Origin of the sequence: Gordonia effusa NBRC 100432 (genome assembly GCF_000241305.1) — a bacterium.
Classification (GTDB): Bacteria; Actinomycetota; Actinomycetes; order Mycobacteriales; family Mycobacteriaceae; genus Gordonia; species Gordonia effusa.
This window is the reverse complement of record NZ_BAEH01000015.1, coordinates 1-54,976: the sequence shown is the minus strand read 5'-3', so window position 1 is coordinate 54,976 and position 54,976 is coordinate 1. Positions and strand designations below refer to the sequence as shown.

Below are 54,976 nucleotides of genomic sequence, written 5' to 3'. Positions count from 1 at the left end.
ACGCGGGGTTTCATATCCAGACCGCAGCGGGGTCCATTCTCTGCGACCCCTGGGTCAATCCCACCTACTTCGCCTCGTGGGTGCCGTTCCCGGATAACACCGAGCTCGATTGGGACGCTCTTGGCGACTGCGACTACCTCTACGTCTCGCATCTGCATCGCGATCACTTCGACGCCAAGAATCTGACCGAACACGTCAACAAGAACGCGACGGTTCTGCTCCCCGACTATCCCGTTCCCGACCTCAAACGCGAACTGGAAAAGCTCGGATTCCACAAGTTCGTGGAGACCGAGGATTCGGTGAAGACCACGGTCAGCAATGACAAAGGTTCGCTCGATGTGATGATCATCGCGCTGCGCGCACCGGCCGACGGCCCGATCGGCGACAGCGGCCTGATCGTCTCCGACGGCGAGACCGTCTGTTTCAACATGAACGATGCCCGGCCGGTCGACCTCGACGTCATCGAAGAATCCTTCGGCCACATCGACATTCATCTGCTTCAGTACTCCGGTGCCATCTGGTACCCGATGGTCTACGACATTCCGCGCCGCTCGAAGGCCAATTTCGCCGCGCAGAAGCGACAGCGCGGGATGGACCGTGCTCGTTCGTATATCGAGCAGGTCGGCGCGACGTGGGTTGTCCCGTCGGCTGGTCCGCCGATGTTCCTCGACCCGGAGCTGTTCTCGCTCAACGACATTCCCGACGCCGACGGCAAGCCCGACGAAACGTCGATCTTCCCGGACCAGGAAACCTTCCTGGAGCAGATGAAGATTCACGGCACGGACGACGGCGAGAAGCATCGCGGGCTCATGATGATCTCCGGTTCAACCGTCGATCTCACCGGCTCGACGCTCAACGAGTTGTCCCACCCGTTCCCGCCGGACGAGATCTGGAAGGACAAGGGCGCCTATCTCGCCCGGATGGCCGAGAAGTTCGCGCCGATTATCGCTGCGGACAAGGCCACCTGGGCTCCCGCGCAGGGCGAACCACTGCTAGAACCGCTGCGTGCCAAATTCGAGCCAATAATGAAGCAGTCCGACCTGATCTGCGACGGTATCGGCTATCCGGTCGGCATAGTGCTGGGCGGCAAGGATGACCCCGACGCCGAGGTCGTAGTCCTCGATTTCCCGAATCGCGTTGTGCGCGAACCGAAAGACGGCGACGGCAAATACCGCTACGGCTTCCGGATCGCTCCCGAGCTGGTTCGCACGGTACTCCGCGACGACGAACCCGACTGGGTCAACACCATCTTCCTATCGACCCGGTTCACCACGTGGCGCATCGGCGGCTACAACGAATACCTCTACACCTTCTTCAAATGCCTCACCGACGAGCGCATCGCCTATGCCGACGGCTGGTTCTCCGAAGCGCACGACGACTCGGCGTCGATCGAGAAGGACGGCTGGACACTTCAGCGTCGTTGCCCGCACCTCAAAGCTGACCTGTCGAAATTCGGCGTCATCGAGGGCGAGAAGCTGACCTGTAATCTGCACGGCTGGCAGTGGGATCTGAACAGTGGCCGTTGCCTAACGTCGAAAGGCCACGAACTGCGCGCGGAACGCACCAGCTCGTAGCCCTTCAAGATCTGACGAATTGGGTTAGGCCATGTGGGCGTCGAAGAACGCGAAGATGCGACTCCACGCGTCGTCGGTAGCCTCGGCGTTGTAGCCAAGTCCGGTCACTCGGATCAGCGGCTCGACCGGAGTCACGTTGGCGAACGAATGCGTCGCACCGGCATAGGTTTTGATGTCGTGATCGATGCCATGCTTGTCGAGCGCGTTCTCCAGCCGCTTGTGTGAACCGATATTCGCCGGGTCGAGCTGGCCGAAACTTGCGACGACGGGGCAGGCACCCTTGAGGATCTTGTCGTAGCTAGCCAGTGTCGATGGGTAGAACGGCGCAGATGCGTCGAACCCCTGCGGCGAAGCCAACAATGCGAAACCACCGCCCATGCAGAAGCCCACGACGGCAACTTTGCCGTTGCAATTCTCTTGCGCGAGAAGGTAATCCCGAGCGGCGAGGATATCCCGCACCGCACGACCGCCCTTGCCGAGAAGCAGCGATCGCATGATGTCGGGTATGCAGCGGACTCGACCGCGCGAGAACAGATTGGGGGCAAGCGCCAGGTAGCCCTTTTCGGCGAGCATTCGGGCATTGTTTTCGGCATCTACGCCGACGCCCAGGATGTCGTGAATGAGGACGATGCCTCCCCACGGTCCCGGTGTTTGAGGAGTTTCCAGAACCGCCTTGATGGGGCCGTCGGCGGTGGAAAGTTCGATATCAGCCATGTGACCACTGTCTCAGACGGGGTGGGGGTGTGCAATAGCCGACTAGACGAGTGCCAATACAAATTGGACCAGAACGTCGCAGAAGTCCTCGGGTCGACCGAACCGCTTCGATTGAGTCCACTGTTCCATCATCGCGCTCAATGCCCCGACGACGCCGGTGGTTGCCACCGCCCAGCCACCACGCGGTTGGTAGTCCGGCCCCAGGCTGCGCGTCATCTGGGCCTGAATGAGATCGCGCCACACCTTGCGATCGGCCAGCCGCCGTTTCTCCATCGCCTCGCTGACGCCAACCACGGCGACGAATGAGATCGCGGCTCGACGTCTGTCCTCACCCACATAGCCGATATAGGCCGTGAAGGCAGCCCTCGCCACTGTCTCCATATCCGCGCCATCAAGGCCAGCCAACGCCTCGACAACCGCGGCCCGACCCTGCGTCTGCACACGCTCATAGACCGCGACCAACAACTCTTCCCGGTCGGCGAACTCTTGATAGAAATGCGCTCTGGCCAGCTTGGCATGCGAACAGATCGACGACACCGAGGTCTTGCCGAATCCCTCGGCGGAAAACACTGCCAGACCCGCATCGATGAGCAGCGTACGACGATGATCCCGACGATCTTCGACAGCGATTCCGCCGTATGTCCGTTGCTTTTTTTCAGACGCCACGCTGTGTCAACGTAGTCGCTCCGATGACTAATCGCATAGATAGGCAGTGCAGCAGATCCCGCGACACCGGCGGTGACGCTGGGGAGTGACGCCGCCGGTGTCGCGAAACCGGTGAGATGTCCGCCCCCCGATGGTGCATCGGACTTCCACAATATTAGACATGCGTGTCTAACTATTCAAGATTCCGGACATTATTGTTCAAAAAGCTCCGCGAGGTTCATCGAGGTTGTACCTTCACCCTTTAGTTAGACACAGATGTTCAACAATTGGATGGAGTCGCGAGATGCGATATCGACCTGCCAGCGGCCGTTCGGCCCGACTGGCTATCGCAGTAATGACCTGCTTGGCCGTGCTCGTCCTAGTTACCACGACCGCGCATGCGGCTCCCTCGTCGCGATACAGCCCCGATCCGAACACTCCGCCGAATAGCACCGGGCCAGGCGGCGTCTGGCCGAAGACAGTTCAGGGAAATATCCACCGCATGTTCACCGCGGCTGGCCCCCATGCGGTCAAGCGGTCCCAGAATCTGCATCCATGCGGCGAAGATGTCTACGGCGTCGTCCAGAAGTTCGGATTCTGGCTGGCCGGCGGCAACGACGGCGAGAAGATGCGCTGCACCAGCGCGTTTCCGCACGGTCTGGAATCCCCGTTTGGGATGATGTACTACTACCCGGCGGATCTGAAGACGATGGCACCCGCGCCAGTCATCGTGTGGCTGCCCGGACTCGACGGAGACGCTGGCCAATATGACCAACTCGCCGAACTCTGGGCGAGCCGAGGGTTCGTCGTCGCAATCCCATATAACTTCGTAAATTCGTTCCCCACCGATGACCTGTGGGGAGCCCAAGCGTTGCTTACCGAGACCGCACGAGTGGGCTCACCGCTCTATCGCAAGGTCGACCTCGGCAAGACCATTCTCGGTGGTCACTCCGGTGGTGCCGGCGCCACCTTCTGGGGTGCCAGCTATCTTCCACCGAACACTCGACTCCTCAGCCCCGCATTGAAGATTATCGGTGCGCTGAGTGTGGCAACGGGAATTAACGCACCGACCGGGCTGGCGATAACCGTGCCGACACTGACGATCACCGGCAACCTCGACATCATCACGCCCGATTTTCTCTGGCCGCGCTGGATCGATCACAAGACGATCTTTCAGGCGCCCGCCTACATCGCGACGTCGATCAACGGAACTCATTTCGCGGTTAACTCCGCTTTGCCCAACAATCCCGTCGCTGGACTTTCGATGGCGTGGTTGGAACATCTAGTCGGTGGCCACCGCGATGCTGACCGCGTATTCGTCGGTCGACGCTGGGAGCTACCGAAAGACGCGAGCTTCATCGCGGTGGAACGTAATGCGTTGGCCGACCGCCTGAGGTGATCGGAACTACACTCGCCGCCATGCGCAGTCGCCATCTCAGCGTCGTCATCGCGGCATCACCCGAATCCGTATACGACTATGCGGCCGACCCCGACAATCTGCGGCACTGGGCTGCTGGTCTGGCGTCGAGCGAGGTAACGCGTCGCGGTGACGCGCTACTCGTCGAGTCGCCGATGGGCACTGTCATCGTGCGGTTCGTTCCGCATAACGACCTCGGCGTGTTCGACCACGACGTCACGCTCCCAACGGGTGAGACCGTGCACAATCCGGTGCGGGTGTTGCCGCATCCCGACGGTGCGGAGGTGGTATTCACCGTCCGACAGCGTGATATGTCCGACGAGGAATTCGAGCGTGATTGCGCGACGGTGACAGCCGACCTCAACCGACTTCGCCAAATCCTCGTTGACTCAGCCGAATAGCAGACTTACTCGCCAGACAGATCGGCCGATAGATCTCGAACCTGGACGCCGTCGGCCAGTTTGACCTCTTCGATCGGCTCTGGCCGGTCATCGTATTCCAGTCGCAACGCCCTGCTCATGGTGGCGTGCATGTCGTATAGCGTTGTCACATAAGTTAATTCGAGGATTTCTTCGTCCGATAGGTGACGCTTCAGGACGTCGAAGATGGCGTCTGGCACGCGGCCGCCGTCATAGACGAGTCCATCGGTGTAGGCCAGCACGGCCCGCTCAAGTTCGTTGAACGCGTCGCTGATCTGCCAATGCGGGAGCGCTTCGATCTTCTCCTCCGCCATGCCAAGCGATCGCATCTGCTTGCAGTGTTGGGAGTAGACGAATTGACTGCCCCTGGCATAACCGGCGCGCCCCTGCCCGAGCTCGCGAAGCAGGGGGTCGAGTTTCACCCCGCGGTACACCTTGAACCCGGCCACGGCGTGTCGAAAGACGTTGGGAGAACCCGCGAATACGGTCCACCAATCGCCCGGAGTGCCGTGTACGGTGCCATGATCGACCGCCGGATCACGGTCGGGACCGAAGAGTCGATCGTAGAAGAAGAGAATTCGCTCGTCGGTGACTTCAGCGCGCGGGATTTCGCGTAAGCGTGGCATTACCGGGCCACGGATACTTTACGATCAGCGGCCGTGCGCGGCTCGTGAACTACGTCGGCTTCGGTGAATGTCTTTGTCCAGCAGGCAAATTCGAGAAGCGCGCCGTCGGGATCCTGGAAGTAGAACGACCGCACGAAGGTACCCTCATGCGGATCACGGGAGATGCCCATCGGCGAGTCGTCGTGGTTGAGGACGTGGCTGACCTTGATGCCTTCCTCCTTGAACTTGGCGTAGTACTCGTCGAACTTCTCCGGCGGCACCGCGAAGGCGACGTGATTCATCGAGCCGGTCGCGCTGTTAAGTTCGCCTTCGTCGGGTAGCCCGGCCGGCGCCGAGACGCCTGGTACGCCGTCGGGAGCGTCGGCGAGCCAGAAGAAGGCGATGGTGTTGCCGTTACCGCAATCGAAGAAGAAATGTTGGCCCATATCGTTGGGCAGCTCGATCGTCTTGATCAGCGGCATGCCAAGGACCCCGGAGTAAAAGTCGATGGTGCGCTTCATATCCGCGCACACCAGCGCCAGGTGATTAACCCCGCGCAGGTCGTATTTCTCATTCGTGCTCATCATCAGCCCTTCCGATAGAAATTAGATGACTTGACAGTCATGTCATGTTCTTGGGAAAGTGTGCTGGTGACTGCGAGTTCTGTCAACACCCCCCTGACTCCTCGGGGCCGCAAGACGCGAGAGTCGGTGCTGAGCGCCGCGCGGATTGTCTTCGAGGACGTCGGCTTTCTCGACGCACGGGTGGAACTCATCGCCGCCCGCGCCGGGGTCTCCTACGGCACCTTCTACCGCTACTTCGAGTCGAAAGAGGATGTCTTCTTCCAACTCAGCAACCAGCTCTTCGACGACATCCACAGCCGCGAGCCAACGGGCACCTCAACCCCGCGCGAAAAACTGGTCGCGTCGAACCGCGCCTATTACGAAGCCTACCAACGTAATTCGGGTTTCATGGCGATAGTCGAGCAGGTGGCGACATTCAACGCCGAGTTCCGCGCGCTCCGGCACCAGCATCGCGAACTACTGACCGGCCGAACCGCCGCGGCGATCGCGCGCTGGCAACGTGACGGACTCGCGAATCCCGATATCGACCCCACGCTCGCCGCGCGAACCATGTCGGCAATGGTCGATCACACCCTCTACCTCTGGTTGGTTCAAGGCGAGGAAGCCGATAAGGAAGCACTACTGGCCACCATCGACCAAATGTGTGTGGGAGCCCTAGGACTATGAGCCCGAATATGTCTCGGTCGGCCGACCACATCACTTCCCGTGAACCCGCGGCAACCGCGCCGCTTCGTCAGTATTTCAGCCGGAAGGATCCCACCGCGTGACCGCTCTGACTCCCAGCACCGATCTCGATGACTTGACCACTCGAATGCGGGCATTCATCAACGACGAGGTGATCCCGGCCGAACCCAGGCTGATCCACGAAGAGCACAGCGACGCAATCACTCTCGACGGTCTGCGCCGCCGCGCCAAAGACCTGGGACTGTGGGCACTGGGCCATCCCGCCGACGTTGGCGGCGGTGGGCTTCCGTTCCTTGACTTCGTCTACCTCAACGAGATCATCGGGCGCTCGGAATTTGGCCAGCTCGCCGTCGGGTCGGTGTCGATGCAAGACACCCTGATGTTTTACAAACACGGCACCCCAGAGCAGAAGCAACGATGGATCCCCCCGATGGTGGCCGGCGACATCTTTCCCTCGGTCGGTCTGACCGAACCCGAAGTGGCTGGGTCGGACCCGACGCTGATCGCGACTCGCGCCGATCTCGACGGTGATACCTGGATCATCAACGGACACAAGTGGTTCACCACCGGTGCCGCACAGGCAGCGTATTGTTCGGTCTTCGCCCGTACCGAATCCGACGATGTGCCACGGCATTCGCGTGTGACAGCATTCATCGTCCCAACGGACACACCGGGTTTCGAGATCGTACGGTCCATCCCGACGATGGGCCACGATCCAAGCGACCACTACGAGATTAGACTGACCGACGTCCGTGTCCCGGCATCGAATATCCTCGGCGAGCGCGGCAAGGGCTTCATCGTCGCACAGGACCGGTTGGGCGCCGGACGCATCTTCCACGGCATGCGTTGGCTAGGTCAAGCTCAGCGCGCCTTCGAGTTGATGTGCGATCGGGCCAACACCCGATTCGCGCACGGCTCGCTCTTAGCGGAGAAAGGCGAAATCCATCGGTACATAGCCGAATCCGCCGCCGAGATCCACGCCGCCCGGCTGATGACCCTCGACGCCGCGCGTCAGATCGACTCCGGCGAAGACTTCCGAGTTCAGGTGGGACTCGTAAAATTCTGGTGCGCGCGAATGCTCCACAACGTGGTCGACCGCGCGATTCAGGTGCACGGCGCGCTCGGCCTAACCGCCGACACCCCACTGGAGCGGATGTACCGCCAAGCCCGCTACGCCCGCGTGTATGACGGACCAGACGAGGTGCACCGAATGTCGACAGCGCGCAGAATGCTCAAAGATCCTGAGGCAGTTCCGTGGCGGTAAGTTCCGAGCGCGTCGAACAAGCGTTGGCGACCGTCGGGATATCGGTAACGGTAACCGGCATCCATCGTCTGACCGCGGGAGCGAGCCGGGAGACCTTCCTGATCGACTATCGGTTACCCGACGACACCTCCGATCGGGCAGTACTGAGGCGCGACCCGCCCGGGCACGGCCAGGCAGATCGGATGCGCGCCGAAGCCGTTTGCCTTCGCGCTGCGCTCAAATCGAATGTCCCTGTGCCGCAGGTGCTGTGCTCGGGTGACGATGCGCCAGGTATCGACGCGCCTTTCCTCATCATGGACTACGTCGCCGGAGAAACGTTGCCACGCAAGCTACAACGCGACCCGGAACTGGCCGCGATCCGTCCGCGACTGGCGGCAGAGTTCGGTCGGATCCTCGGACGACTACATCGAACTCCCTTGTCGGGCTTAGAAATTCTCGACGACAGCGATCCGCTGGAAGCACTGGAGGCCACGTTCCGCGCACAAGGTCAGGACAACCCGACGGTGGAGATCGGCTTCCGTTGGTTGCGGCACAACCAGCCAAATTCTCGACCAATAACCTTGGTACACGGCGACTTTCGGGTCGGCAACCTAATCATCGACGCCAACGGTGTGCAGGCGGTGCTCGACTGGGAGCTATGCCATCTGGGCAATCCGATCGAAGATCTGGGCTGGCTGTGCGTACCCGCGTGGCGGTTCGGCGGGCAAGCCCCGGTTGGCGGCCTCGGCGAACGGGACGCGTTGCTGGACGGCTACGAACAGGAGGCGGGCTGGCGGCCATCGGATGAGGAACTGGGTTGGTGGGAGATCTTCGGGACGTTGAAGTGGTTGGTACTGAGCATCTTTCAGTCCCAGCGACATCTATCGGGCGCGGAACACTCGCTCGAACTGGCGGCAATCGGCCGCCGAGTCTGCGAGTTTGAGTACGACCTGCTCGATTCATTGGGGATGATCGACGACGTGGCTGCTGCTGGACCTGCGGTCCGAGCCGGCGCTGGCGCCTATCGCCGCCCGTCGTTGAGCGAAATCCTTGAATTGGTCGCCGAAACGATTACCGACACCGGCCCTGCTCTGGCCGACGACGCACATCAGCGGCATCAACTACGGATCGCGGCAAACCTGCTCCGGATCGCAGGACGCGAAGTCGACGCGGGCACTGCTGGTGCAGGCGAGCTGGCGACGGCATTGGCATCGGCCGATTGTGAAACCGAAGCCCAACTGGCCGAATCGATTCGGACCGAGACGTTGGATTGGGCCGACCCGACCGTGCAACGCGCGGTGGCGGCGACCGTGGTGTTGCGGCTGCGGGTGAGTAATCCACGGCGCCTGGGGGCTTAGTCAAACGAACGACAGCGCACTCGCCTGGGTATCGAAGTCTGGGTGACAATGCACGGACGTTCGCTACCGGCTCGCCGCTCAATACGGCTGCCACCCGCGTTCTCGCGGCGTTGACCCCGATCTGCTTCATTCTGATCATCGTGTTCGGCGCTCTGACGTTCGCCACTGTCACACCGCACTCGAGCGGCGATGAGTCGACTCTGAATGGCTGGGGTAGCTGGACCCATCAGGGCGTGGGGTTGGAACTGTACAACCAGGCATATGCCTTGGCGCTGCCCGCGGTCTTGCCGTCGCTGCTGATTCTCGGCTTACCGCTATTGCTGTCGATTCTCATCATGTGCAACGTTGGCCGACGACCGCTGTTCATCACCAACGCGGTGTTCGCGTCGCTCGCGTGTTTAGTGGCGCTCTGGTTAGTGCTGGATCCGAGCGACATGGTCGTGACATTCAGTACCGAGCCCGCCGGGTATATCGACTCGCACTACAACTTCGCCGCCGGGCCGTCGGCGATCCTCAACCTGCTGGCCTGCCTGGTTGTGTTGGTCTCTTCGGTGGTCGGCGCGGTCCTGGCGCGACGGCATTACCCCCAGCGGTAACGTCTATCCCTGTGAGTCTGGATGAGTTGCGCGCATTGATCGCCACTGGCGAACCGTCGAGCGGGGCCGCCCAGACCTTGCAGTACCGCACCGTCGATGCCGGGCCGGGCTGGGCGATCGTCGAAATGGAACCCCGCGCCGATCTACACGGCAACATCGGCGGCAACGTGCAAGGTGGCGTAATCGCCGCGGCTATCGATTCCGCACTCGGCTCAGCAGTCCGGACGGTCACCGACGACGGGCAGAATTTTGTCACCCTCGATCTGTCCTGCCGCTACATCCGGGCCATCAAGCCAGGGACGGGTACAGTGTCGATTCGCGCCGAAGTGGAACACGCCGGTCGCACCACCGCGACCGTCCGAGCGCAGGTCCACGACGGCGGTGGACGTCTGGTAGCCAGCGCGACCTCCACCCTGCTACTACTTTCCCGCTAGCGGCTCCCGCCTCCGCAAACCCCACCTCGTCCGCAAACCCCACCTTCTTCGCAAACCCCACTCCCCCGGACATCCCCGACCCACTTTTCGGGTCGGGAACGTCCGCGCGGGTCGGGTTTGCGGATAGGTGAAACCATTTGACCGGCCGTGTACGTCTAACGACCATGTATCCGTTTCCCATCGACGCCGACGGCTATATTCGACTTTCCAGCGCTCGCGCACTGGGCTTCGACGACCGGCAGTTCACCCGCGCAGAAGAACGCGGCGAGGTACTCCGAGTGGCGCCCGGGGTGTATGTGCTTCCTGCCGACCGACGCCCAGAAGCATTGCACCGCTTGAAAGTTCAGGCCGCGACGACGACTCCCGACGTCGCGATCTCACACACCTCGGCCGGCGTCGTACACGGCCTGGATATGCTTCATGCCGACCTCTCTCGGATCAACGTCACCTCCGCGACGACCGATCGCGGCTACAAGCGCAAGCACCGCTACATACACCCCGGCCCGCTAAAGTCGGCCGACGTCACACTTGTCGACGGAATCTGGACGACCTGCCTCGAGCGCACCGCCTTCGACGTCGCGCGGACATCGTCGAAAGGCTTTCCAGCCGCGCTGGCGGCACTCGATTCGGCGCTACGGATGGGCGCAGACGCACGCCGGATGTCGGAGTACGGCGGCGAGCCTCGTACCGGCGTCGGTGTCGCGAGAAGCGCTCTGCGTCATGCGAATCCGTTGTCGGAGAACGCGGGGGAGTCATGGGGCCGCGCGCAGATGATCGAGGGCGGCCTCGCCACCCCGCGACTTCAACGTCGGATCTTCGACAAGTCCGGAGACTTCATCGCGCGCACTGACTACGACTGGGCCGATGAGAACGGCGTCGTCCGATTGATCGGTGAGTTCGACGGTCTGGGCAAGTACTTGAAGTACCTCAAGCCGGGTGAGAAGCCGCAAGACGCGATCCGCCGCGAAAAGGTCCGTGAGGGACGGCTCCAAGATATGGGACTCGTTGTCGTGCGGTGGATCTACGATGATCTGTCCTCGGGCAGCGTCGTCCCACGACTGATCGCACAGATGCGCGCGCTGGGCTTGCGGACTCCGCAACCACCGGTCAACCCAGCAACGTTCCGGCGCACAGCGTAGCCCCACCTTGCCCGCAAACCCCACTCCCCCGGACATCCCCGACCCACTTTTCGGGTCGGGAACGTCCGCGCGGGTCGGGTTTGCGATCAGTCCGTAGCCACCGACGCCCGGGTTTACAATCGATGAGTGACTGGACCCGCCAGCGCGGATACCTATTACGACCTGGGGTCACATCATCGGTCCGTCGACACGACGTCACCGGATGCCCAGGTCTGGTTCAATCGTGGGCTTATCTGGTCGTACGCCTTCAATCACGACGAGGCGATCCGCTGTTTTGAGCGGGCGTTGGAATGCGATGCCGATCTGGGTTTGGCCCACTGGGGTATCGCATACGCCGTCGGGCCCAATTACAACAAAGCATGGGACGCTTTCGACCCCGACGACCTTGCCTACTCGCTACACCGAGCGCACACAGAACTCGACCTGGCCGAAGGCGCTCGCACCAACGCCGTTGAGCGCGAGCTGATTTCTGCTCTGCGACAACGATTTCCGACCGACGATCCAGCCGATGTCGAAGCACTGACAGCTGGACACAGCGCCTACGCCGACGCGATGGTCGTCCTAGCGGCAACGCACCCCGACGACCTCGACGTAGCGACACTGGCCGCCGACGCGCTTCTCAACGTGACGGCATGGCAGCTATGGGACGGCGCGACCGGTGAACCCGCTGCCGGCTCCCGCGTCGTCGAGGCCACCCGTATCCTCGATACCGTGCTGGGGTCGCCGGCCGGGCACACCCATCCCGGAGCGCTGCATCTCTATCTGCACGCGATGGAAATGTCTGCCACGCCGGAATCCGCGCTACGCGCCGCAGATCGACTTCGCGGATTGGTCCCCGACGCCGGTCATCTGCAGCATATGCCGAGCCATATCGACGTGCTATGCGGCAATTACCATGACTCGATCTCCGCCAATCTCCTTGCGGTACACGCAGATCGAAAGTTCGTGGCCCAGGAAGGCGCGGCCAACTTCTACACCCTCTACCGCGCGCATGATCTGCACTTCGTTGTCTATTCGGCGATGTTCGAGGCCAATTCCGCTGTCGCACTGGCCGCTGCGGAAGAATTGGCGCAGCAATTGACGCCGGAACTGCTTGCCATTACGTCCCCACCGATGGCCGATTGGCTGGAAGCCTTTGTGCCACTGGGTATTCACGTTCTGATCCGATTTGGTCGATGGCAGGAGCTGATCACTCAACCGACACCGACGGACCCCGATCTCTTCGCCACGACCGCGGCCACAGTGCATTACGGCCGCGGAATCGCCTATGCGGCAACCGGAGACCTACCCCGGGCGCGGGCAGAGCGTGAGGCGTTTGTCGATAGATACCAGCGCATTCCGCCGACTCGCTATCTGTTCAACAATTCCTGCCACGACATCCTCGCTATCGCGCGTTCGATGCTTGACGGCGAAATCGCCTATCGCGAGGGCAATTTCGATAAAGCGTTTGAAAACTTGCGTGCGGCAGTCGAATTGGACGATCAGCTACCTTACGACGAACCGTGGGGCTGGATGCAGCCGACGAGACACGCCTACGGAGCGCTGTTGTTAGAACAGGGACAGGTGGAACAAGCAGCGGCGGTCTATGCCGCGGACCTCGGCCTCGATCCGTCGGTGAACAGGTCCAACCACCATCCCAACAATGTGTGGAGCTTGCACGGATACCACGAATGCCTAGTGCGCCTGGGCCGGACGTCCGAAGCGGATCTCATTGGCAGACAACTACAATTAGCAAAGGCGCGCGCCGACGTCCCCATCGACGCGTCGTGTGCGTGCCGGCTCTCGACGACCGGCGGATGCTGCTCTTAGGTGGCAGCCGCCCCCGACACCGCGACCACCACTGCCCCAACGACCGCCGCGATGAACGCGATCACCGCCACCGCTCCCCAGCCGGCCCGCGTCGTATCGCCCAGCAACGCGATCCCTACGATTCCGGGAATCACCGTCTCCCCCACCACAAGTGCAGCGGCGGCACCGTTGACCGAACCGGTCTGCAAGGCAACAGTGAACAAGTAGAACCCACCGATGCCACCGACCAGAATCCCGTAGGCTGCCGGGTCACCAAGTATCTGCCCGACGTCGAGCGGATCGACACCGTCGAGGATGCGTACGGCGATCGCCATAAGACCGAATAGTGCGCCGGCACCTAGCCCAGCGATCACCGCTACGCGCGCACCCAGCCATCTCACCAGCGCGACACCGACCGCCAACACGACGATCCCTATGATCAGAACGCTCCAATGCATAACCGCGCCAACGGGTTTGTGCCCTTCGTCGCCCGCGGCCACACCGAGCAGGAGTAACGCGGCAACGACTACCCCAATGGCAGCCCAATCCCTCGGCCGTAATCGGGTGCCGAGGACGATAATGCCCAGCAACGCGGTCACGATGAGGTTGGCACTCATAATCGTCTGCGAGAGAAACAACGGGATGAGCCGCGCGGACACCAATGTCCCGACGAAGCCGAGACCGTCGAGCGCCATCCCCGCCAGATACGAGACGGTGAGGATCGCGGCCAGCGTGGACCGCAACGTCGGCGGCGACGCCAAATCGGAGACCTGCTGCGCGCCGCGCGCCTGCAACACCGACGCGGTGCCGTAGGCGAGCGCCGCCAGAACAGCGAAGAGTACTCCGACGATCATCGGGTCAACGTACTACGCCTCACCACGGCGCGAGCCCCGAAGAGCTAACCAGCCGGCGGTTGCCCCCATCACGATCAGCGCCGCGATCTCCGCGTATAGAACGGGTGTCACCAGAAATGGGCGCAACGTTCCGGCGTTGGAGCCGTACGACTCCGCTCCTACCATTGTGAGGAAGTCATCCAGAAGTATCTCGGGTCGGACGATAATCGCCGCGACTACCCCGGCCGCGACCACCGACGCCAGTGCTGCGACCGCCCCGACCGCTGTGCGCCAGATCGAAGACACATCCACCAGAGCCAGGACGGACGCGGCGCAGACCAATACCGCCGCGAGAACTGCGACCCACCCGACCGGGGTAATGGCGCCCGCAAGCATCGGACCGTAGTGATCGGCATGCTGTCCGACATATGTTGCCAAGCCGGTCCACGCGAACGGCATACCCAACTCGGTGAAGTCGATCCACTTCACCAGCGTGAGTCCGACCGCGACCGCCGAGGCGACCAGTCCGATGACCGCGACGATCCGGGTGCTCACGCCGGTGCCAGCACCTCGGTACCGACAAACCGGGCCAGCTCCTCCGGCAGTACCACGGTGCCGTCGGACTGCTGGTGATTCTCCAAAATCGCGACGATCCAGCGCGTCGTAGCCAGCGTGCCGTTAAGCGTCGCGGCGATCTGCGGCTTGCCGTCGTCGTCGCGGTAGCGGATGGCCAGGCGGCGGGCCTGGTAGGTCGTGCAGTTCGACGTCGAGGTGAGTTCCCGATACGTGTTCTGCGTCGGAAACCATGCCTCGCAATCGAATTTGCGCGCGGCCGAACTGCCCAGATCTCCGCCGGCGACGTCGATGACTCGATAGGGAACGTCGATCGCGGCCAGCATCTCCTTCTCCCAGTTGAGGAGTTTGAGATGTTCCGCGTCGGCGTCCTCCGGCTTGCAGTAGATGAAGCCCTCGACCTTGTCGAACTGATGCACGCGGATGATGCCGCGGGTGTCCTTGCCATAACTGCCCGCTTCGCGACGGAAGCAGCTCGACCAGCCCGCGTATCGCTTGGGGCCGGTCGACAGATCCAGGATCTCGTTCGAGTGATACCCGGCCAGCGGCACCTCCGAGGTTCCGACGAGATAGAGATCGTCGTCGGCCAGGTGGTAGATCTCGTCGGAGTGCGCGCCGAGGAATCCAGTTCCGGCCATGATCTCCGGCCGGACCAGCACCGGCGGAATCATCAACGTGAACCCGTTCGCGGTGGCCTTCGCCGCCGCCATATTCAGAAGGCCGAGCTGGAGCATCGCACCAAGCCCGGTGAGGAAATAGAACCGCGAGCCCGACACCTTGGCGCCGCGTTCCATGTCGAGCAGACCGAGGGCTTCGCCGATTTCCAGGTGATCGCGGGCATTGGGAATGTCGCGCGGTTCGCCGACATGCTCGAGCACCACAAAGTCGTCTTCACCGCCGGCCGGGGCGCCGTCCTGGACGATGTTGGAGATCGAACGCTGCGCCTGTTCGGCGGCGTCCTCCGCTTGGTTCTGTCGGGCAACCGCGGCTTTGACCTGCTCGGCGAGCTCTTTGCCCTTGGCCAACAGTGCGGCCTTCTCATCACCGCTACTCTTACCGACCTGCTTGCCCAGCGTTTTCTGCTCGGATCGCAATGCGTCCGCCTCGACGATGGACGATCGGCGCGTGGCATCGGCGTCGAGTAGGACGTCGACCAGTCCTGGGTCCTCGCCGCGAGTGCGTTGCGACTGCCGAACCAGATCGGGATTTTCGCGCAGAATCTTCAGGTCGATCACGGGATAAAGCCTACTGGTGAGCGCTTCGGCGGTGATATTCGACGTCGAGGTTGCGCGGCCTCTCCCGCTCGCGTACGCGCACCAGGCATGATGGAACGCGATGACTGACCAGAACACAGAGCAAAGTCCCGCGCCCTCGAGTGCGGCGCGCGTGCACGCGCACGTCCTCGAACACCCCGTGCGGGTGGTCCTGACCGGCGTCGTGATCGGTGCCATCGTTATGGCGATCACCGCGGTCTCCCTCGGCTGGTTCTCCGACGTCGGCGACGTCGGCGGTACCGATATCGGCGAAGGTGAACGACTCGCCCAGAACGCGTTTACGCAATCGGCCGCCGGTGACTGCCTGGACTGGGCCGAAGGAAAACCCGGCAGTCCGGCCAAAGTCGCATGTACAGCGAAACATCGATTCGAGGTCGCCGGTCCGATCGACGGAGCGGTCGTGCCGGGCGCCGAGTTCGGACCGAATGCGCAATGGCCGGGAGCGAAGCGATTCGCCGCTATTCGCGACGAACAGTGCCCCGTGATCGTCTCCGAATACCTGGGCGGAAAACTCGATCCCCAAGGCCGCTTCTCTGTCGGCCTGATGTTCCCGTCGCAGGCCCAGTGGGACAAGGGCGCCCGCGAACTGCGCTGCGGTCTCGAACAGCCGGGCAAAGACGGTACTCAGACACAGTTCACCGGCCAGGTCGCCAATCTCGACCAGTCCTTCGACTGGCCGCCGGGCACGTGCATCGGCATCGATCCGGCTACGCGCAAGCCGACGTCACTCCGAGTGAACTGCACCGAGCAACACGCGTTTCAAACCACCGGCATCGTCGACCTGGGCGCACGTTTCGGGCCGCGCCTATCTGGCAAACCGTGGCCCACTGTTGCCGAGCAGAACAAATTCCTCGAATCCATCTGCCCGGGCCAGACCAACAGGTTCCTCGGCGGGAAAGACAAATTCGACAAGACCACTCTGAACGTCCAGTGGTCCACCGTCAGTGAAGTCAGTTGGCTGGCCGGTAGCCGCCGGGTGCTGTGTTATGTCGGACTGCCCGACCGCGGCGGATTCGCGACCCTCGTCGGTGATGCCCGGTCGACCCTGCTCATCAACGGCAAACTGCCGGTACCGCCGCCGAAGGCTCCGCCGGGCCGCGCGCTGCCTACACCGGTGCCGATGCCGGGCGGCATCTCACCCAACCCGCAAGAAGTGCCGGCGCCCGCCGGCTAAGCGAGATATCGTGCCAGTCAAGATGTCCGACAAGGACTTTGAGTACCTTGTCGGTGAAGCGCTCGACGACATTCCGTCCGAGTTGACCGATCAGATGTCGAACGTCGTGATACTCGTGGAGCCACGCCACGAGGATGACCCGCATATTCTCGGGCTCTATCACGGCATCGCGCTGACCGAGCGCACGAGCGAATACGGCGGATTCCTCCCGGACACCATCACCATCTACCGCGAACCGATACTCGCCATCTGCACCACAGCTGAACAGGTCAAGCATGAGGTTAAGGTGACCGTCGTGCATGAAGTGGCACACCACTTCGGCATCAGCGACGCATGGCTGCACGCCAACGGGTGGGGTTGACCTTCAACCAACTTCAAGGACCATCGTCGTGCGTATGACACCAGATCACCTCACCATCGGTACCTTCGCACGTCTGACCGGACTGACTCCGAGCGCGCTGCGTTTCTACGACGACTCCGGTCTCCTGACACCGGCCGACGTCGACGAATCCAGCGGATACCGGTATTACTCTCCCGAGCAAGTACCTACCGCCCAACTCATTCGGCAACTCCGTGAGACGGGGATGTCGTTGGGCGATATCCGCGCGATACTCGACGATCCCGACCCCGCCGGGACAACTCGCCGTATTGACGACCACCTGGCCGAGTTGGCGCGGCGGCTGTCGGACGCGACCGCGGCGGCGGCGCAGATCAAGTCGTCGGTGGGCTGCGATGTCGCATCGCAGCGAGTCGCATCAATTTCCGGCCCGCTGTTCGCCGCTGCTTGCGACCAGGTCCTGCCCGCAACTATCGTGAATCCTGAACTGCCCGTGCTGGATTCGGTGTACATGGAGATCGTCGGCGACGAACTGACACTCACCGCCACCGATCGTTTCCGACTCGCCTCGCGGTCACTGGCTTTGCAGCAATCCACCGAACCCGACTGGTCGGCGGTAGCACCGACGTCGTCGATCCGCGCACTGGCCGACTGGGCACGGCGCCAACATCGAATCTCGTTGCGCCGGGGCGAAGCCGAGATCGTCGCACAGGGTGATCTCGAGACTCGACACTTCCCGATTCTCGATATCGCGTTCCCCGACTATCGGCTGATGTTGCGCTCGCTACCAGCGGCAACCACCCGCGTGGTGGTGTCGCGAAAAGCGTTGCTGGACTTGCTCGAACGAAGCGAACGACAGATCAGGGTGGCAATCGACAGCACTGAATTATCGGTCGGCGACGACACCATATCCGCGGCGGTCACCGGTCAGCCGATCACCCTCGGCTTCGACGTCACCGTACTTCACCCGACGATCGCGACCGCCATCGGCGACGATGTGCTGCTCGACATTTCGGCGGAAGATCAACCGGTACAGGTACGTTCGGCCGACGACGGCGGGCTGGTCACCTTGGCGATGCCAGTACGACTAGACGGGTAGTTAGCCCATCGGGTCGGCGTCGTCGGAACCCTCGTTGGCCTCATGGGCAAACGGCGCCACCCGAGTTCCCCATCGTCGACACGCCCAGGTGCCATCGGCATATTCCAGCTCGATCGACTGAGTGTTTTCGAGGTGATTGGCCAACGCGAACTCGGAGTCGATGCCCGCCAGTTTGGCGGCTACCAACCGGATAGCCGCACCGTGGCTCACCACATACACGTCGCGGTCGGCATCGTCGGACAGGTAACGTGCCACCACATCGTCGATCGCGGGCAAATAGCGGTCGTAGACATCTTGCAGGGATTCACCGCCGGGCAGTTCCGCCGTCAAATCGCCGTCATGCCAACGTTTTACGACCTCGCCGAAGACATCGTGCGATGCCCGGTCGAAGTTGTCCTCCAAGTCGCCGACCTGCACCTCGTACACGCCATCGAGCGGCTGCGGCTCGATCCCCCAGACCATCCCGGCGATCTCGGCGGTCTGCTGAGCGCGGCGAGCACGCGAGTTCAGCAGCACCACAGAGTCATCGACTGGTGTGCGCAACGCGAACAACGCCGCCTGGCGCGCTCCAAAATCTGTGAGTCCCGCTCCTGGAAGCCGAGTATCCAAGCGCCGCATCACATTAGACGTCGTCTCACCGTGACGGACCAGGAACAACCGCGACACTACTTCTCTCCTTGTTGTAACGAGTGGTACCACTGCACGCTCTCGGCGTGGTCGGGCGGAAGGGAGCCGAGCTGTCCTCGATCGGCTGGCCAGGAGCCCAGGAACACGACGCTGTCGGCCCGTCGATGCAGAGCGCGCAACGTTTCCCCGACCGCGTCGTCGTCGAGATGCCCTGCGGCGTCGAGGAAAAATCGGTAGTGCGCGGCGGTTGAGCGATCGATGTCTTGCCGCGGTCGCGATTCGATGCGGGTGAGATCGACTCCGCGCGTGGCGAATTCACTCATCGCCGACACCAGGCTGCCCGGCTCGTTCCGCAAACTGAGGATTACCGCGGTCCGGTCGGCGCCCGACGGCGGGTCAGGTGGCGCGGGACGGCCGACGAGGAGGAATCGCGTCGCGGCGTCGTCCGCATCGGCGACGCCGTCGGCGAGTACAACCAGATCGAGAGCGTCGGCTGCCGGACGAGTGGTAACCGCGGCGTTGGCGAGGCCGTTGGAAACATCTTGTGCCGCAGCGGCATTGGAGGAGGCAACCACGAAGTCGGCGTTGGGGAACAACCGTGCGACCGATTCACGAACCTGCGCCGAGGCGACCGGATACGCGGCGACGGTCCGCACCGCCGCTGGCTCGAGGGGCGTAGCAGCGGCGATGGTGAAGGCGATGTCGAGGATTACTTCGGCGAATACCTGGACGCGGCCGCCATCGGCGGGCGGTACGAGTGCGTCCATCGTCGCCGGAACCGACCCTTCCAGCGAACTCTCGATCGGCACGCACCCGAAATCCGCTTCGCCCGACCGCACGAGGGCAATAGCGGCGGCCGGATTGGCAGCGGGCACGCGCTCGATGTCGGCGTCGGGTACGTCGATGAGTGCGGCGGGGCGACGGCTAGCCAGAATCGCGTCGAGCGCCATTTCGGTGAAGGTGTGAGCGGGACCGAAGTAGGCGATGACAGGCACGATCTTCAGGGTAGCCGGTCGGCCAGACACACCGTCCCGGCTTAACGAGTCCGCTATGCTGTTTTCGGCGATGGATCTCGCCTGGTCCGATTCTTCGGCCCGAACCGCCGGCTCTCCGGCTGATAGTTCCTCCTCGTATCGGCATATGCCCATCGGAAGGGACAGTTCTATGGCCATCGACTCCCCTCGCCCGCTGCACCAGCAGCCAAGCGCGCTAGTCGCCGTTTTCGTCGGCGGCGTCGTCGGGACGTCGGCGCGCTACGTGTTGGAGCGCACGTTCCCCGCCTCGACCGGCCAGTGGCCGTGGGCAACTTTCGGCATCAACCTGAGCGGCGCCGCGCTACTCGGCATGATCTCCGCCCTGCTCGTCGCACAGTCGTCGGAATCGGTCCGACGCCGCCAGTTGCGATTATTCGCCGGCACCGGCTGCTGTGGCGCGTTCACCACCTACAGCACCTTTGCCCTCGAGCAGACCAACCTATGGCGCGCGGATGCACCCGGCACCGCCATCGCTTACGCGGTCGTCTCGGTAGGCGGCGGCGTGCTGATGGCGTTGGCGGGCTTCGGCGTTGGCGATTGGCTCAGCGGAAAGCGCACCCGATGATCGCGCTGACCGCAATACTGTGCGGCGCACTCGGGGCGGTCGCGCGATTCGTCGTCGATGGCATCGTTCGCGCACGTGTGACTGTGACATTTCCGGTCGCGACGTTGCTGATCAACGTAACCGGCTCAGCACTACTCGGTGTCGTCGCCGGGCTCGTGATGTTTCACGCGGCTCCGAGCGCGGTCATGACGATCGTCGGGACTGGATTCTGCGGCGGATACACCACGTTCAGCACGGCCAGTCTGGAGGCGATGGTCCTGATGCGCGAGCGTCGGCGCTGGCGGTCACTCGCTTACGCGGCCGTATCGGTGATGGCATCGGTCGTGGCCTGTGCGTTGGGGATGTATTTCGCCTCCCGCTGATCGTGAATGTTGACGAACAGCGGTTTCGTGTTTAGGTTAGGGTTACCTTGCTAGCCCGAGTTGTTGATTGAGGAGCCTATGACTCACGTCGCGCATTCCCAGCCGTCCGATGCTGAGGCGATCCAAACCGCGTGCCGTCGGGTCAGCAGCGCCACCCTCGCGGTCGGTGCTTCCGATCCGATCACCGTCAACGTCGTGCACCTCTTCGAGTCCCAGGCATTCGTCCTCGTTCCCACCGACTGTGAAGCCGTGGTTATCGCCGACGACGACCCCAACGGGATCGCGGCACTCCTGGAGATTACCGACCACGCACCCATCGACCTGCGTGAACAGGTCCGGGCGCTGGTGTGGCTCAGCGGCACCCTCTACCCGGTCCCCGACGAACTCCAGCGCGACCTCGCGATCGAAATCGCCACCGACCATCCCGACGACGGCCTCCTCGATATCGGCCACGGCTACTCGCTGCTGCGGCTACAGGTCGATAGCGCGGTTATTGCCAATAGCAGCGGCGCCGCGTCGGTCTCGGCCGACATCCTCGCCTGCGCCGACCCAGACCCGTTCTGGGAGTACGAGACTGGCTGGATCACTCACCTCGACAGCGACCACGGCGACCTGGTCGGGCAACTCGCCCGCAAGCTCCCCGCCGAATTGCGCACCGGGCGCGTCCGTCCACTCGGGCTTGACCGCTTCGGCCTGCGCTTTCGCATCGAAGGCCCCGAAGGTGACTCCGATGTCCGGATGCCCTTTCCGCAGCCGGTAGAGACGGTGTGGGAGCTCTCGACGGCACTGCGCTCACTTGCCGGCTGCCCGTTCATCAACAGCTTCACGCAGTAGTGTTCTAGGTGCCTGCGCGCCAGGCAGCGGCTCGGCCCGCGAGTCCGGGCCGAACGTATGCATTTGGTGGATTTAGAAGACGCGGAATACGCCTGCCCCGGGAACGATGGTCGCGCCGCTGACTGCCGAGATGTAGGCGGCGATTTGTCCGGAACCGGTGGCTATATTTACCGATGTCCCAGGACGTGCACCTGCGGGGATGGTCGCGGTGCCAGTGCGGCCAGTGGAGGTGTTGAGCCAGACGATGTGCCCGCCCTGGGTGTAGTGCATGCAGAGCCGCCGGTTGAGCGTATTGCATGATGTGGCGACGCTGACTCGTGCGACGCCCGGTCGGGCGGTGGTGGCTCTGAACGTTTGGTTGCTGACTGGCCAGGGGGCGCCGGTGAGCACAGTTTGCTCCACTTGGAATGACGTGACCGGTGCCGCCACAGCCGGTGTGGGTGCGGCACTGAGCAACGCAGCGACCCCCACTGAAGCGAGGCCGCCCACCGTGAGAGCGCGAATGTTCCTAGGCATGAGTTACTCCTCGGCGTTGGGTTTGTATGGATCCTAGCGAGAATCTGGCCTTGGCACCGCCACCCCGGGGCGCAAGATTTCACGCAGGTGCAAGAGAGGGATCGAACGCCGAGCTCAGCCGCCGCCACTCCACACGCCGATCGGCGGTCCGAGCGTCCCACCGCAGCGGGTTCGCCACCACGTAAGTTGTGTTGGTGCGCTTTCGCGAGTTGCTAGTCCCGCCCAACCAGACGTCGGTCGATGTCGTGCGGGGCCCTACGCAGCGGCGGGCACTCCTCATCGAACTGACCATCGTCGGGGTTCTAACCTTCGGCTTCTCCGCGATCTACGCGGTCCTGTCACTGATCGAAACGCAGCTCGGGGCGGGGATCTCGGGCAGTTCAGTCGCCCTCAATCCAACCGAGTCCAGCGATGCCGCCATCGACTTCGTACGACAATTGATGAGGGTGATTCGACTCTGCGCAATTGCCGGACTCGGTGTCTACCTGTTGTGGCGCAGCGGTATTCGGCTCGGCCGCGCCGGCCTTTCCCGACGTCCGAGGGCGACCGATATCCCACCGGGCCTCGTCCTGGCCGCCGCTATCGGGCTCCCCGGCCTCGGGCTACTTGCCATCTCACGAGCGTGGGGCGCCAACGTGGGATTGATCGCCAGTCCCACCGACGGCCCGTGGTGGCAGCTACCGGTCCTCATCCTGATCTCTGTCGGCAACGCGTTGGCCGAAGAAATCATCGTCGTCGCCTACTTCATCACTCGACTGCGGCAACTCGGAGCCAGCGAGAATGCCGCCCTCGCGGCCAGTGCCGTGTTGCGCGGTGGCTATCACCTCTACCAGGGGATCGGCGCAGGTGTGGGAAACCTGTTGATGGGCTTGATCTTTGGCCGATACTTTCAGCGCACCGGCCGCACCTGGCCGCTCGTTATCGCCCACGCGACCATCGACACGGTAGCCTTCGTCGGCTACGCGCTGTTGTCCGAGCATCTCGACTTTCTGCGCTGAGCGCCGCCGATCAGAACGGTGGCGAACCTACGCCGACGAGTCGTACGGTGCCCCACTGGGTGACGTCTGTCAACCGGGCCGACGCGGTACGTCCCGACACAGCGGTGATCTCGACTTCACGCACGCGAGCGTCTCGCCACCGTCGAATATCGTCACCATAAGCCGTTCCCGCCCAATGGAATTGACCGTCGCTCGGATTCAGATATCCCTGCACCCTAATCCGGCCCGCTCCGCGTTCGCCGTCGGCGACAAAGGTTACCTCGTCGTCGAAGACCTCCGATTCCACTGATTCGACTGTGTCCCAGTCGAAGTCGATCGCATCGAAACGCTTAAGCCTTCGACGTCGCTTACGCTCGGTCCCTACGATGGCCCATTCGTTGACCACTGGCTGACGCACCCGTAGGCCACTCGCCCCCAACGCCGTGTACTCGACGATCAGACCAAGCACATAGTCGAGTGTATCCGCCGTGCAATATATCCGGTTGGGCTCGGCCGCCGAGCACACCTGGAGGTAATTCGGCTGCGGTGCAACGCCTTCGACGACCAGGAGTTGTCCCGGCTGCGGATCGCCGATGCCCACCGGGACACCGGCCTTTCGTGCTCGACGACCCAGTTCCGATAACACGTATGTTCGTCCGCCGAGAACAACCGATGGCGTCATGCGGGTAGGAATCCTGCTCGGCGCCAACACCTTCGCGAGAATCGATTCATCAGACCGGCATCGTCGAGAAATTGCGCGAGGGATGCGAATCCGCGAACCTGCGCTTCATGGAATCGCGGATTAGTGCGCGCCGCACGTGTCGCCGCCCGCGCGTCGAGGCCTGCCCGTCGATACATAGCCGGATTGGTAAACACTATTTTGAAAGCCTGGGCAGCCAATCCGTGCGCCGATGCCGCGATCAAGGTCTCCGTACGCGATCGAATAGCCTTGCGCCGCATCACACCGTCCCGCGCGAAGCCGATATGCCGAGCCTCCTCGGTGACGTGCACCTGCATCAACCGTGCTATCAGGGGCTGCAGTTCCGGATCGGTGAGCATCTCCCGTTGCAGCGCGTCGAAAATTTCCTCGCCGACGAGCGCGGCAACCCACAGCACACTGCCGCGGAGCGCATCAGCCAGCCAATACATCACGATGCGCTGCCACCATTGCATAGCGAACGCCCGTGCCCCGCTGCGTTCGATGGCTCGGCCGAACATGATCATGTGGCGACACTCGTCACCCATCTCGGTCAACGCGTAGTGCGTCGTGGCGGCTGCCGGGTCTTGTTTCATAAGACGTTGCAGCAGAGCGCGATTGAGCAGATTCTCGAACCAGATTCCGACCGACAGGATGTTGGCCATCTCCTGCCTGGACAGTTCGATCCGCTGCTCCTGCGTCATCGACTCCCAGATGTCGGTGCCATAGAGCGTGAGCACTTTCGGCGGAAGAAAGTATTTGTCCGGGTCGAGTGGCGCATCCCAATCAAGGTCAACGATCGGGTCGTAGGAGCGATTCGCCGACCCCTTAATCAGTCGCGTAGCGATCGCCGTTCGACCGCTGTCGTCATATGCCAGAGCTGTCATTTCCAACCTCCAAAGGTGGCTGAGCGTGTGACTCCCGACACTAGGCGCGCCCCCGCAATGTGTCAACGATCACTGTAACAGTTAGTGGTGTATCGGTTGATTGGTCGACCGACTCATCGGAAACTCAGGTCCGCCGACGTAAATTGTTGGCTATGACTGACCAGCCGATGCCGCCGAACCGACGGCCCGGGCCGAGCCGGCGCGTGCCTCCACCGCCGCCCCAGCGCCCCGGGCCGGGTGCCCGGCCAGGCGTCTACCAACCTCCACAGGCATGGTCAGCCAGGCCCGATGCCCCGCGGCAGGCGCCGCCAGCACGGCCGTCCGGCCCACCACCGCGACCGGCAGGCAACGAGAACCGGTATGCCCCCACTCAGCGGCCCGAACCGATTCCGGTCGAGCCTCAACGACGGAGCCGCGGAACAGATCGAGGAAATGGCCAACAGCCGCCTCCGCCTCCGCGCAAACCGTCGACGTCAGATCGACCGAAGCCGCCCCGACCAAAGCGGAAGCGCCGTCGGCATATCGGCAAGATCGCGCTGTCGCTCGTTGTCCTGCTGCTGGTCGGAAGTGTCGGGCTGCTGTTCTACTACGACGGCAAGTTGCATCGCGTCGCGGCGTTAACCGCCTACGCCGGTCGCGTCGCTGATACACCGGGAACCAACTGGCTCATCGTCGGAACTGATTCGCGAGCCGATCTATCGCAGGCTCAGCGAAACCGCCTTGCTACCGGCGACAGCGATGGATCACGTACGGACACAATCATGTTGGTGCATAAGCCGCCGAGCGGAACCACGATGATCATCAGCATTCCGCGTGATCTGTACGTGCCGATCCCCGGACAAGGCTCACATAAGATCAACTCCGCGTTCAACTTTGGCGGACCGCACCTACTGGTGCAGACCGTCGAGACGCTGACCGGCGTGCACATCGATCATTTCGGCGAGATCGGTTTCGGCGGCTTCGACACACTCGTCGACGCAGTCGGCGGCGTCAACATGTGCCTCAATCAGGCACTGAACGATCCCAAAGCCGGACTCCGCCTCAAGGCTGGTTGCCAGGACCTCAACGGTAAGCAGGCTTTGGGACTGGTGCGCACCAGAGCATTCCCCAACGCCGACCTCGAACGGGTCGTGAATCAGCGAAAGTTCTTGAGCGCGTTGATGTCTAAGGCGACCAGCCCCGGCGTCCTACTCAACCCATTCGCGCTGTTCCCGTTCATCAACGGCGCGATCGACTCGTTGACCGTTGACGAGAACGATCATATCTGGCACCTAGCCGGACTGGCTTTCGCCTTGCGCAGCAACCCAATCACCACAACGGTGCCGACCGGCGGCAGCGAGTACACCAGCGATGGTGACTCACTTGCCGTCGGCGACAACACCAAACGCTTCTTCGAGGCGATAGCGTCGGGACGCGCGGTCGACAAGGATCTACTGAGCGAATCCGGCGGCGCGGTCAAATAGCTTCGAGCGCTACAGGTTTCCACCGGCCGCCGCTGGCGCCGACGCATCAGGTTTACCCGCGACATTCAATTCGCGCTGAACAAAGTTCTCCAAGTCGAAGAGGTTGCCCTTGGCGCGCTCGGCGATGGTTTGCAAAGTGGTCATCGTTGCGACTTCCTCGACCTGCTCCTTGAGGAACCACTGCATGAACTGCTCGCCGAGATAGTCGCCCTCGTCGCGGGCGGCCTTCGCGAGATCGATGATCTGCTGAGTGACTGCCTTCTCTTGCTTCAGAGCGAGTTCGATCGGCTCCATATATGCACCAAAGTTGTTGACGGGCAACGCGACCCCTGGAATCTGCACCGCGATATCGCGGTCGAGGAAGTACTGCACGATCATCATCGCGTGATTGCGCTCTTCGACCGCCTGAGCGTAGAAATGCTGGGCGAGTTGAGGCATGTCATGGTTGTCGTAGTACACCGCGATGCCAATGTACTGCTGCGACGACGAGAACTCATTGCTGATCTGATCGAGAAGCAACTGCTGGAATGTAGTTAATTCGGCCATGTCGCTCATGGTAATCCCGACGTCAGCGGCCTAACCGTTCAGCGAAACCTAAGTAAGGTGAGGGATTGCTTTGTCGAATGTCGGACGTAGGGGTGCTAGGCAGTATGTCGTCCCTCGGCGAACTCCTCAACGATCTTGGCGCAAAAATCCGGCAAGTCGTCAGGGCGGCGGCTGGAGACGAGTCCATTGTCGGTGACGACCGCCTCGTCAACCACGGTTCCACCGGCATTGCGGATATCGGTCCGGACACTCGGATAGGACGTAAGTGTCCGTCCCGCAACGACATCCGCTTCGACCAGTGTCCACGGCCCGTGGCAAATCACCCCGACAGGTTTCCCCGCTTCCACTATCTGCTTTACGAAATCGACCGCAGCAACATCCTGACGTAGTTTGTCTGGGTTGGTGGTGCCACCGGGCAGAAGCAAGGCGTCGAATTCGTCTGGTCGGACCTCGGAAACTATCCGGTCGACCTCGAACGTATCGCCCTTCTCGACGTCATGGTTCATCGCCTGAATCTTCCCGGGGCGCAACGAAACCAGCACGGCTCGCGCACCGGCATTTTCCACCGCTGTACGCGGTTCGGTGAGTTCGACCTGTTCGACACCATCCGTCGCGAGGATGGCAACGGTGCGGCCGCGTAGCGGAGTATCTGTGTTCATAACTGCTCCTCTGGGATAGTGATGACTATCCGTTCAGAGTGCCCGGCGTGGCCGATGCCGAAACATCCGCACTTACTACTCAGCGCAGCGTGATCTGCCGGCCGCGAATCCCGTCCCGCGACCGGCGCTCCTCGCCGGTCAATTCGGCGGTATTGGCCAATGCCTCCACGAGGCGCTCGTCGAACTCGTTGACGCCGTCGTACCACTCTTCGTGATGCTTCTCGTTGTCGAGGTCGAACACCGGCACCAGCAGCCCGTGGGTGCGGAAGGACCCGGCGAAACGCGAGCCTTCACCGAGAGTCAGCTGCCCCGCGGCGTGCAGTCGCGCCAGCGCGCTCATCAGTTCGTCTTCGTTTTCGGGCCGAACCCAGCGCAGATGCGCACGGTCGCCGGCGTCGACCCACCATGGTGCGCCGACGCCGCTGCGTGGGGTGAGGCGCGCGGTAGGCATGATGGTCTCGTTCGCCCGTGCGAGCATTTGCGCGATCTCCGGCGGCACAGCCGATTCGCCAGCGAACCACCATGAAAAGTCGTCGTGCACAATGATTTTCAGCGGCTCGTCGGTCTTGAGCACATCGGTGAGCACGCCGTCGGCGTCCGACAGCTCATATTCATCACCAACTTCGGCCTCACCCGCCCATGCGATGGAGTTGGCGAGATTCGTTGCGGCGTCGGCGATATCGAGTTCGCTGGTGGTCTGCATCGCGACCAACCCCTCGACCGTGCGGCCATCGGCATCGGACGCGGCGTCGATGGCCCGAACGATCGCGGGCACGGCGCCGGGAAGGATGGTGGCGAGCGTGACGCGATTCGTCGGGTCCGACGTCAAATCAAGTTCCGCGGTCGCCGAGGCCACGAAGGCCCGCAGCGCGACCAGATCGCATTCGGCGACGAACCCGGCGAACGGCCGCGGGGGCAGTGCGACGGCGGACAACTGACGTGCCTTACGTGCCGCGACGCGCTCGGCGCGGTTACTTCCGGGACGTGGTCCGCTGCCGCGTTTGCTCTTCTTCGCCATCGTTACACCTTCTCATGGGGCAACCGCACGACAGAAGGGCACCTCAGTCGATGGTCACGAGCCAATCGCGGGCGCGCGCCGGATAGTTCGTGGCCAGCCAGCGCACCCCGAGGTCGGCACATAGTTGCATGTCGACATGTTCGTCGACGGTCCAGCAATAGGTCACGCGCCCCGACGCCGCAGCACGATCGACGAGTTCGGGGTGCATACGCAAGGTCTCGACCGACGGTCCAATACCGGTCGCGCCGACTGCGGTGGCCGCACTGCCGCCGAGTACACGCGCGGTATCGCCGAGCAGAATCGTCGGCAACAGCGGAGCATTGCGGCGGATCCGCCACACGCCGGCCGAGGAGAATGAAATCACCACCGCCCGGCTGTGATCGGCCGACGGCGGGCTCGCGACGGCGAACCGTTGTAGTTCCTCCAGCAGCAACGTTTCCACCAAAGATCCGTAGCGCACCGGGTGTTTGGTCTCGATGAATAGCCGTACCGGGCGACGCCAGTCGAGGGTGAGCGTCAGAAGTTCATCCAGGGTGAGCACCTTGGCGGGTTGGCCACTATGCCACGACCCAAAGTCGAGTTCCTGTAGCTGAGCGAGCGTCATCTCGCTCACCGCGCCGGCCCCGTCGGAGGTTCGTTCTACGGTTCGATCGTGAATGCAGACCAACTTGTGGTCGGCGGTAAGCCGCACATCGCATTCAAGTCCGTCGGCCCCCTGCTCCAGCGCCAACTCATACGCGGCCAACGTGTGCTCGGCACGTTCACCGGACGCACCGCGATGGGCGACCACCGCGGGTTTTCCGGACCGGGAAATCCGCTCGCCGACGGTCATCCCGCGATCACCCACCTGGTCTTCGTCGAGGCGACAACGGCCACCGGAGCATCGAACACGCCGGGCAACCGTAGCCGGAACCACCAGGCGAATGCCGCCGAGGCCGCGGCACTGACGATCACGAAGAACAACCCGTCGGCCTGATTCTGAATGGAGTCGGCAAAGAGCTGATAGCTAATCGCCACGGCCGCAAGGATATTCACGATTACCCAAGCCACCAGTATGCGCGCCATCCGACGTCGACGTCGGGCGAAAGTCGTCGCGTCGACACCGATATCGGCGACTTCGAACAGCAGCCACGCCGGACCGACGAGATTGACGATCGGCACGACGACTAAGGGCCAAATCAGCCACTGCGGCCGCGGGTCGACTCGACCGATCTCCTGGTAGACATCGGCGCGTAGACAGATGAGCCATTGCGCCGTGGCGACCGCCGCGAACGCGACCACCAGCACGGCGCATATTCCGGCGAAGTCAACGAGCAGAACCGTCATTCGGTCGGCCCAGGACGGAACCAGCGCGGTCCGATTGATCGATACCAGCACGTACCGCACTAGGTGGATGAGGGCGGTGAGTACAAAGACAACCGATGCGAGCGTGAGTGCCTGAGTGAGCATCCGGGTGACCCTGGCCCGCGCGTCCTGGTCGCTCGACTGCCATTCTGGGTCGAGGTTGGGCAGCCCCCAACGCGGGATGTAGGCGTATCGCGGGATGGGGCCGCGCCCCGGTCCGCCCGGTGTCGTCGGCCGCGGACCCGGGCGTGCGTGCGGCGGTCGCTGAGCCGTCCACCGCATATTCGGATTGCGGAAAACCCTGGGTTTAGGACTTGGGCGAGGCGTCTGGCGAGCACGCATCGGAGTCGGCTGGGGTGCAACGCTGGTCTTTGTTCCCGGCGAGACGACCGAAAGCGCACCACTACACCGCGGGCAGGTATCGCGTCCGGGCCGATGTGGCGCCTGAATACGGCAGCGCGGGCAGAAGTCAAGGAGGCCCGCCCCGGGAGATTGGGTCACTCGCCGTCTCGATTCGACCCGGCGTCATTTCCGGTGTCGACGGGTTTACCCGCGCCGAGCCACGCGACCATACCGCCGCGAACACATTTGCCTTCATATCCGACGTGCTCCAGGTATTGCAGGATGCGCATCGATCGACCACTGGACCGGCACACGACGAACAGCTCGGCGTCCAAGTCAAGTTCGTCCAGACGCTCCGGGACATCGTTGAGGGGAATGTGGAGAGCGCCCCGGATGTGGCCCTCGGCCCACTCGTCGTCTTCCCGGACATCGAGAACTACGCGCTCGTCTTTGGTGAAGTCATCGGGTAGGTCGGTCACCGATACTTGCTCAATTGGCATGGCGCTCACCCCACTCCTCGCATCGCTCGTCTGGGCGTTAGTTCCATGGTGGCACAAACTCTCGTCTTGACATTCGCGCGCACCCGGACATGCCGACTATGACGCCCTACATATCGATATCCACATGCGGTTTTGGACGTCTGTGCATTACCGGTCAGTAAGACACTCAACTGAAGGATGAGTTCTCACCCGCTGTGATGGTCGACACATCTCAATCTCGCTATTTGTGATAACGATCACTGGTCTGGGCCCTTGTGGGCTGATGTTCTTCACCAGAGTGCAGATGAGCTGCCACCGCGCAAGTCGAATTTACTCAACAGGCACCTGTGGATAACTTGTGGAATAAGTCGGGATTAAAGCCCAAGGCGCGCCCAATCGGCGCGTTTCTCCACAGCATCGAGTACGCCACGGATAGCCGCCGCCGATGTCGCCATTCGTACCTGTCCGCCGGTCAGGCGAGCGAGCAGTGGTTTAGGCGAGGCGATGGCGGTGATCTCGGCGTCGGGATAGCGCTCGGCAATCACCGAACGCATTACCCCGAGACCGTCGACGAGCCCCAAGTCCACGGCTCGTTTCCCCACCCAGACATCACCGTTGAAGAGTTCGGCGTCAGTTCCCTTGAGTTTGCTACCGCGACGTTGCCGCACCCACGCGATGAACGCGGTATGCAACTGCTCCTGCAAATTCTTGAGCCATTCGACGTCCTCGTCACTCGCCGGCGAGAAGGCGTCCAGACGCGCCTTATTCTCGCCGCTGGTGTAAAGCCGGCGTTCGACACCGACTCGTTCGAGCGCCGTGGCGAGCCCGAATCCCGAGGACACCACGCCGATCGAGCCGACGATCGACGTACGCGCGGCGTAGATCTCGTCAGCGGCACACGCGATCCAATAGCCGCCCGACGCCGCCACATCTTCGCAGAACGCCAAGACCCGCACGCCCTTCTCCGCCGACAGCTGCCGGATGCGCTCGGCGATGTACTCCGATTGCGCGGGTGAGCCACCCGGAGAGTTGATCGTGACCACGACGGCTTTGAGGTGCTCGACATTGAAGGCCCGTTTGAGCACACTCTCCACCCCCTCACCGGTCAGCCCCGATCGCCCGCCGACGCCAGAACCGATATGCCCATCCAGCCGCACGACAGCGATACGATCGGCGCGCGATGCGGTCCACGCATGAATCGCCTTTTTTAAGGCTCCACCAGTCATCGGCTCAGTTTACTGAGCCAATGGTCTGGTTTTAGTGCACCGGACAACTCGGCAAGTCCGATTACACTTCAGATCGATGCAGATTCGCTGGCTCTCGGCTTTCTTCGACTTCCCCGCACCGCAATTCGGTGACGAGGTGACATTCTGGCGCGCCATAGCCGGGTCGACGGTGTCACCGCCACGCGGCGAGCGGAAGGAATTCGCCTCACTCGAACCGTTCACCGGCGATCCCCACCTGCGGGTACAGCGAATCGACGACGGCGACGGCGGGCTTCACCTGGACCTGCATCTGGTGGACCACCGCAGCGCTATAACCGAATGCGCTGCCGCGGGAGCGAGCGTTCTCGACCAGGATGACCCGATGTTCGCGGTGTTACGCTCGCCGGCCGGCCTTCCCTTCTGCCTCAACGAGTGGCAAGGCGAAACCGTCCGGTCGCGCCCAATTCGGTGGCCCGGTGCATCGATCTCCATCATCGACGAAGTATTGATTACCGTGCCGCGGAAGGACTTCGACGCCGAACTGGCATTCTGGTCGACAATCACCGGTTGGGCAATCGACAACTCCCCGCCGCAATCCGACGCTCCGGCGTCGGCGCGATTCGTCCGCCGGGACCCGCTACCGCTATCGGTGGTGCTTACTCCCGTCGCCGACGCGAGCGTGGGTGCCCAGGTGTCGCTGGCCGCGACATCAGTCCCCGATGAGGTTGCGCGACATGAAGATTGGGGTGCGACCGTGGTTGCCGACGCGACCACCAGCGTATTGATGGCCGACCCGGTCGGCCGTCCGTACCGGATCACCAACCGCAATCCACGCAGTGGGCGCTGATTCACGAATTCAGCAGTGCTTCAAGTAGTTTCACCTCAGAGTCGACCTCGCGCCGCGCAGCCGAACTGACCTCGGCCAAGTAGTCGACCCGCACCCGCTGTCCGTCTGACACGGTCCAGATACCCGCCAATCTCCCGTCGACCAGGACAAAACCCGGTGAGCGGCCATTGGGCGTGATGGTCTTGCGATAGAGCTCCGGGTCGGCGATACGGGCCCGATCCGCCTGTACCGCAATGACATTGTCGAATGGTGCGACCAGTCGCGCGGGTGCGGGAGTTTCGGCGTCGACGATCTCGAGGCCGTCGAGATCGTACAGTTTCTCCCCATTCGGCCCGACATAGGCGATCAGCTCCCAGTCCGCCAGCATCGCCTCCATATGCGGTTTGAGTCCGGTCATGGCCGCCCAGGTCTGCACGCCCTTGACCGTGGCTGGACCGAATCCGCGCAGGTATAGGCGGATCAGGTCACGGATCGCGTCGTCGCCGATGAGCGCCGGCTCGCCCGGGCCGACCCAATCGTCGAACAAGCTGTACCGCACCGCCTGACCGCCGCCCGATGCCCACAGCCCGCGTGGCGGTATCTGCACCAACTTGAGCGCACAGCGCGCCACTCCGGACAACGTCGACGCCGGCTCGTCGGGCCAACGACGCTGCAATCTCGTCCCCAGTTCGCGTACCGAAAGCTCTTGTCCGACAAGTTCTTCGCGTGCCTGCTCGGCGATATCCGCGGGGTCGGCCGACGCCAATCGCGGAACATGGGCCTGCGTGATCTCGGTATTGATCCGCGGCTGCGCGAGTTCTCGTATCCACCGGGCATCGGCGGCATCGGAGAGAAATACCGTGCTGCGCAACGACACCATTCGCACGACCTCGCGAGAAGTCAGCAGGTCGTCAAGTTCAGCCGGGTCGTAATCGGTGATGCGCGAGGCCAGGCCGTAATGCGCTGCTCGCGGATCCTGCGACTGCAGACCGACGCAGCGATCGATGACCTCGATCGCATCGTCGTCGATCCGGGTCAGTAAATGCTGCCGATGCAGCAGCGTGCGATTCCACTGGCGTAGTGAGATCTGTTCTGGCGCAAAGGTTTCTACCATGCGTTCGGAACTCGCGCCTAGCCCGGGTACTTCAATCCAGTAGCGGAGTGGCAGCGATATCCGTTGGGATTCTTGGCCAGATACTGCTGGTGATAGTCCTCGGCGTAGTAGAACTGGCCATCACCCGCTGCCGCCAACGGCTTGATTTCCGTCGCGATCGGATCGAGTCCGGCCTGGGCTACTACCGGCGCGAACCGGTCGGCCGACGCTTGCGCCACCTGGGCATCGGCGTCGGAGAACGTATAGATCGCCGAACGGTACTGGGTTCCGATGTCGTTGCCCTGCCGCATGTCCTGCGTGGGATCGTGGCTCTCCCAGAAGATCTTGAGAATGCCGTCGAGGTCGATGGCCTTCGGATCGAAGACGACGAGCACGGCTTCAGTGTGTCCGGTTTGTGCGGTGCACACCTCCTCATACGAGGCATTCGGTGTGTACCCACCCGCGTAGCCGACCGCGGTCGTATACACGCCGGGCACCTGCCAGTAGATCTCCTCGACGCCCCAGAAACATCCACCGGCGAGAATGACCGCCTGCCGGCCCTCGCGCCACGGATCGTCGGAGCCCGGCGCCTGCGGTTTCATCGGGTGACCGAGCACCAGGTTGGCGTCCGCGACAGCCACCGGGGTCGGGCGGCCGGGTAGCGCAGCCTGCTGTGCAACCAGGGTCTGCTTATGCGAATTTGCTGAGATGAGCTGGTCGAACCACGACATGTATTCATCGTACTGATCACCCGCCGGCCTGACCCGATTTGAGTCACCGAGAAGAACATGCCTATGATGACCGTCACACCGGCCATGTGAGGATTTTCACTCGTGTCGCGACTGGAGGAGAGCGAAATGACAACGACGGTCCACGTCCGTTCCGCCGCTGAGTCCGCGTCGAGCGCATTCGCTGGTGGTCGTATCCGCAGCTCGTGTATCGCAAGCGGATTGAGCATTCTTGCCATCGTGGGCGCGCTCATCGTCGTGGTCGTGCTCTAGCAACCTTCGCCCCACCCCTGTGCACCGACCTCGGTGTGGCCGGAATTTTGCGCATCTGACACGGTGTTATAGGACACAGCGCCCCGTTGCGTTTGCCAACCGAAGAAGTTTTGTCCTACCGAGAGGATCATCGTGGCTGAATACACCCTGCCAGAGCTGGACTACGACTACGGCGCCCTGGAGCCTCACATCTCCGGCCGCATCATGGAACTGCACCACAGCAAGCACCACGCGACCTACGTCAAGGGCGCCAACACCGCGTTGGAGAACCTTGCCGCAGCCCGCGAAGACGGCACCATCGCCGGCAAGGTCTACGGCCTGTCCGCCAACCTGTCCTTCCACCTCGGTGGCCACACCAACCACTCGATCTTCTGGAAGAACCTCACCCCGGATGGCGCCGACCGTCCCGACGGCGACCTCGCCGCCGCTATCGACGAAGACTTCGGCAGCTTCGACAAGTTCCAGGCGCATTTCACCGCGGCGGCCACCACCCTGCAGGGGTCGGGCTGGGCGATCCTCGGCTACGACACCATCGGCAAGCGCCTGGTGATCGAGCAGCTGACCGACCAGAGCGGCAACACCTCGGCCGCCCTCATTCCGGTCGTCATGCTCGACATGTGGGAGCACGCCTTCTACCTCGACTACCAGAACGTCAAGCCGGACTACGTCAAGGCCTGGTGGAACGTAGTCAACTGGGCCGACGCCGCCGCTCGCTTCGACCGCGCGCGCACGCAGGGCTCGGGACTCATCGTTCCTGCCTGATCTGCCCTGCCTGATCTGCTCCGACAACCGCCCTCCGCATTCGACGCGGAGGGCGGTTTTGTCTTTCCCTGCCTCGTCGATACTCCACCGCGACCTCGGTGAGCCACTGTTCCTCGGTCGCGCGGTCGGCGACGATCAGGCTGCTCCGGTCCGGATCCGCGGACGCGTCGATATCCGGCGAGTTGAGCGCGTGGCGAATCTGTTGCGCCACAAGGGCACTTCCGCGCGCACCGTCAGTCGCCTCGGCCGGAAACTTGTACGACAACGCCAATAGGGCGTCGCGGATGTCCACCATTCGTCGATAAAGGCGATACTCGGGATCGCTCGACTCGGCATCTGGTGTCGACACCGTCGACACGAACGGACGCAGATCAGTCCAGAGGGGCTCAAGTAGCCGGTGAAGGTAGTTGGCCCGCAACCGTTTTCGCACTCGGATGATTTCCGGGACCCACATCGGCATAGTGAGTCCGATCATCATTCCGACGGTTCCGACCCCAGTCATCAACGGGGTAGCCGCCGGCCACGGATCAACCAGCCGGCGCCCTATCGGATGACTCAGAATCACGAGAATCCGGTGCAGGGCGAAACAGAGGTAGCAGAGCGCCCCCGCCGCCGTCGTCACCATCGCCACGCGGAACACCGTCTGCTTCGCCAGATACGCGAATCGAATGCAGCACAAGACGATAGCGATCAATGCCGCGGCAACGACGAGGTGGTAGATAAGCATCAGACCGGCAACCGCACGATTGGTGTGAGCGTATTCGTCGGAGAATCCGCGCGCCGTCTCCGGCACCGAGATCATCGACCACAGAACAGCGCTCGCGGTAATCACCAGGGCGACGATCACCCAGCAGATCCGGACGAATAGCCGCGCCCGTTCCCCCGTGAGGCTCCAGTACGCGATCGCCGTCAGAATCAGCACACTCCACACGATCATCGACGCATTGATCAACAACCGCGCCAAATTGGGTGTCCCCGAATAGAAGTTCAGCGCGTGGTAGACGTGCGGCGCACCCATGAGTGATGCGATCCCACGTACGACGAACGCCGCCAGGATCGCCGAGATCGCCGGGTCCCATACTCGATCACGTTGCCATGCAAGGCAATACAGCGAACACAGCCAGCACACGACGGCGGGCAACAAAAATCCGAGCGCGACATCGGTCTGCACGGGATCAGCTGTCCAGCAGGCCGAACGAACGCATGACCTGAGTCAGCTTTTGGTCCAGTTCGACGACGATCGGACCCGATCGCGACGAATTCGAGATGAACATTCCCAACAGAGAAGCCATGACTTCCGCTTCCTGTTCGTCGGCATCGGTCGTCGCGCCGTGATCGGAAACGCGACCGAGTACGCGTACCCGGTCTCCCGGCACTATCTGGCCCCGATGACCGCAGATCTGGTGACTCAGCTCGTGGAGCGCGATGTGGTCGCGGTGAAACTGCGACGTCTCCGATTCGTAGACGATGTAGTCGATCGATTCGGTCCGCACTAATAGGCCGTGCATGGACCGATGCCGCAGCGGCATCGGCGACAGGACGACCTGCCGGCCGATGAGTTCGCCGACCCTCGTCCGGATCTCGTCGATACTTCGGCACCGCCAAAGGCCGGTGTCGATGAGCCGTTGACGGCAGCTTTGATACAGGTCACCGTCGGTGCGCTGGAGTCGCTGGCCCATGGTCAGCCGTCGGCGCTGGTGTCCCGACCGCCCGCGGGGCGGTTCAGCTGATCGTCGACCTCCGGCAGGCCCTGTAGTCGCCGGACGTGGTCCAGCACCGCGGCGACAGTCGAGAGACTGTCGCTGTCGAGTCCCACGGCTCGCATCGCGATCGAGCGGACTCCGAGTTCGTTGAGTTGGCCGACGTCGAGTGCGGGCGGACTATCGATATCCATCAGCTCGGTAACCGGGACGTTGAAATAGCGTGCGAGAGCGACCTGTAATTCCACTGAGGGCCGACTGCGCTTACCAGTGCGGAGCGCCGACAAGTAGGCGCCGCTGACCTTGAGGTGCGGACTATCGGCTTTGAGTTCGGCAGCGAGCTGTTCATTGGTCATGCCGCGACCCCCGGTGGCCTTCATTCGAATCAACGAATTCAACCGGTCGGCGAAAATCTGCGTAGTGCGCGGAGGATTTCCCTCATCCATGCATCCCAGTATGCCTCGACGTTCACGCGTTCAGCAAGCCGAAACTCTCAGGAAATAGGCCGTTAACCTGGGATCATTGTGCGACAAGTCACGTTGACCGCAGCCGTCGGAGTGAATAGCGTCACTAAGGAATTCAACTGTTGGTTGAAATCGCCGAATGCCCCCTAATCGGACGGACCCGTTGCTGATGCTTATCTCAATTCCAGCCATGATGATGCGCGGCGGAACCTCCCGTGGCATGTATTTCGTCAAGTCGGAACTGTCCGCGACCGGGGCCGACCTGGACAGACTTCTCCCAGCGCTGATGGGGTCGCCGGGACGCGACCAGGTCGACGGCCTCGGTGGCGGCTCATCAACCACCAGCAAGGTCGCGATCGTGAGCCGGTCCGATCACGCGGACGTCGACATCGATTACTTATTCGCCCAGGTCAATCCAGTATCGGGCAAAGTCGACTGGCGGCCGACCTGCGGCAATGTCCTCGCCGGTATCGCACCGTTCGCGATCGAGCGCGGCATGGTCACCGCTGGTCCGGAACAGACGAATGTGCGGGTCCGATTAGTCAATACCGGTGCACGAGCGGTGTGCACCGTGCCAACCCCCGACGGCAGCATCCGATACGACATCGATGAACCCGGAGCACTCCCGGCAACGCCGGTGCAGGTTTCCTTCCGAGACTTCGTCGGCGGCAGCACCGGCCGGCTCCTACCGACCGGCAGTCCCAGCGACTTCGTTGACGGTACCGAGTTCAGCGCCGTCGACGCCGGAGTGTGCGCGGTCATCATCCGGGCAGCCGACGTCGGGATTCGCGGCGACGAGACCCAGTCGGAAATCAATGCGAACTCCCTACTCCTACAACGTATTTCCAGCATCCGAGCAAAGGCTGCGGATCTGATGGGGATGGGCGATGTCAAAGATTCGGTACTTCCGAAGGTGATGCTCGTTTCCGACGGCGGTGGCGTCGCCGACATCACCTCCCGCTACTTTGTGCCCGATACCTGCCATCCGGCCCATGCGGTGTCAGGTGGAGTGTGCCTGGCAATCGCGGCGCGAACTCCCGGAACAATCGTCGCGTCCCAGATTCGCGACGCGGGGACCGCCTCACCCAAATTCACCGTCGCACATCCTTCCGGCACTATTGAACTGGGTGTTACCGGCGACGGCATCCAGACAAATGTGACGGTCGGCCGAACGACCCGAAAACTCTTCGATGGGCAAGTCTTCGCCACTCTGCATGGGGTGGCGTGTTGAGATCGACACCGGTTCGCCGCTCGGAACGCGTCCGCACAGCGCTGCAGTGGACGGTATGCCTCGCCGGAACCGTAATCGTGGGCGAGCTCCTGTCGACAATCGGCTCACCGGCCCCGTGGCTGATCGCCGGTCTGGTGGTGGCTGCCGCGACCGCGCTCACGTCGGGACAGGAGCTCACTGTTCATCGTCATCTCCTACGCCCGGCGCAAGGAGTTATCGGTGTGCTGGCGGCGGCTCCGCTCGCTTTGGTCTCCGGCCGGGAACTCACCCGAAACCTCGGCGTCTCCGTGGCGACATCCCTTGTAACACTGGCACTTTGCTTGCTAAGCGCATATGTCCTCTTCCGTTACGCTAAGCGGCTCGACCCGGCGACGTCGATCTTGTCCACGCTCGCCGGCGGAGCCAGCGGCATCGCCACGATGGCACCGGAGTTGGAGGTCGATCATCGCTATGTCGCCATGTCCCAGTACCTGCGCCTGGTGATCGTCACTCTTACCTTGCCCGCCCTGTTGATCATCGCCGGCGGACACGAGGGATCGGCCGCACTGACCGAAGGCGGTCTAACACCTGCCACCGCGGTGATTCTCGCCTGCGTGATCTTCGGATTCGGCTACGTGGGAAAGGCTCTCCATCTCCCCGCACCATTCCTGCTGACCCCGCTCATCGCGACACTAATGCTCGGAGTGTTCGCCTCGCCCGAGTGGATGCCCATTCCAACCGATCTGATCAGCGCCCTGTCCTATGTCGTAATCGGTTGGCAGGCAGGCGGTTCGTTCTCCCGCGCCAGCATCCGCGCCTTCGCACGACTGCTGCCCATCACCCTCGCCACCATCGCCCTGATGATTGCCGGTTGCCTCGCAATGGCTTACGCCGTGTCAGCGATAATGACGGTGCCGTTCAGCGACGCCTACCTGGCCACGACGCCGGGCGGGATCTATGCCGCGCTAGCGGTTGCCCAGAGTGCGGGCGCCGGCCCGCTCGTGACCACCGCGCAGGTGATCAGGCTTATCGTTATGCTGGTCACCGCCATCGTCGCCGCAAAGTATTTCGCGCGCCGGTCACAGGAACGACGCCGTAATAACTGCGGCACAAGCGATTACAACCACGGTCAGGGCCACCGCGTCGCGGCGGTGCGGGCCTGACTGATACGCCACGAGACTGCCCGTCCCCCCGCGCGCCGTGATCGCCTCCGCCATTTCCGCGCTGCGCCGCAATGCATTCGACATAGCGGCGGTGACCATGTCGAAGACCGCCGTTTGCGCGGACGGATGGGCAACCGTCTCACTGGCTTTCGAGGACGGGCGTAACCGATAGGCTGCCCGGAGGATGCGAAGTTCATCGATCAACATCGGCATTCCCCTCAGACACAAGGCAATTGCCACTGCCCACTCGTCGACTGGCAATCGCAACCAGCGCAGCGGACGCATCAACGATGCCAGTGCGGGTGCGATGTCGGCCATCGCCGTCGTCCAGATCACCAGTACCGACATCGCCACGACGACCAGCGCGAGAACCGACGCGCGCAAGAAGACCAGAGCACCGTCGAGGCCGTTGAACGATGCCGACGTCGCGGTACCCAATGCCAGCAGACCCCAGATCCACCACGGCGGCCGAGGTATGGCCCCCAACGGGATTCCCGCGACGATCGCGGTAACGATGACCACTCCGGCGACGAATCCCAATGCCGGCCACGACGGGAGTACCCACGTCATGATGCCGAGTATCGCTACGATGCCAAGTTTGGTCCCGGCCCACAGCCGGTGGATCATCGAATCGCCCGGCACCTGCCGGAGCGGAACAGTTCGCATCGTCATCGTGTTTCCGCCAATCCCACTCGCCCACCAACCAATTCGACGCGCTGGTTACACACCTCGTCGAGAGCTTCGAAGTCGTGCGAAATGACGATCAACGTCATTCCCGCAGAACGTAATCGAGATAGTAGGCCGATTACTTCGCGGCGTGCCGATGGATCTAGCCCGGCCAGCGGTTCGTCCAGAACCAGCACATCGGGACTCGACGCGATCAGCGCCGCCAGGACCACGCGCCGCAACTGCCCACCGCTCAGCGAATCGGTTGGGCGAGCCGCGAGAAGCCGAGGCAGTCCCACAAGCTCGAGGACCTCGCCGACTTCGCGAGTACCGACTTCCCGACCACCAACCGCCATAATCTCGTCGGCGACGTTGGCCTGCTGGATTTGCAGGCGGGCGTGCTGAAACGCCAGCGCAACCTTGCCCACCTGACGCGACGTCGGCTCCGAGCCGAGTTGGCAAGCGCCACTTGTAGGTTCGATCAAGCCGGCCAACAACCACGCCAGCGTCGTCTTACCCGAACCGTTTCCACCGACGACCAATACACCGTCGCCAGGTTCGACCCGCAACGAAACGTCGTGCAACGCGGCCACCTGCCACGGTGAACCGGGTAGATAGGTATAGGCGGCGCGATCGACCGTCAGCACACGGTCAGCTCTCCGACGCGCCGCACTACGTCGAGGAGCGGCCGGATCTGACGAACTATCCTGTGCCACTTCCCAATCCGGGTCATCGACCACGACTCGACCGTCGCGCAGGTGGATCACCCGGTCGGCCACGGCGGCCTCAACCGCACGATGGGTAATCAACACCACCGATATCCCGAACCGCTGTGGCAGCGAACGGAGCAATGCGACCAGCTCTTCGCGTCCGGCGGGGTCGACCATCGACGTCACCTCGTCGGCGACGATCAATGCGGGATGACGGGCCAGTGCGGCGGCGATGGCCAGCCGCTGCTGCTGACCGCCCGAGAGATCCGATGTCTCGCGGCCACCGAGCCCGGCGAGTCCGACCGCGGCCAGGATCGCCTCGACGTCGACTTCCGCGGCCCACTCCGGTCGCAGGCCCCACACGACATCGTCGGCAACGCGTGAGCCGAGCATCTGTGTTTCGGGCCGTTGCAACACCATCGCGGTACCGCCGGGGCGTCCGAGTGCTGCCTGCCCGGGCCGCCGGACCGATCCTTCGGTGGGTCGCCGGCCCGCGAGCAGCTTCGCCAACGTCGACTTGCCTGATCCGTTTGGCCCGACGATGGCGACGAACTCGCCGCGATCGATCGACATGTCGATGCCACTCAACGTCGTGCCACGGGCGCCGGGATACCGGAAGCTGACACCGGTGAACGTCAACGGGAGCGGCCCGATCGGCCCATTCGACACATCGTCGGCGCTGCGCCCATCCTCGTTGTCCAGAGTGTCCTCACTGGGTATATCTGCCACCCGGTCGATGACCGCCCCGAGGACCCACCACGCGACGTACAAGGCGACAACGGTGCCGAGCACGCCACTCACCCATAACCACAACCACCAGTACTCGACAGCGTTGCCCGCAAAACTTTCGACGACGCGCGATAAGCCATCGAGTTTGATGTTGCCCAACTGCTTGGCGAAACCCATCGCCGTGTTCTCGAAGGTGTCGAGCAACAGTGTCCGTAACGGCACCAGCACGAACAGGAGAGCGACCGGAACAGCCCCGAGGAACGGCGAGACGATTGCGGCGATAACCGTCAGCGTCCCGGCCCCGTTGCCCCGGCGTTTGATCTCGCCGACGATGCCGCCGATCACCGCCGAGCCGAGAATCGAGAGGGCCGCACCTGTGCCAGCGAGGGCAAACGCGGAGGCCACACCGGTGACCGTCGCCGCTAGCAGCGCGCGCGGGCGGGTCCGGGCTGCGATCAGTGCCATTGGCACCGGCGCCAGCAGACGGGCGGCACCGGCGAGCGGAATCACCGCGGCGACCACCACGACGGCTACCGCGAGACCGGTGAAGATCGCGATCGTCGCGTACTCGATAGGCCGCAGTGAGCCGTTATCGACGCTCACGTTGCCTCCTTGCAGGCCAACGACAGGCGCGGCGGTTATCGAGTCCATATCGGCTTTCACCGATTCAGTGTGCCAAAACCCGGTGAGAACGGGCTGTGGACACATCGAAGTTGGGCAACCCACAAACTAGTTTTTGCACCTCCTACCTGCGTAAATACGGCCAATCCATCTGTTGCGCACCGCAGCTGGCCGTGGTTAGGCTGGCCCGGTGATTACCGCACTGTTGGTCAGCTTCGGCGTGATCTTTGTAGCCGAGCTCGGCGACAAGTCGCAGCTGATGGCTATGACCTACGCACTACGCCACCCGTGGTGGGTGGTGCTGTCGGCGATCGCCGTCGCGACGACCGCCGTACACGCGGCGTCGGTATTCTTCGGGCATTTCCTCGGGCTGTCCATCCCGGCTGATCTGATGGCGATCGCCGCGGGCCTGGCCATGCTGCTATTCGGCCTGTGGACCCTTCGGGGCGATTCGCTCAGTGATGAAGAAGCCGGGCGCGCCGACCGAGTCGGCTCGTCGGTATTTCTCGCGGTGATGTCCTCGTTCTTCCTGGCCGAACTCGGCGACAAGACAATGCTGGCCACCATCACCCTGTCCGCCGATCACGATTGGCTCGGCGTGTGGATCGGTTCAACGGTCGGCATGGTGGCAGCGGACGCGCTAGCCATCGCGGTCGGCGTCCTGCTGGGTAAGCACTTGCCCGAACGCGCGATCACGCTGGGCGCGGCCGTGCTGTTCTTCGGTTTCGCCGCTTGGCTGATCGCCGACGGACTACTCGCCGGTCCCAGCACGCCGGTCGTCATCGCCACGCTCACCGCGGTAGTCGTCATCTCCGGTACCGGCGCGGTGTACCTACGGCATCTTCGACGTCGGGCCGTCGCGCGTCAGGACGAGGATGCGCATCTAACAGGCTAGAGAACCCTCGCCAACCTCAACAGCGGCTCGGCGTCGTCGTCGAGACTCGTTCCGTCCGGGGGCAACACGTCGCGAACCGCGCCTTTCGACGTTCCCGCCTCCCGATACTCATCGACGGCAGTACGCAATAATTTCGCCCGTTCGGCGTCGGAGGCGTCGTCGAATTCTTCCGACAACAGCGGCGACAACTGAGTGAGACCATCGCGGATCTCGACGATGCGCCGTTCGAACAGCACCGTCGGGGTGGACCGCAGTGCCGTCCCACCGTGGCCCGGCAACACGACGCTTGGGATCGCCCAGGTGACCAGTGTCCACAACGGTTCGAGTTCGCGATAGCGCCGACGACGTCGCACCCCCGCGAGGAGAGCGCGAGTCTTGGCGAAGGCCATCGGATAACAGATGCCGACCAGAAAGGCGACCAACCCGACAACCGACAGAATTGTCGCCACTCGAACCAATTGGAGTAGCGATACCTCGAACACCAGCGAACCGAGCACGTACGCGATCTGGGCCATCGACCCGACCGCCAACAAGATCAGCCCGACGATCAAGATGAGGAGCGATACCTTCAGATATCCGGCGGCCATCGTGAGGAACTGCCGGATACTCCGGACGCATTGCAACAGCCCATAGGCTAGGTATCCACTGGCGATGAGAAAGAACAGGGCGAAACCCGCGTTGCGCGTCGTCGACGCGGACAGTCCCTGAGTGCGTAGATCCAACGGAATCAGCAGCATGGTGATCTGAAGGCCGACTACCGCCACGACGAGCGGGATCGCCTCCACGCCGGCACGACGTTGGCGAACGGTTTCGGTCGAGCTGAAGAAGAACACCACGATAAGGCTCGCCACTCCGAGGGCGAGCAGTCCGTACAACGCCACTCGCGACGCACCGGTGAACAGTGCGTCATTCAGAAAAGCGGCGACGTCCTTATTCGAGACCACGAACGCCAGCGTGAGCGAACCGATCGCGGTGGTCATCGCCACCGCTTGCACGCCCCCGCCCTGCCGTCGGATCTGGTCCAGACGCCAGCACATCGCGCACGCGAATACCGCGAACGCGATGACATTGATGATCCCAGCAACCACTCGACTCAGACCTCGGCTCTTTTCGGCTACAGCTGCAAATTCGCGCCTACAGCCAGCCCCGATGTCCCCCGAGTACCCGCTGAATTCCGCGTAGGCCCTGATGCTCCGCCGTATGTCCGACGGCTTCGCGTGCTTCAGTCGCCCAAGTGATGATAAGCGATGCCAGCATCTCCGCCTCCCACTCCCTTTCATCGGAGTAGCAAGTGCGCGCGAGTGCGGCGTCAGCGTCGTCGGGGTCCGGTTCGGCCAATGCCGCCGCGGCGAGATCGCCGAGCATCTGGTGACCGGCGATCATGTGGCCGAATTCGTGGATGATGATCTGGTCGCGATGTACCGGAGTGGTGTTCTCCTGGTAGAAGAAGTAATCCGCATCCGATGCCGCGAGCCAGACGCCGTTCGGCATCCCCGCGGGCAACGGATGTGCGATCAGTTTGATCGGTCGCCCACGTCGTGCACCGTATCGATCACACAGCTGGGTGACATTGAGCGGCAGATCGAGATCAAGGCCACGCAGCGAATCACGAATGATCAGGCGCAGTGCGCGCTCACTTCGCATAGAGCGCTGTGAGAACTATTCGCCTGACTCAGAGAGTCCGGCCTTGGTGACCTCGGGTGGATCGGTCGGCAATCCCTGCTGCTTACGCAGAACCTTGATCAACTCACTGACAACGCTGACCGAATCGCTCGACAGGCCGGCGAGCCGGAATGCGGCGAGTTGGACATCGGTGTCGGCTTGCATACGCATCTTGTCGATCTCGTCCCGAGTGCGCTGCGCTGCCCGGTCTTCGAGGAAGTAGTGAACGTCGACGCCGAATGCGGCTGCGATGCCCTCAACGGTGCGGAACGATGGCGACTTGGCCTTACCCGACCGCAATTGAGATAGGTACGACTCACCAAGCCGGAAGCCACGCTCAGTCGACCGGGCTGCGATCGCCTTGGCGCTGTATGCCCGGCCGTTCGGCCCGGGGACTGTCCGGAAGAGTTCCTCGAGTCTGCGAGCAAACAAGCCCGGGTCGACATCAGCGATGACGTCGTCGGCTGTAAGTCCGGGTGAACTATCTAGTGTCACGATTTCCGCCTGTAATCCTGGTAGCGCCGTCGCGCCGCCATATATTTTTTACTCTGTTCCTCGACCCAACAGCTTGACAGTGTGTAGATAGACTTGCCCAGCTGCGAATTTACCTTGCGTTCATTAAACGTCGGATTGGACCCATCTTGCAAGGCCCAGCCCATCGGAGGATACCTAAATCGGGGGGTGAAATGGTTCCACCTGCAACAACAATAACGCCAGTGTGGCGCTACTCACATACCAATGGTTACCGCAGGTCAAGGATAGGAAAGTCTGGTCAATCGACCAAGTCGCTCATACCGCACGATACCGTAGACTAAACGATCAACATCGCACCCTACCAATGGGTGCCCCTGCTACGCCGGGTCGGAACTACCCACCTGAGGACCGAACGAAGATGCACCTGCCAGACTCGACTGCCGCCACACGGCCCGCAGTCCGCAAAATAGTCGCGCTCACCGGCGCGGCGGGATTGCTACTCGCTGTCGCGCTGCTCGGCTCGATCGGCACTGGCGCGGCTGATGCGTTCCCCGGCCTGGGCGGCGGCCATAGTCATAGCCAAGGCGGTTCCGACGGCGGCAGTTCGAATAACGGTGGCAGCTCGAACAGCGGTGGCAACGGAACCGGATTCGGACCTGCCAACTCGAACCCGAACAACAACGATCCCGACGATGACGATGATGACGACGACAACGGCAATAACGGTGGCAGCTCGGCTCCCCCGAAGTTGAACATCCCGAAGTACACGCCGCCGACCAGCGATTCCTCACCGACAACGCCGCGCTCGCGGTCCGGCGACGGCAGCTCATCGCAGTGGAACGGTGGCGGGCATCCGAAGCAGCCATGGGAGAAAGACCAGACACCGACTGCTCCTAAAGCCACCGGGCCGAAGGCGGCGCCCCATGCTCCGGTAGCACCGCCGGCAGCGGTAGCACCGCCAGCAGTCATAGCGCCACCTGCCGCTGCGGGCGGCGGTAACGGGAATGCGACCGCACCCAAACCAGTGACCAAACCGCGTGTCGCAACGCCGCACGCGGTCAAGTCCCCGGCGAAACACACACCAGGTCCGGCACCCGTCACCCCCAAGGTCGGCGCACCCGAACCGACGGTCGCGCCACCGGTCATGGCGGCCGCCGAACTCGGCGATTTCGCGGGTGGAGTCGCACCTGCGGCGCTGTTGATCCTCGGATCGGCGGCGCTACTCGGCAGTGGCCGGTTCCTCGACGCTATCTCCGCGGCGCGCACGTAGGTATTTGACCCGCAGTTCAGCGACGGTGGGGACGGTCGACTCGGCGACACCGTCCATCCACTCGCGCAGCACCTTGGTCGCCTGAACGTCGTCCTCGTTGTATTCGAGCAACCTTTGACGCTGACTGACGTCGATCAACTCGTCGATGCCGACGGCGTGTCGGTACCAGTCCATCGACGCCGCACCGCCGGCATCGTCGTCCCGCCATCGGAATCCGGCAATCGGCGCGACGCGTTTGAGCCCCTTGCCAGTCGGTGAAAGGAAGTTCCGTCCCACCGCGGCGAAGATGTCGACCCACTCGTCGGAGGCGATGAAGGCGTCGACTTTGGCCCGAGATGGGATACCCGGCAGGCCGGCGAACCGGTCGGCCGAACCACGCAGCCATCGGTTCTCGGCCTGTTCGGAATAGCAGTAAGCGGCGAAGGTCTTGCCTTGCGCGTGGGCCATATTGCGGATAGTCATCAGCCACTGCCAGAACTCCGCGAATGACCGTGCTTCATCGACCGTGGGCAAAGGTTGCCAGGTCACGAACGGGCGGTACGGCTGTACCTGCCCGATTGTGTTGTCGGTCAACAGTGTTCCCCACAGGTACGCACCGTCTTCGCCGAAGGATTCCATGTCGACGTCAACCTCGACGTCGGCTCGCCACACCACGACATCGTCGTGACGCCGCACCAATTGTGTTTCAGTGAGCCAACATTGAGCGAAAACGACCGCTTCCTCGAAGGATCCTTTGAAGTCATCCGGCGCGGCAGTTTCCTGGGCCAACTGATCGATCGTCTCGATCCCGTTGTCCGCCAATACTTTTGCCTGTGCACCGTTGACTACCAGGCTGACATCGCGACGAGCGACTAACTCGGGTTCGCAGCGTCCCCACCAGTGGCACCCGCGACATTCACCGATCCGACTTGGTCTCGTGGCGATCTGCTGGGCTGCGATTCGACGTCGGCGCTCGAGATTCTCGTCGTAGCCATCCAGGAGGGAGTCCAGGTCATAGACGACGATGCAGTCGACGTCGAGTCCGATCACCCCGCCCCGTGCCTGCCCGGCGATGCCGTCACGCTGCAACATCCGGTAAAGATGCGTCAACCGCATCTGATCGCGTTTGTTGTTACGCGACCCGCGCGTCTGGTCGACGGTTGGCAGCCACCCCCACAGCGGGCTGGTCACGATGCCGGGCCGTTGCGGATCCTCGACGTCGGACGTGACCGGGTAGCTAACGCGATGGTTGACCACGATAACCGGCACGTAGCCGACACCGTCGTGGACCAGCAGTTCGCTATGCCCACGACGCCCGGCGGTCGGGTCGGTACGCAGTGCGGCGTCGGCAATCCACCGGGCCGCCGAGCTGGTGGCCCGATAGGTCGCGTCGATCCGCTCGGATCGCGGCGCCGCGGTATCAACCATGACAAACGTGTCCGCTGGCTGATCACTGTGGATCGCGCGCAACAGCTCCCGAACTTTCCCGCGATGTTCGGTCGCCGCACGGATGCGCTGGGCGACATCGGGTGTGGATTGTTCTTGTGTTGGCAGTGCATCGTCGAACTTCGCGGCGAAGTCGAGGGCCACTCGGTGCTCACAGCCAGTGAGATCTCGTGCGCCGAGCACTGGTGAACCCACGCGTCCGCCTTCCGTCACCGCCGCACGGGAGACACCTGCGGCCATCCCCTCCACCCTATGTAATGCTTGTAACAACAACTCGCGGGTCTCGTCCCGCGCAGCGACGGAAGGTTTTGGCATGGGGTTGATCGTTTCCGACGGCAAGAGTCGCGCACAGCGTCGGGCCGAAGCGAAGGCACTCAAGACAAAAGCCAAGTTGGAAGCGAAGCTGGACGCGAAGGCACGCCGCAAAGCGGAGAAGATCGACCGCCGCGCACAGCGCAAGGCAGAGCGCAAAGCCAAACGTCAAGCCGAACGCGATGCTCAGCGTCAGGCGGACCGCGACGCACAGCGCGCCGAGACCAAGATCAAGCACAGCGAAGACAAAGCCTCGGTCAAAGTCGCGAAAGCCTCCGAGCGCGCTGCGAAAGCCAGCGCCAAGGCTGATCTCGCGAAGAGTAAGGCAGAGGCCGAGTCGCGCAAGCTCAGCACCACCAACGTCAAACGCTATCTCGCCGTCGCGCGGATGGTCGCGCCAATCGCGGCTCCGGTGATCTACCGCGCTGCCGTCGGTGCCCGCGAGCAACTGGCGGTAGCCAAGGCCAACCGGGCCGGTGTCTCCCCCGACGTGCTGCGTAAGTTCGCCGGCCACGGTGCAACCCTGTCCGCCCGCATCGCAACCACCCGCGCATCGGTCGAGAAGGTCGCGACGCAAGATCAGTCTGCCGAGGGAACCGCCTTCACCAATGCGATGAACGCTCGCCTCGCCAATCTCGCCACCGCGGTCGACGCCGCCGAAATGATGCCGCCGGCACAACGACGCAACGCACATCAGGCGATCGATCGCGAATTGTCCGCCATCGAAGGTGACATCCTCGCGCGACTGGGTGTACGAACTTAGGCTCACGGTCGATCCGAACCGCCTCGCATATAGGACGCCGGCGGTGCACCAACCAACGCGGTGAACGCTCGGATCAGGTGAGACTGATCTGAGTAACCGAGTTCGACCGCGGTGGTCGCCCAATCGACGGCGTCGGTGCCCGTGGATTGATTCGCGACCCGGGCGACGTCGAGCAGTCGGAACCGTTGAATAACCCACTTGGGGCCGATCCCGACATACTCGCCGAATAGACGTTGTAGCGTCCGCAAACTGACGCCCGCGTGCGTTGCCAATTGTTCGGCGCGAGTAACGGTCGTGTCCTCTTCGGCGAGCGATACCAACTCGGCGAGTTCTGCTATTGCCGGATCACGTTCCGGTGCAATCGCTTCGAGGAACTCTTCGACGACCCGTACGTGGTCGGCGTCGCTTGGCCCGACGTCGAGCAGGGTGCGTGCGAGCGGCCGGTCGTTAAAGTCGACGAGCTCGTTCAACGGTCGTACCGAGCGGGTGATCTCACTGACCGGCCGTCGGAGAATCGCGTGGAATGCTCCTGGGCGGAAGGCAATTCCGACAACGTGCCCGTCGCCGCGCAACGTTCGCGAGAATTCGGTGTTGCCCACGCCGTGCACCATAATTCGACCGTCTTCGGCCGCGAGATGGATGATCGGCTGCGGGATGACCCGTTGGGTAAATTCGTCGGCGACATGCCACCTGACGATCCAGACATAGTCGACCCAGTAGTCGAAACGCATTGTGGCATAACGCTTCACCGAAATCGGTGCCGAATCCGATGGATGCAGGATGGCCTTGCCGCCCCGCCCACGCGGGTGGTTGTCTTGCGGCGACTGCGAGTTCACCTGACCATTGTCGCGTTTGTTCAATACCGTTTCCACCCGCATCGACAGACTTAAGGCTATGAGTAATCCACAGACCACCGCATCCGCCCAAACCCATTTCGTTAGCGGCTCGTTCAGCGTGACCGGCTGGGACGAGACAAAGATCTACGCCGTCGACGACGAGACCGTCACGATCAGCGGCGCCGAATATCCCGCGCGAGGTTTCAATCGAGCCGACGTCACCTATGCCTACACGGGCGACATCGCCGGCACCGGTCAACTGACCTACCTACTCGGGTACGTCAAAGGCAGCGATTCGCCGACCGTCGGATTCCAGGCATTCACCGGGTCGATCGACGGCCACGAGGGTAGTTTGGTGTTGCAACACAACGGTTTTCACAACGAGGACGGCGTTCACGAGCGACTGGACATCGTTGCCGGCCTTGGTACCGGCGGATTGTCGACGATGACCGGATACGCAGAGGTCGACATCGTCGGGCACCACGAATCCTACGAGATCACCCTGCGGTACTCGATGAGTTGATCCGACTTAAAGCGCGACGATGACACCGCTGTACGCGGTGCAGACCTTGCCTTTGCCGGGGATTCCGGTGCGGCACAAGCGGAATTGCTTACCGTTGTAGCCCGCCGACCGGGTCCACTGACCAACGGCCGGCAGACCATTCGGCGGCGCGACGGCCAATCGATGCCATGGCGTCGCCCGCTGCACCGGGGCTTTTTGCCCGGCGCGCTTGATGATTCGTACCTTGACGCTGCGTTCTTCCAAGATCACGGTCCGCACGCCGGCATCGCGGGTCAACAGATAGCCACCTGAGTTCGGGGAGATCTGAATCGCGTGAGCCGTGCCGTACCAATCGGCGAGGACCACCTGCGGCGCCGCCTCCCGTTTCAGCGACTGGGGTGCGGCCGCCGCGCCGCCGGCGCCGAGTGGCACCAGCACCGCGACCATTGCGAGCAGCAGCGACGCCAGCAACGTCGGGCGGATAATCCTGAGCGTCATGACACCGTTCCTCGCGCGTATGGGGGACCTACCGACCCGGCAGATATTTCAACGATTCCATCAGCTTAGGGGTTGCCTTGAGGAACACACTCTTCGGTACACCTCGGATGCCATCGAGTCCGATGAACCGCTGCTCAGCGATGGTCTGCGGCTCGGTGTATTTGTAGAGGCCCTCCTCGCCGTGCCGACGTCCAACGCCGGAGATACCCATCCCGCCCATCGGTGCTGCGGTCGACCCCCACGCCGCGGCGTAACCCTCGTTGATATTCACCGTTCCGGCGCGCAAACGCTCGGCGATCTGCTGCGCCTCACGACTCGACCCGGCGAAAACGCTGGCGTTCAGACCGTATTCGGTGTCGTTGGCCCGCTCGATCGCTTCGTCGACGTTGGCGACCGGATAGATCGATACAACCGGCCCGAAGGTCTCGTTGGCGTAGCAGTCCATCTCATCGGTCACGCCGGTGAGCACCGTCGGCTCGTAGAAGAACGGTCCGAGGTCGGCGCGATGCTTACCGCCCGCGCGCACGGTTGCACCCTTGGCGACGGCATCGGAGACGTGTTTGTCCACGGTTTCGGACTGGCTGGCCGAGGCCAGCGACCCCATGTCGGCGCTGAAATCGTACGTGGCGGCCAGGTTCATATTCGAGACATACGCGGCGAATTTCTCGGTGAACTCGTCGGCGACCGCCTCGTCGACATAGATGCGCTCGATCGAGATGCACAGTTGCCCGGAGTTGGAGTAACAGGCGCGAGCCACTCCCGAGACGATCCGGTCGATATTGGCATTTGCGGTAACGATCAGCGGATTCTTGCCGCCCAGCTCGGCGGAGAAGCCAACCAGGCGACGTCCGGCCTGCTCGGCCAAGGTCGCGCCGGTGGCCGACGATCCGGTGAACATCACATAGTCGGTGAGCGCGACAATCGCTTGTCCCACAACACTTCCCGGCCCGGGGACGACCGCGAATAGCTCCTTCGGCAATCCGGCTTCATAGAGCAGTTCGGCACATGCCAGCGCGCAGTACGGCGTCTGACTATCCGGCTTGACGACCACAGCGTTACCGGCGGCCAATGCGGCCACCGCGTCCGAAACAGCAAGCGTCAGAGGATAATTCCACGGGGAGATAACTCCGATGACGCCTTTTGGCTGGTACCTCACGCGCACGTCGGTCGCCCCGGGCAAGATGCCCTTGACCTTCTTGTCGGCGAGCAGTCCCGGCGCGACATTGGCGTAGTGCCGAGCTGACAGCGCGACGTCGAGCACTTCCTCCTGCGCATAAATACGCGCCTTGCCGGTCTCAGCCTGCGCGATGTCCATCAGGGCGTCGGTGTTCTTGTTGACCAGAGCCGCGAAATCGAATAACACCCGGGCACGATCCGCGGGTGTGCGTGCCGCCCAGTCCTTTTGAGCTTCGCGAGCCCGGCCGACAGCGACCTCAAGATCGGCTGCGGTGCCCACCGGGATAGTCGCCATGTCGACACCGCTGAACGCTTCGACGATGGTGCGGGTTGGTCGTTGCGCTGCGTCGTCGATAGCGACAAGCCGCCCCAGACGGGCGAAGTAGTCAGCTGTTGGCTGCGGCATGATGAGGGCCTTTCACGAAAACTGGGGTCGAAGGTGGGGTGGGCGGACTACTGCGCGACGAGCACGATGCCGTCGTCGTCGGAGTAGAGGAGGTCGCCCGGCTGGAAGGTTTCGCCGCCGATGGTCAGCGGGACGTCTCGCTCGCCAGCACCGGTCTTGGTGGATTTACGCGGGTTGGTGCCGAGTGCTTTGACGCCAATAGCCATCTGTCCGATCGCCGCGGCGTCGCGGATCGCGCCGTTGGCCACGATGCCCACCCAGCCATTGGACCGGCCGAGTTCGGCGATGATGTCGCCGACGAGCGCGGTATGCACCGACGCGTCACCATCGATGACGAGGACCCCGCCCGGATTCGGCTCGGACAGAATCGACTTGAGTAATGCGTTGTCTTGGAAGCATTTGACGGTGGTGACCCGCCCGACGAACTCACGCGTACCGCCATACTGCTGAAACTGCGTATCACAACTGCGAACGTCGGCGCCGATGTCATCGACGAGGTCTGCGGTGGGAACGAATGCCAGCTCAGTCATGCCTGTGATCCTACCGATGGGTAGCTTGCCCGCTCTAGTGCCCGGACCACTAACCCGATCCGATGGTTTCGGTGATGATTTGCGCGAGTTCGGCCGGTCGCTCGTCGGGAATCCAGTGTGACGCCCCGGAAAGTGTCTCGAAGCGGTACGGTCCATCGACGTACTGCTCGGTCAAGTGTGCGCCCGTGGACCCAAGGGCGGTGTCGCCATCACTCCAGACGTAGGTGGTGGGGACCTTGACGCGTTTGATTCCCCGGCGATTGGCGAACGGAAGCCCGCGGTACCAGTTGAGCGGCCCGGTCAGTCCGACGGTGTCGATGATGTCGGTATGGACCTGAGCGACCATTTCGGCGGTCATACCCGTTTTGGTCAACATCGCGTCAAAGAAGGCCGGGCGCAATCGAATCGACAATTCGGGGATCTTCGGTGGCTGGAACGCCAGCATGTACCAGGACCGCCGGGCCTGGTCACTGGTGAGGACCGCGCGGATAAACGCGGCACTATGCGGCACCGATACCGCGGTGAGCGTCCGCACTTGATCGGGATGCAGCCCCGCGATCGACCAGGCGACATTCGCACCCCAGTCATGTCCGACGATATGCACCGGCCCACCGATCTGGTCGATCAGTTCGCGAATGTCGGCGACGAGTTCGGAATTGCGGTAGGCCCAGCGGCGCTTGGGCGCGGCGCCGGAGGCATACCCGCGCTGGTTGGGCGCGATCGTGCGGATGCCGTTCCCGTTAAGTATCTCGGCGACCTTCGACCACGACGTCGCGGTTTGCGGGAATCCGTGCAGAAGCACGGCTACCGGGCCGTCAAGCGGTCCGGAGTCTACGACGGGAAAACGGAGTTCACCTCGACGGAACTCATTGATACGGCCATCAGCCATGACGCCTACCTCGATCCATATGACTTCTGGGTAACTTAACGGCGTGAAGTTACCCAGTCAATAGGTCGCGCACTTAAACCGGTTTCACCAACGGGAACGCCAACGATTCGCGGATGGACTGGCCGGTGATCAGCATCGCGATACGGTCGACACCCAAACCCAGACCGCCGGTCGGCGGCATCGCGTACTCCAGGGCCTGGAGAAAATCCTCATCGAGTTCCATCGCCTCGGGATCGCCGCCCGCGGCCAACAACGACTGAGCGGTCAGCCGTCGACGTTGCTCGACCGGATCGGTCAGCTCGGTATACGCGGTCCCCAACTCGACACCCCACGCGACGAGGTCCCAAC

63 protein-coding genes and 1 riboswitch (1 of these 64 cut by a window edge) are annotated in these 54,976 nt (G+C 62.8%); of the genes, 27 read left to right on the top strand and 36 right to left on the bottom strand.

Features of this window, described 5'->3' with window-relative positions; translation table 11 throughout:
- A protein-coding gene (locus GOEFS_RS02030) for a Rieske 2Fe-2S domain-containing protein (protein ID WP_007316204.1) crosses the window boundary here: on the top strand, nt 1-1,574 show its 3' portion. It extends 22 nt beyond the left edge of the window; only the last 1,574 of its 1,596 coding nucleotides appear in the window; its start codon lies off the left edge, out of view; it ends in the stop codon at nt 1,572-1,574.
- A 24-nt stretch (nt 1,575-1,598) separates the two neighbouring features.
- Here the strand turns inward: GOEFS_RS02030 and GOEFS_RS02025 are convergent, their stop codons facing one another.
- Complete coding sequence (locus GOEFS_RS02025; RefSeq protein ID WP_007316203.1) at nt 1,599-2,288, bottom strand: dienelactone hydrolase family protein; 690 nt, start codon at nt 2,286-2,288, stop codon at nt 1,599-1,601.
- 42 nt (nt 2,289-2,330) lie between these two features.
- Nucleotides 2,331-2,954, bottom strand: a complete 624-nt coding sequence (locus GOEFS_RS02020; protein WP_007316202.1) for a TetR/AcrR family transcriptional regulator — start codon at nt 2,952-2,954, stop codon at nt 2,331-2,333.
- Nucleotides 2,955-3,237: 283 nt separating this feature from the next.
- On the opposite strand from GOEFS_RS02020, the gene GOEFS_RS02015 reads away from it, so the two are divergent.
- Both GOEFS_RS02015 and GOEFS_RS02010 read left to right on the top strand, forming a co-directional pair.
- Complete coding sequence (locus tag GOEFS_RS02015) at nt 3,238-4,332, top strand: poly(ethylene terephthalate) hydrolase family protein (protein ID WP_245549747.1); 1,095 nt, start codon at nt 3,238-3,240, stop codon at nt 4,330-4,332.
- A gap of 20 nt (nt 4,333-4,352) precedes the next feature.
- A complete protein-coding gene (locus tag GOEFS_RS02010) occupies nt 4,353-4,751 on the top strand; it encodes an SRPBCC family protein (protein ID WP_040524300.1) in 399 nt (132 codons plus the stop codon).
- A gap of 5 nt (nt 4,752-4,756) precedes the next feature.
- Here GOEFS_RS02010 and GOEFS_RS02005 read toward each other — a convergent pair whose 3' ends face one another.
- Nucleotides 4,757-5,395 (bottom strand): carboxymuconolactone decarboxylase family protein, encoded by a 639-nt coding sequence (locus GOEFS_RS02005; RefSeq protein WP_007316199.1) that lies wholly within the window; start codon nt 5,393-5,395, stop codon nt 4,757-4,759.
- The gene (locus GOEFS_RS02000) at nt 5,395-5,961 is read right to left on the bottom strand and encodes a VOC family protein (RefSeq protein ID WP_007316198.1); all 567 of its coding nucleotides are present in this window, start codon (nt 5,959-5,961) and stop codon (nt 5,395-5,397) included. Before GOEFS_RS02000 ends, GOEFS_RS02005 begins: the two co-directional genes overlap by 1 nt.
- Nucleotides 5,962-6,024: 63 nt before the next feature.
- On the opposite strand from GOEFS_RS02000, the gene GOEFS_RS01995 reads away from it, so the two are divergent.
- The 7 genes from GOEFS_RS01995 to GOEFS_RS01965 all read left to right on the top strand — a co-directional run bounded on the left by GOEFS_RS01995 (nt 6,025) and on the right by GOEFS_RS01965 (nt 13,221).
- Nucleotides 6,025-6,624: a TetR/AcrR family transcriptional regulator gene (locus GOEFS_RS01995; RefSeq protein WP_245549746.1), complete on the top strand. Its 600-nt coding sequence runs from the start codon at nt 6,025-6,027 to the stop codon at nt 6,622-6,624.
- Between the two features lie 97 nt (nt 6,625-6,721).
- Nucleotides 6,722-7,906, top strand: coding sequence for an acyl-CoA dehydrogenase family protein (locus tag GOEFS_RS01990; protein WP_007316196.1), 1,185 nt, complete (start codon nt 6,722-6,724; stop codon nt 7,904-7,906).
- Nucleotides 7,897-9,243, top strand: a complete 1,347-nt coding sequence (locus GOEFS_RS01985; protein ID WP_007316195.1) for a phosphotransferase family protein — start codon at nt 7,897-7,899, stop codon at nt 9,241-9,243. The genes GOEFS_RS01990 and GOEFS_RS01985 overlap by 10 nt, the downstream gene beginning before the upstream one ends.
- Before the next feature lie 140 nt (nt 9,244-9,383).
- Nucleotides 9,384-9,839 carry a hypothetical protein gene (locus GOEFS_RS23360; RefSeq protein WP_170323118.1) on the top strand — a complete coding sequence of 152 codons (456 nt, stop codon included), beginning with the start codon at nt 9,384-9,386 and terminating at the stop codon, nt 9,837-9,839.
- Nucleotides 9,840-9,850: 11 nt separating this feature from the next.
- The gene (locus GOEFS_RS01975; RefSeq protein WP_007316193.1) at nt 9,851-10,273 is read left to right on the top strand and encodes a PaaI family thioesterase; all 423 of its coding nucleotides are present in this window, start codon (nt 9,851-9,853) and stop codon (nt 10,271-10,273) included.
- Nucleotides 10,274-10,410: 137 nt separating this feature from the next.
- Nucleotides 10,411-11,412: a type IV toxin-antitoxin system AbiEi family antitoxin domain-containing protein gene (locus tag GOEFS_RS01970; RefSeq protein ID WP_007316192.1), complete on the top strand. Its 1,002-nt coding sequence runs from the start codon at nt 10,411-10,413 to the stop codon at nt 11,410-11,412.
- Nucleotides 11,413-11,538: 126 nt separating this feature from the next.
- Entirely contained in the window at nt 11,539-13,221 is a 1,683-nt protein-coding gene (locus GOEFS_RS01965; RefSeq protein WP_007316191.1) for a tetratricopeptide repeat protein, read from the top strand.
- Here GOEFS_RS01965 and GOEFS_RS01960 read toward each other — a convergent pair.
- Genes GOEFS_RS01960 through serS form a run of 3 tightly spaced genes read right to left on the bottom strand, consistent with a single transcriptional unit; the run spans nt 13,218 to nt 15,841 of the window.
- Nucleotides 13,218-14,054, bottom strand: a complete 837-nt coding sequence (locus GOEFS_RS01960; protein WP_007316190.1) for a hypothetical protein — start codon at nt 14,052-14,054, stop codon at nt 13,218-13,220. The two genes, GOEFS_RS01965 and GOEFS_RS01960, sit on opposite strands and share 4 nt — an antisense overlap.
- Before the next feature lie 12 nt (nt 14,055-14,066).
- A complete protein-coding gene (locus GOEFS_RS22270) occupies nt 14,067-14,588 on the bottom strand; it encodes a hypothetical protein (RefSeq protein ID WP_007316189.1) in 522 nt (173 codons plus the stop codon).
- Nucleotides 14,585-15,841, bottom strand: coding sequence for a serine--tRNA ligase (gene serS / locus GOEFS_RS01950; RefSeq protein ID WP_007316188.1), 1,257 nt, complete (start codon nt 15,839-15,841; stop codon nt 14,585-14,587). The genes GOEFS_RS22270 and serS overlap by 4 nt, the downstream gene beginning before the upstream one ends.
- Before the next feature lie 100 nt (nt 15,842-15,941).
- Here serS and GOEFS_RS01945 point away from each other — a divergent pair, with 100 nt between their 5' ends.
- Genes GOEFS_RS01945 through GOEFS_RS01935 form a run of 3 tightly spaced genes read left to right on the top strand, consistent with a single transcriptional unit; the run spans nt 15,942 to nt 18,490 of the window.
- Complete coding sequence (locus GOEFS_RS01945; RefSeq protein ID WP_007316187.1) at nt 15,942-17,054, top strand: septum formation family protein; 1,113 nt, start codon at nt 15,942-15,944, stop codon at nt 17,052-17,054.
- A 10-nt stretch (nt 17,055-17,064) separates the two neighbouring features.
- Nucleotides 17,065-17,415 (top strand): metallopeptidase family protein, encoded by a 351-nt coding sequence (locus tag GOEFS_RS01940; RefSeq protein ID WP_007316186.1) that lies wholly within the window; start codon nt 17,065-17,067, stop codon nt 17,413-17,415.
- Between the two features lie 34 nt (nt 17,416-17,449).
- Nucleotides 17,450-18,490 carry a DNA polymerase III subunit beta family protein gene (locus GOEFS_RS01935; protein ID WP_040524280.1) on the top strand — a complete coding sequence of 347 codons (1,041 nt, stop codon included), beginning with the start codon at nt 17,450-17,452 and terminating at the stop codon, nt 18,488-18,490.
- On the opposite strand, the gene GOEFS_RS01930 is transcribed toward GOEFS_RS01935, so the two are convergent.
- Both GOEFS_RS01930 and pheA read right to left on the bottom strand, forming a co-directional pair.
- On the bottom strand, nt 18,491-19,156 hold the full coding sequence (locus GOEFS_RS01930) for a histidine phosphatase family protein (protein WP_007316184.1): 666 nt from the start codon (nt 19,154-19,156) through the stop codon (nt 18,491-18,493).
- Complete coding sequence (pheA, locus tag GOEFS_RS01925) at nt 19,156-20,115, bottom strand: prephenate dehydratase (protein WP_040524293.1); 960 nt, start codon at nt 20,113-20,115, stop codon at nt 19,156-19,158. Before pheA ends, GOEFS_RS01930 begins: the two co-directional genes overlap by 1 nt.
- A gap of 54 nt (nt 20,116-20,169) precedes the next feature.
- Nucleotides 20,170-20,251: riboswitch (Fluoride riboswitch) on the top strand.
- Between the two features lie 30 nt (nt 20,252-20,281).
- On the opposite strand from pheA, the gene crcB (GOEFS_RS01920) reads away from it, so the two are divergent.
- The 3 genes from crcB (GOEFS_RS01920) to GOEFS_RS01910 all read left to right on the top strand — a co-directional run bounded on the left by crcB (GOEFS_RS01920) (nt 20,282) and on the right by GOEFS_RS01910 (nt 21,912).
- Nucleotides 20,282-20,716 carry a fluoride efflux transporter CrcB gene (gene crcB, locus GOEFS_RS01920; RefSeq protein WP_007316182.1) on the top strand — a complete coding sequence of 145 codons (435 nt, stop codon included), beginning with the start codon at nt 20,282-20,284 and terminating at the stop codon, nt 20,714-20,716.
- Complete coding sequence (gene crcB, locus GOEFS_RS01915; protein WP_007316181.1) at nt 20,713-21,078, top strand: fluoride efflux transporter CrcB; 366 nt, start codon at nt 20,713-20,715, stop codon at nt 21,076-21,078. Before crcB (GOEFS_RS01920) ends, crcB (GOEFS_RS01915) begins: the two co-directional genes overlap by 4 nt.
- Nucleotides 21,079-21,156: 78 nt before the next feature.
- On the top strand, nt 21,157-21,912 hold the full coding sequence (locus GOEFS_RS01910; protein ID WP_007316180.1) for a DUF2470 domain-containing protein: 756 nt from the start codon (nt 21,157-21,159) through the stop codon (nt 21,910-21,912).
- 72 nt (nt 21,913-21,984) lie between these two features.
- On the opposite strand, the gene GOEFS_RS01905 is transcribed toward GOEFS_RS01910, so the two are convergent.
- Nucleotides 21,985-22,428, bottom strand: coding sequence for a hypothetical protein (locus GOEFS_RS01905; protein WP_007316179.1), 444 nt, complete (start codon nt 22,426-22,428; stop codon nt 21,985-21,987).
- A gap of 194 nt (nt 22,429-22,622) precedes the next feature.
- On the opposite strand from GOEFS_RS01905, the gene GOEFS_RS01900 reads away from it, so the two are divergent.
- The gene (locus GOEFS_RS01900; RefSeq protein ID WP_040524290.1) at nt 22,623-23,426 is read left to right on the top strand and encodes a CPBP family intramembrane glutamic endopeptidase; all 804 of its coding nucleotides are present in this window, start codon (nt 22,623-22,625) and stop codon (nt 23,424-23,426) included.
- Between the two features lie 10 nt (nt 23,427-23,436).
- Here the strand turns inward: GOEFS_RS01900 and GOEFS_RS22265 are convergent, their stop codons facing one another.
- Both GOEFS_RS22265 and GOEFS_RS01890 read right to left on the bottom strand, forming a co-directional pair.
- Entirely contained in the window at nt 23,437-24,087 is a 651-nt protein-coding gene (locus GOEFS_RS22265) for a DUF4873 domain-containing protein (RefSeq protein WP_050949734.1), read from the bottom strand.
- A complete protein-coding gene (locus tag GOEFS_RS01890) occupies nt 24,084-24,989 on the bottom strand; it encodes an AurF N-oxygenase family protein (protein WP_007316176.1) in 906 nt (301 codons plus the stop codon). The genes GOEFS_RS22265 and GOEFS_RS01890 overlap by 4 nt, the downstream gene beginning before the upstream one ends.
- A gap of 152 nt (nt 24,990-25,141) precedes the next feature.
- Here GOEFS_RS01890 and GOEFS_RS01885 point away from each other — a divergent pair, with 152 nt between their 5' ends.
- A complete protein-coding gene (locus GOEFS_RS01885) occupies nt 25,142-26,452 on the top strand; it encodes an LCP family protein (protein ID WP_083837208.1) in 1,311 nt (436 codons plus the stop codon).
- Between the two features lie 9 nt (nt 26,453-26,461).
- Here GOEFS_RS01885 and GOEFS_RS01880 read toward each other — a convergent pair whose 3' ends face one another.
- From GOEFS_RS01880 to GOEFS_RS01850, 7 genes are all read right to left on the bottom strand, one after another.
- Nucleotides 26,462-27,007, bottom strand: a complete 546-nt coding sequence (locus GOEFS_RS01880) for a ferritin (RefSeq protein WP_007316173.1) — start codon at nt 27,005-27,007, stop codon at nt 26,462-26,464.
- 86 nt (nt 27,008-27,093) lie between these two features.
- Entirely contained in the window at nt 27,094-27,657 is a 564-nt protein-coding gene (locus GOEFS_RS01875) for a type 1 glutamine amidotransferase domain-containing protein (RefSeq protein WP_007316172.1), read from the bottom strand.
- A gap of 79 nt (nt 27,658-27,736) precedes the next feature.
- Nucleotides 27,737-28,675: a DUF5926 family protein gene (locus tag GOEFS_RS01870; RefSeq protein WP_007316171.1), complete on the bottom strand. Its 939-nt coding sequence runs from the start codon at nt 28,673-28,675 to the stop codon at nt 27,737-27,739.
- 43 nt (nt 28,676-28,718) lie between these two features.
- The gene (locus GOEFS_RS01865) at nt 28,719-29,507 is read right to left on the bottom strand and encodes a glycerophosphodiester phosphodiesterase family protein (protein ID WP_007316170.1); all 789 of its coding nucleotides are present in this window, start codon (nt 29,505-29,507) and stop codon (nt 28,719-28,721) included.
- Nucleotides 29,504-30,301: a DUF4328 domain-containing protein gene (locus tag GOEFS_RS22260; protein WP_007316169.1), complete on the bottom strand. Its 798-nt coding sequence runs from the start codon at nt 30,299-30,301 to the stop codon at nt 29,504-29,506. The genes GOEFS_RS01865 and GOEFS_RS22260 overlap by 4 nt, the downstream gene beginning before the upstream one ends.
- Before the next feature lie 215 nt (nt 30,302-30,516).
- Nucleotides 30,517-30,861: a rhodanese-like domain-containing protein gene (locus tag GOEFS_RS01855; protein WP_007316168.1), complete on the bottom strand. Its 345-nt coding sequence runs from the start codon at nt 30,859-30,861 to the stop codon at nt 30,517-30,519.
- A 353-nt stretch (nt 30,862-31,214) separates the two neighbouring features.
- Nucleotides 31,215-32,066: a S49 family peptidase gene (locus tag GOEFS_RS01850; RefSeq protein WP_007316167.1), complete on the bottom strand. Its 852-nt coding sequence runs from the start codon at nt 32,064-32,066 to the stop codon at nt 31,215-31,217.
- 76 nt (nt 32,067-32,142) lie between these two features.
- On the opposite strand from GOEFS_RS01850, the gene GOEFS_RS01845 reads away from it, so the two are divergent.
- The gene (locus GOEFS_RS01845) at nt 32,143-32,892 is read left to right on the top strand and encodes a VOC family protein (RefSeq protein ID WP_007316166.1); all 750 of its coding nucleotides are present in this window, start codon (nt 32,143-32,145) and stop codon (nt 32,890-32,892) included.
- A gap of 1 nt (nt 32,893) precedes the next feature.
- Here the strand turns inward: GOEFS_RS01845 and GOEFS_RS01840 are convergent, their stop codons facing one another.
- Nucleotides 32,894-33,985 (bottom strand): winged helix DNA-binding domain-containing protein, encoded by a 1,092-nt coding sequence (locus GOEFS_RS01840; protein WP_007316165.1) that lies wholly within the window; start codon nt 33,983-33,985, stop codon nt 32,894-32,896.
- A gap of 17 nt (nt 33,986-34,002) precedes the next feature.
- On the bottom strand, nt 34,003-34,695 hold the full coding sequence (gene msrA, locus GOEFS_RS01835; protein WP_007316164.1) for a peptide-methionine (S)-S-oxide reductase MsrA: 693 nt from the start codon (nt 34,693-34,695) through the stop codon (nt 34,003-34,005).
- 126 nt (nt 34,696-34,821) lie between these two features.
- Here msrA and GOEFS_RS23355 point away from each other — a divergent pair, with 126 nt between their 5' ends.
- Both GOEFS_RS23355 and GOEFS_RS01830 read left to right on the top strand, forming a co-directional pair.
- Complete coding sequence (locus GOEFS_RS23355; RefSeq protein ID WP_170323119.1) at nt 34,822-34,965, top strand: hypothetical protein; 144 nt, start codon at nt 34,822-34,824, stop codon at nt 34,963-34,965.
- 132 nt (nt 34,966-35,097) lie between these two features.
- The gene (locus GOEFS_RS01830; protein WP_007316163.1) at nt 35,098-35,727 is read left to right on the top strand and encodes a superoxide dismutase; all 630 of its coding nucleotides are present in this window, start codon (nt 35,098-35,100) and stop codon (nt 35,725-35,727) included.
- On the opposite strand, the gene GOEFS_RS01825 is transcribed toward GOEFS_RS01830, so the two are convergent.
- Genes GOEFS_RS01825 through GOEFS_RS01815 form a run of 3 tightly spaced genes read right to left on the bottom strand, consistent with a single transcriptional unit; the run spans nt 35,711 to nt 37,873 of the window.
- Complete coding sequence (locus tag GOEFS_RS01825) at nt 35,711-36,898, bottom strand: MAB_1171c family putative transporter (protein WP_007316162.1); 1,188 nt, start codon at nt 36,896-36,898, stop codon at nt 35,711-35,713. The two genes, GOEFS_RS01830 and GOEFS_RS01825, sit on opposite strands and share 17 nt — an antisense overlap.
- Before the next feature lie 4 nt (nt 36,899-36,902).
- On the bottom strand, nt 36,903-37,406 hold the full coding sequence (locus tag GOEFS_RS01820; RefSeq protein WP_040524277.1) for a hypothetical protein: 504 nt from the start codon (nt 37,404-37,406) through the stop codon (nt 36,903-36,905).
- A gap of 2 nt (nt 37,407-37,408) precedes the next feature.
- Nucleotides 37,409-37,873 carry a helix-turn-helix transcriptional regulator gene (locus tag GOEFS_RS01815; protein WP_007316160.1) on the bottom strand — a complete coding sequence of 155 codons (465 nt, stop codon included), beginning with the start codon at nt 37,871-37,873 and terminating at the stop codon, nt 37,409-37,411.
- Between the two features lie 157 nt (nt 37,874-38,030).
- Between GOEFS_RS01815 and GOEFS_RS01810 the strand changes: the two genes are divergently transcribed.
- Nucleotides 38,031-39,122, top strand: coding sequence for a PrpF domain-containing protein (locus tag GOEFS_RS01810; RefSeq protein WP_007316159.1), 1,092 nt, complete (start codon nt 38,031-38,033; stop codon nt 39,120-39,122).
- Entirely contained in the window at nt 39,116-40,264 is a 1,149-nt protein-coding gene (locus tag GOEFS_RS01805) for an AbrB family transcriptional regulator (protein ID WP_007316158.1), read from the top strand. Before GOEFS_RS01810 ends, GOEFS_RS01805 begins: the two co-directional genes overlap by 7 nt.
- Here GOEFS_RS01805 and GOEFS_RS01800 read toward each other — a convergent pair.
- Together GOEFS_RS01800 and GOEFS_RS01795 are read right to left on the bottom strand one after the other, a co-directional pair.
- A complete protein-coding gene (locus GOEFS_RS01800) occupies nt 40,181-40,936 on the bottom strand; it encodes an energy-coupling factor transporter transmembrane component T family protein (protein WP_007316157.1) in 756 nt (251 codons plus the stop codon). The two genes, GOEFS_RS01805 and GOEFS_RS01800, sit on opposite strands and share 84 nt — an antisense overlap.
- Nucleotides 40,933-42,972, bottom strand: a complete 2,040-nt coding sequence (locus GOEFS_RS01795; protein ID WP_007316156.1) for an ABC transporter ATP-binding protein — start codon at nt 42,970-42,972, stop codon at nt 40,933-40,935. Before GOEFS_RS01795 ends, GOEFS_RS01800 begins: the two co-directional genes overlap by 4 nt.
- Before the next feature lie 208 nt (nt 42,973-43,180).
- Between GOEFS_RS01795 and GOEFS_RS01790 the strand changes: the two genes are divergently transcribed.
- Nucleotides 43,181-43,885: a TMEM165/GDT1 family protein gene (locus tag GOEFS_RS01790; protein ID WP_007316155.1), complete on the top strand. Its 705-nt coding sequence runs from the start codon at nt 43,181-43,183 to the stop codon at nt 43,883-43,885.
- On the opposite strand, the gene GOEFS_RS01785 is transcribed toward GOEFS_RS01790, so the two are convergent.
- From GOEFS_RS01785 to GOEFS_RS01775, 3 genes are read right to left on the bottom strand one after another with little or no spacing between them, the layout of a single operon-like run.
- Nucleotides 43,882-44,973 (bottom strand): MAB_1171c family putative transporter, encoded by a 1,092-nt coding sequence (locus GOEFS_RS01785; RefSeq protein WP_007316154.1) that lies wholly within the window; start codon nt 44,971-44,973, stop codon nt 43,882-43,884. The two genes, GOEFS_RS01790 and GOEFS_RS01785, sit on opposite strands and share 4 nt — an antisense overlap.
- Before the next feature lie 46 nt (nt 44,974-45,019).
- The gene (locus GOEFS_RS01780; RefSeq protein ID WP_007316153.1) at nt 45,020-45,529 is read right to left on the bottom strand and encodes a hypothetical protein; all 510 of its coding nucleotides are present in this window, start codon (nt 45,527-45,529) and stop codon (nt 45,020-45,022) included.
- A 15-nt stretch (nt 45,530-45,544) separates the two neighbouring features.
- Entirely contained in the window at nt 45,545-46,042 is a 498-nt protein-coding gene (locus GOEFS_RS01775) for a helix-turn-helix transcriptional regulator (protein ID WP_007316152.1), read from the bottom strand.
- 397 nt (nt 46,043-46,439) lie between these two features.
- On the opposite strand from GOEFS_RS01775, the gene GOEFS_RS23350 reads away from it, so the two are divergent.
- Complete coding sequence (locus tag GOEFS_RS23350) at nt 46,440-47,291, top strand: hypothetical protein (protein ID WP_007316151.1); 852 nt, start codon at nt 46,440-46,442, stop codon at nt 47,289-47,291.
- Here the strand turns inward: GOEFS_RS23350 and GOEFS_RS01765 are convergent.
- Nucleotides 47,241-48,956 (bottom strand): TM0106 family RecB-like putative nuclease, encoded by a 1,716-nt coding sequence (locus GOEFS_RS01765; protein WP_007316150.1) that lies wholly within the window; start codon nt 48,954-48,956, stop codon nt 47,241-47,243. The two genes, GOEFS_RS23350 and GOEFS_RS01765, sit on opposite strands and share 51 nt — an antisense overlap.
- 73 nt (nt 48,957-49,029) lie before the next feature.
- Between GOEFS_RS01765 and GOEFS_RS01760 the strand changes: the two genes are divergently transcribed.
- Entirely contained in the window at nt 49,030-49,791 is a 762-nt protein-coding gene (locus tag GOEFS_RS01760) for a DUF6474 family protein (RefSeq protein WP_007316149.1), read from the top strand.
- Between the two features lie 2 nt (nt 49,792-49,793).
- On the opposite strand, the gene GOEFS_RS01755 is transcribed toward GOEFS_RS01760, so the two are convergent.
- On the bottom strand, nt 49,794-50,627 hold the full coding sequence (locus GOEFS_RS01755) for a helix-turn-helix domain-containing protein (RefSeq protein ID WP_050949739.1): 834 nt from the start codon (nt 50,625-50,627) through the stop codon (nt 49,794-49,796).
- Nucleotides 50,628-50,685: 58 nt separating this feature from the next.
- Here GOEFS_RS01755 and GOEFS_RS01750 point away from each other — a divergent pair, with 58 nt between their 5' ends.
- Nucleotides 50,686-51,150, top strand: coding sequence for a DUF3224 domain-containing protein (locus tag GOEFS_RS01750; protein ID WP_007316147.1), 465 nt, complete (start codon nt 50,686-50,688; stop codon nt 51,148-51,150).
- Nucleotides 51,151-51,156: 6 nt separating this feature from the next.
- Here the strand turns inward: GOEFS_RS01750 and GOEFS_RS01745 are convergent, their stop codons facing one another.
- The 5 genes from GOEFS_RS01745 to GOEFS_RS01725 all read right to left on the bottom strand — a co-directional run.
- On the bottom strand, nt 51,157-51,627 hold the full coding sequence (locus GOEFS_RS01745; protein WP_007316146.1) for a hypothetical protein: 471 nt from the start codon (nt 51,625-51,627) through the stop codon (nt 51,157-51,159).
- 28 nt (nt 51,628-51,655) lie between these two features.
- Complete coding sequence (locus GOEFS_RS01740; protein ID WP_007316145.1) at nt 51,656-53,209, bottom strand: succinic semialdehyde dehydrogenase; 1,554 nt, start codon at nt 53,207-53,209, stop codon at nt 51,656-51,658.
- 47 nt (nt 53,210-53,256) lie between these two features.
- Nucleotides 53,257-53,739 carry a ribonuclease E activity regulator RraA gene (gene rraA / locus GOEFS_RS01735; RefSeq protein ID WP_007316144.1) on the bottom strand — a complete coding sequence of 161 codons (483 nt, stop codon included), beginning with the start codon at nt 53,737-53,739 and terminating at the stop codon, nt 53,257-53,259.
- A 49-nt stretch (nt 53,740-53,788) separates the two neighbouring features.
- Entirely contained in the window at nt 53,789-54,628 is an 840-nt protein-coding gene (locus GOEFS_RS01730) for an alpha/beta fold hydrolase (RefSeq protein ID WP_007316143.1), read from the bottom strand.
- A 73-nt stretch (nt 54,629-54,701) separates the two neighbouring features.
- Nucleotides 54,702-54,976, bottom strand: a 275-nt coding sequence (locus GOEFS_RS01725) for an amino acid--tRNA ligase-related protein (RefSeq protein ID WP_007316142.1), incomplete at its 5' end; no start/stop codon positions are given.

What these genes read in the sequence shown, in the direction of transcription:
- GOEFS_RS02010 (WP_040524300.1), top strand. Translation starts at nt 4,353, where the DNA reads ATGCGCAGTCGCCATCTCAGCGTCGTCATCGCGGCATCACCCGAATCC.
- GOEFS_RS02005 (WP_007316199.1), bottom strand. Translation starts at nt 5,395, where the DNA reads ATGCCACGCTTACGCGAAATCCCGCGCGCTGAAGTCACCGACGAGCGA.
- GOEFS_RS01910 (WP_007316180.1), top strand. Translation starts at nt 21,157, where the DNA reads ATGACTCACGTCGCGCATTCCCAGCCGTCCGATGCTGAGGCGATCCAA.
- GOEFS_RS01890 (WP_007316176.1), bottom strand. Translation starts at nt 24,989, where the DNA reads ATGACAGCTCTGGCATATGACGACAGCGGTCGAACGGCGATCGCTACG.
- GOEFS_RS01885 (WP_083837208.1), top strand. Translation starts at nt 25,142, where the DNA reads ATGACTGACCAGCCGATGCCGCCGAACCGACGGCCCGGGCCGAGCCGG.
- GOEFS_RS01820 (WP_040524277.1), bottom strand. Translation starts at nt 37,406, where the DNA reads ATGGGCCAGCGACTCCAGCGCACCGACGGTGACCTGTATCAAAGCTGC.
- GOEFS_RS01765 (WP_007316150.1), bottom strand. Translation starts at nt 48,956, where the DNA reads ATGGCCGCAGGTGTCTCCCGTGCGGCGGTGACGGAAGGCGGACGCGTG.
- GOEFS_RS01760 (WP_007316149.1), top strand. Translation starts at nt 49,030, where the DNA reads ATGGGGTTGATCGTTTCCGACGGCAAGAGTCGCGCACAGCGTCGGGCC.
- GOEFS_RS22265 (WP_050949734.1), bottom strand. Translation starts at nt 24,087, where the DNA reads ATGACGCCATCGGTTGTTCTCGGCGGACGAACATACGTGTTATCGGAA.
- GOEFS_RS01730 (WP_007316143.1), bottom strand. Translation starts at nt 54,628, where the DNA reads ATGGCTGATGGCCGTATCAATGAGTTCCGTCGAGGTGAACTCCGTTTT.
- GOEFS_RS01800 (WP_007316157.1), bottom strand. Translation starts at nt 40,936, where the DNA reads ATGACGATGCGAACTGTTCCGCTCCGGCAGGTGCCGGGCGATTCGATG.
- GOEFS_RS01875 (WP_007316172.1), bottom strand. Translation starts at nt 27,657, where the DNA reads ATGAACACAGATACTCCGCTACGCGGCCGCACCGTTGCCATCCTCGCG.
- GOEFS_RS01905 (WP_007316179.1), bottom strand. Translation starts at nt 22,428, where the DNA reads ATGCCTAGGAACATTCGCGCTCTCACGGTGGGCGGCCTCGCTTCAGTG.
- rraA (WP_007316144.1), bottom strand. Translation starts at nt 53,739, where the DNA reads ATGACTGAGCTGGCATTCGTTCCCACCGCAGACCTCGTCGATGACATC.
- GOEFS_RS01840 (WP_007316165.1), bottom strand. Translation starts at nt 33,985, where the DNA reads ATGGTAGAAACCTTTGCGCCAGAACAGATCTCACTACGCCAGTGGAAT.
- GOEFS_RS01850 (WP_007316167.1), bottom strand. Translation starts at nt 32,066, where the DNA reads ATGACTGGTGGAGCCTTAAAAAAGGCGATTCATGCGTGGACCGCATCG.
- GOEFS_RS01960 (WP_007316190.1), bottom strand. Translation starts at nt 14,054, where the DNA reads ATGATCGTCGGAGTACTCTTCGCTGTTCTGGCGGCGCTCGCCTACGGC.
- GOEFS_RS01870 (WP_007316171.1), bottom strand. Translation starts at nt 28,675, where the DNA reads ATGGCGAAGAAGAGCAAACGCGGCAGCGGACCACGTCCCGGAAGTAAC.
- GOEFS_RS22260 (WP_007316169.1), bottom strand. Translation starts at nt 30,301, where the DNA reads ATGCGGTGGACGGCTCAGCGACCGCCGCACGCACGCCCGGGTCCGCGG.
- GOEFS_RS01740 (WP_007316145.1), bottom strand. Translation starts at nt 53,209, where the DNA reads ATGCCGCAGCCAACAGCTGACTACTTCGCCCGTCTGGGGCGGCTTGTC.
- GOEFS_RS01855 (WP_007316168.1), bottom strand. Translation starts at nt 30,861, where the DNA reads ATGCCAATTGAGCAAGTATCGGTGACCGACCTACCCGATGACTTCACC.
- crcB (WP_007316182.1), top strand. Translation starts at nt 20,282, where the DNA reads ATGGCCATCGACTCCCCTCGCCCGCTGCACCAGCAGCCAAGCGCGCTA.
- GOEFS_RS02025 (WP_007316203.1), bottom strand. Translation starts at nt 2,288, where the DNA reads ATGGCTGATATCGAACTTTCCACCGCCGACGGCCCCATCAAGGCGGTT.
- GOEFS_RS01750 (WP_007316147.1), top strand. Translation starts at nt 50,686, where the DNA reads ATGAGTAATCCACAGACCACCGCATCCGCCCAAACCCATTTCGTTAGC.
- GOEFS_RS23355 (WP_170323119.1), top strand. Translation starts at nt 34,822, where the DNA reads ATGACAACGACGGTCCACGTCCGTTCCGCCGCTGAGTCCGCGTCGAGC.
- GOEFS_RS01945 (WP_007316187.1), top strand. Translation starts at nt 15,942, where the DNA reads ATGACTGACCAGAACACAGAGCAAAGTCCCGCGCCCTCGAGTGCGGCG.
- GOEFS_RS02000 (WP_007316198.1), bottom strand. Translation starts at nt 5,961, where the DNA reads ATGATGAGCACGAATGAGAAATACGACCTGCGCGGGGTTAATCACCTG.
- GOEFS_RS02015 (WP_245549747.1), top strand. Translation starts at nt 3,238, where the DNA reads ATGCGATATCGACCTGCCAGCGGCCGTTCGGCCCGACTGGCTATCGCA.
- GOEFS_RS01815 (WP_007316160.1), bottom strand. Translation starts at nt 37,873, where the DNA reads ATGGATGAGGGAAATCCTCCGCGCACTACGCAGATTTTCGCCGACCGG.
- GOEFS_RS01865 (WP_007316170.1), bottom strand. Translation starts at nt 29,507, where the DNA reads ATGACCGTCGGCGAGCGGATTTCCCGGTCCGGAAAACCCGCGGTGGTC.
- GOEFS_RS01880 (WP_007316173.1), bottom strand. Translation starts at nt 27,007, where the DNA reads ATGAGCGACATGGCCGAATTAACTACATTCCAGCAGTTGCTTCTCGAT.
- GOEFS_RS01745 (WP_007316146.1), bottom strand. Translation starts at nt 51,627, where the DNA reads ATGACGCTCAGGATTATCCGCCCGACGTTGCTGGCGTCGCTGCTGCTC.
- crcB (WP_007316181.1), top strand. Translation starts at nt 20,713, where the DNA reads ATGATCGCGCTGACCGCAATACTGTGCGGCGCACTCGGGGCGGTCGCG.
- GOEFS_RS01780 (WP_007316153.1), bottom strand. Translation starts at nt 45,529, where the DNA reads ATGCGAAGTGAGCGCGCACTGCGCCTGATCATTCGTGATTCGCTGCGT.
- GOEFS_RS01935 (WP_040524280.1), top strand. Translation starts at nt 17,450, where the DNA reads ATGACACCAGATCACCTCACCATCGGTACCTTCGCACGTCTGACCGGA.
- GOEFS_RS01845 (WP_007316166.1), top strand. Translation starts at nt 32,143, where the DNA reads ATGCAGATTCGCTGGCTCTCGGCTTTCTTCGACTTCCCCGCACCGCAA.
- GOEFS_RS01810 (WP_007316159.1), top strand. Translation starts at nt 38,031, where the DNA reads ATGCCCCCTAATCGGACGGACCCGTTGCTGATGCTTATCTCAATTCCA.
- GOEFS_RS23350 (WP_007316151.1), top strand. Translation starts at nt 46,440, where the DNA reads ATGCACCTGCCAGACTCGACTGCCGCCACACGGCCCGCAGTCCGCAAA.
- msrA (WP_007316164.1), bottom strand. Translation starts at nt 34,695, where the DNA reads ATGTCGTGGTTCGACCAGCTCATCTCAGCAAATTCGCATAAGCAGACC.